The 57542-nt window shown below is 61.7% G+C and carries 49 protein-coding genes, 1 pseudogene and 2 riboswitches (1 of these 52 only partly in view); of the genes and pseudogenes, 29 read left to right on the forward strand and 21 right to left on the reverse strand.

Features of this window, described 5'->3' with window-relative positions:
• Positions 1-10: 10 nt before the first annotated feature.
• On the forward strand, positions 11-517 hold the full coding sequence (locus tag C6W91_RS09780) for a TRAP transporter small permease (RefSeq protein ID WP_274867577.1): 507 nt from the start codon (positions 11-13) through the stop codon (positions 515-517).
• The gene (locus C6W91_RS09785) at positions 510-1823 is read left to right on the forward strand and encodes a TRAP transporter large permease (protein ID WP_065273357.1); all 1314 of its coding nucleotides are present in this window, start codon (positions 510-512) and stop codon (positions 1821-1823) included. The genes C6W91_RS09780 and C6W91_RS09785 overlap by 8 nt, the downstream gene beginning before the upstream one ends.
• A gap of 131 nt (positions 1824-1954) precedes the next feature.
• On the opposite strand, the gene C6W91_RS09790 is transcribed toward C6W91_RS09785, so the two are convergent.
• Entirely contained in the window at positions 1955-2917 is a 963-nt protein-coding gene (locus C6W91_RS09790; protein ID WP_370570777.1) for a Gfo/Idh/MocA family protein, read from the reverse strand.
• 707 nt (positions 2918-3624) lie between these two features.
• Between C6W91_RS09790 and C6W91_RS09795 the strand changes: the two genes are divergently transcribed.
• Complete coding sequence (locus C6W91_RS09795; RefSeq protein WP_274867579.1) at positions 3625-5850, forward strand: histidine kinase N-terminal 7TM domain-containing protein; 2226 nt, start codon at positions 3625-3627, stop codon at positions 5848-5850.
• Positions 5851-5956: 106 nt separating this feature from the next.
• Here the strand turns inward: C6W91_RS09795 and C6W91_RS09800 are convergent, their stop codons facing one another.
• Positions 5957-7534 carry a bifunctional UDP-sugar hydrolase/5'-nucleotidase gene (locus C6W91_RS09800; RefSeq protein WP_274867640.1) on the reverse strand — a complete coding sequence of 526 codons (1578 nt, stop codon included), beginning with the start codon at positions 7532-7534 and terminating at the stop codon, positions 5957-5959.
• Between the two features lie 174 nt (positions 7535-7708).
• Between C6W91_RS09800 and C6W91_RS09805 the strand changes: the two genes are divergently transcribed.
• Genes C6W91_RS09805 through arsC form a run of 4 tightly spaced genes read left to right on the forward strand, consistent with a single transcriptional unit; the run spans position 7709 to position 9868 of the window.
• Positions 7709-8047: a DUF952 domain-containing protein gene (locus tag C6W91_RS09805; protein ID WP_274832087.1), complete on the forward strand. Its 339-nt coding sequence runs from the start codon at positions 7709-7711 to the stop codon at positions 8045-8047.
• Complete coding sequence (locus C6W91_RS09810; protein WP_274867580.1) at positions 8044-8475, forward strand: DUF1330 domain-containing protein; 432 nt, start codon at positions 8044-8046, stop codon at positions 8473-8475. The genes C6W91_RS09805 and C6W91_RS09810 overlap by 4 nt, the downstream gene beginning before the upstream one ends.
• Entirely contained in the window at positions 8472-9530 is a 1059-nt protein-coding gene (locus tag C6W91_RS09815; RefSeq protein ID WP_370570778.1) for a quinone-dependent dihydroorotate dehydrogenase, read from the forward strand. Before C6W91_RS09810 ends, C6W91_RS09815 begins: the two co-directional genes overlap by 4 nt.
• Positions 9527-9868, forward strand: coding sequence for an arsenate reductase (glutaredoxin) (arsC, locus tag C6W91_RS09820; RefSeq protein WP_274836875.1), 342 nt, complete (start codon positions 9527-9529; stop codon positions 9866-9868). The genes C6W91_RS09815 and arsC overlap by 4 nt, the downstream gene beginning before the upstream one ends.
• Here the strand turns inward: arsC and C6W91_RS09825 are convergent.
• From C6W91_RS09825 to C6W91_RS09835, 3 genes are read right to left on the reverse strand one after another with little or no spacing between them, the layout of a single operon-like run.
• Positions 9865-11187, reverse strand: coding sequence for an MATE family efflux transporter (locus C6W91_RS09825; RefSeq protein ID WP_274867582.1), 1323 nt, complete (start codon positions 11185-11187; stop codon positions 9865-9867). The genes arsC and C6W91_RS09825 overlap by 4 nt on opposite strands.
• Before the next feature lie 13 nt (positions 11188-11200).
• The gene (locus tag C6W91_RS09830) at positions 11201-11719 is read right to left on the reverse strand and encodes a PaaI family thioesterase (RefSeq protein WP_065273350.1); all 519 of its coding nucleotides are present in this window, start codon (positions 11717-11719) and stop codon (positions 11201-11203) included.
• Positions 11716-12138 (reverse strand): PaaI family thioesterase, encoded by a 423-nt coding sequence (locus C6W91_RS09835; RefSeq protein WP_065273823.1) that lies wholly within the window; start codon positions 12136-12138, stop codon positions 11716-11718. The genes C6W91_RS09830 and C6W91_RS09835 overlap by 4 nt, the downstream gene beginning before the upstream one ends.
• Positions 12139-12311: 173 nt before the next feature.
• Here C6W91_RS09835 and C6W91_RS09840 point away from each other — a divergent pair, with 173 nt between their 5' ends.
• From C6W91_RS09840 to C6W91_RS09880, 9 genes are all read left to right on the forward strand, one after another.
• On the forward strand, positions 12312-12680 hold the full coding sequence (locus C6W91_RS09840; RefSeq protein WP_065273349.1) for a MerR family DNA-binding transcriptional regulator: 369 nt from the start codon (positions 12312-12314) through the stop codon (positions 12678-12680).
• 351 nt (positions 12681-13031) lie between these two features.
• Positions 13032-13433 (forward strand): MerR family DNA-binding transcriptional regulator, encoded by a 402-nt coding sequence (locus C6W91_RS09845; RefSeq protein WP_065273348.1) that lies wholly within the window; start codon positions 13032-13034, stop codon positions 13431-13433.
• A gap of 78 nt (positions 13434-13511) precedes the next feature.
• Positions 13512-15293, forward strand: coding sequence for an acyl-CoA dehydrogenase C-terminal domain-containing protein (locus C6W91_RS09850; protein ID WP_274867583.1), 1782 nt, complete (start codon positions 13512-13514; stop codon positions 15291-15293).
• 84 nt (positions 15294-15377) lie between these two features.
• Complete coding sequence (locus tag C6W91_RS09855) at positions 15378-15590, forward strand: hypothetical protein (protein ID WP_274827894.1); 213 nt, start codon at positions 15378-15380, stop codon at positions 15588-15590.
• A 35-nt stretch (positions 15591-15625) separates the two neighbouring features.
• Positions 15626-16777, forward strand: coding sequence for an acyl-CoA dehydrogenase family protein (locus tag C6W91_RS09860; protein ID WP_274867584.1), 1152 nt, complete (start codon positions 15626-15628; stop codon positions 16775-16777).
• A 30-nt stretch (positions 16778-16807) separates the two neighbouring features.
• Complete coding sequence (locus tag C6W91_RS09865; RefSeq protein WP_065273344.1) at positions 16808-17440, forward strand: glutathione S-transferase family protein; 633 nt, start codon at positions 16808-16810, stop codon at positions 17438-17440.
• A gap of 10 nt (positions 17441-17450) precedes the next feature.
• Positions 17451-18662, forward strand: coding sequence for an acetyl-CoA C-acetyltransferase (locus C6W91_RS09870; protein ID WP_274827891.1), 1212 nt, complete (start codon positions 17451-17453; stop codon positions 18660-18662).
• Positions 18662-19147 (forward strand): cupin domain-containing protein, encoded by a 486-nt coding sequence (locus C6W91_RS09875; RefSeq protein ID WP_274833835.1) that lies wholly within the window; start codon positions 18662-18664, stop codon positions 19145-19147. Before C6W91_RS09870 ends, C6W91_RS09875 begins: the two co-directional genes overlap by 1 nt.
• Positions 19144-21348, forward strand: coding sequence for a 3-hydroxyacyl-CoA dehydrogenase NAD-binding domain-containing protein (locus C6W91_RS09880; protein WP_274867585.1), 2205 nt, complete (start codon positions 19144-19146; stop codon positions 21346-21348). The genes C6W91_RS09875 and C6W91_RS09880 overlap by 4 nt, the downstream gene beginning before the upstream one ends.
• 125 nt (positions 21349-21473) lie before the next feature.
• Here C6W91_RS09880 and C6W91_RS09885 read toward each other — a convergent pair whose 3' ends face one another.
• The 3 genes from C6W91_RS09885 to C6W91_RS09895 all read right to left on the reverse strand — a co-directional run bounded on the left by C6W91_RS09885 (position 21474) and on the right by C6W91_RS09895 (position 23893).
• On the reverse strand, positions 21474-22157 hold the full coding sequence (locus tag C6W91_RS09885; RefSeq protein ID WP_274867586.1) for a Hint domain-containing protein: 684 nt from the start codon (positions 22155-22157) through the stop codon (positions 21474-21476).
• A gap of 109 nt (positions 22158-22266) precedes the next feature.
• A complete protein-coding gene (locus C6W91_RS09890) occupies positions 22267-22917 on the reverse strand; it encodes a sulfotransferase family 2 domain-containing protein (protein ID WP_274832076.1) in 651 nt (216 codons plus the stop codon).
• A 52-nt stretch (positions 22918-22969) separates the two neighbouring features.
• Positions 22970-23893, reverse strand: coding sequence for a DMT family transporter (locus tag C6W91_RS09895; RefSeq protein ID WP_274867587.1), 924 nt, complete (start codon positions 23891-23893; stop codon positions 22970-22972).
• 77 nt (positions 23894-23970) lie between these two features.
• Between C6W91_RS09895 and C6W91_RS09900 the strand changes: the two genes are divergently transcribed.
• The 3 genes from C6W91_RS09900 to C6W91_RS09910 all read left to right on the forward strand — a co-directional run bounded on the left by C6W91_RS09900 (position 23971) and on the right by C6W91_RS09910 (position 27036).
• Entirely contained in the window at positions 23971-25599 is a 1629-nt protein-coding gene (locus C6W91_RS09900) for an AMP-binding protein (RefSeq protein ID WP_274867641.1), read from the forward strand.
• Positions 25600-25709: 110 nt separating this feature from the next.
• Positions 25710-25901: a DUF2892 domain-containing protein gene (locus tag C6W91_RS09905; RefSeq protein WP_065273337.1), complete on the forward strand. Its 192-nt coding sequence runs from the start codon at positions 25710-25712 to the stop codon at positions 25899-25901.
• A gap of 124 nt (positions 25902-26025) precedes the next feature.
• Positions 26026-27036 (forward strand): hypothetical protein, encoded by a 1011-nt coding sequence (locus tag C6W91_RS09910; protein ID WP_065273336.1) that lies wholly within the window; start codon positions 26026-26028, stop codon positions 27034-27036.
• 72 nt (positions 27037-27108) lie between these two features.
• Here C6W91_RS09910 and C6W91_RS09915 read toward each other — a convergent pair whose 3' ends face one another.
• The 7 genes and pseudogenes from C6W91_RS09915 to C6W91_RS09945 form a co-directional block, all read right to left on the reverse strand.
• On the reverse strand, positions 27109-28887 hold the full coding sequence (locus C6W91_RS09915; RefSeq protein ID WP_274867588.1) for a methyl-accepting chemotaxis protein: 1779 nt from the start codon (positions 28885-28887) through the stop codon (positions 27109-27111).
• A gap of 255 nt (positions 28888-29142) precedes the next feature.
• The gene (locus tag C6W91_RS09920; RefSeq protein ID WP_274827884.1) at positions 29143-29919 is read right to left on the reverse strand and encodes a transporter substrate-binding domain-containing protein; all 777 of its coding nucleotides are present in this window, start codon (positions 29917-29919) and stop codon (positions 29143-29145) included.
• Between the two features lie 324 nt (positions 29920-30243).
• Complete coding sequence (gene gcvP / locus C6W91_RS09925) at positions 30244-33093, reverse strand: aminomethyl-transferring glycine dehydrogenase (protein ID WP_274867589.1); 2850 nt, start codon at positions 33091-33093, stop codon at positions 30244-30246.
• Positions 33094-33203: 110 nt separating this feature from the next.
• The gene (gene gcvH / locus C6W91_RS09930) at positions 33204-33563 is read right to left on the reverse strand and encodes a glycine cleavage system protein GcvH (RefSeq protein WP_065273332.1); all 360 of its coding nucleotides are present in this window, start codon (positions 33561-33563) and stop codon (positions 33204-33206) included.
• Between the two features lie 40 nt (positions 33564-33603).
• A pseudogene (gene gcvT, locus C6W91_RS09935) lies at positions 33604-34741 on the reverse strand (glycine cleavage system aminomethyltransferase GcvT).
• A 99-nt stretch (positions 34742-34840) separates the two neighbouring features.
• Positions 34841-34909: riboswitch (glycine riboswitch) on the reverse strand.
• Positions 34910-34912: 3 nt separating this feature from the next.
• Positions 34913-35020: riboswitch (glycine riboswitch) on the reverse strand.
• An 82-nt stretch (positions 35021-35102) separates the two neighbouring features.
• Positions 35103-36557, reverse strand: a complete 1455-nt coding sequence (locus tag C6W91_RS09940) for a glutamine synthetase family protein (RefSeq protein ID WP_274867591.1) — start codon at positions 36555-36557, stop codon at positions 35103-35105.
• Positions 36558-36635: 78 nt separating this feature from the next.
• Complete coding sequence (locus C6W91_RS09945; protein ID WP_065273329.1) at positions 36636-37952, reverse strand: aromatic ring-hydroxylating dioxygenase subunit alpha; 1317 nt, start codon at positions 37950-37952, stop codon at positions 36636-36638.
• 179 nt (positions 37953-38131) lie between these two features.
• On the opposite strand from C6W91_RS09945, the gene C6W91_RS09950 reads away from it, so the two are divergent.
• The 4 genes from C6W91_RS09950 to C6W91_RS09965 all read left to right on the forward strand — a co-directional run bounded on the left by C6W91_RS09950 (position 38132) and on the right by C6W91_RS09965 (position 41533).
• Positions 38132-38908, forward strand: coding sequence for an IclR family transcriptional regulator (locus C6W91_RS09950; protein WP_065273328.1), 777 nt, complete (start codon positions 38132-38134; stop codon positions 38906-38908).
• A 198-nt stretch (positions 38909-39106) separates the two neighbouring features.
• Complete coding sequence (locus tag C6W91_RS09955; RefSeq protein WP_274867592.1) at positions 39107-39937, forward strand: bifunctional allantoicase/(S)-ureidoglycine aminohydrolase; 831 nt, start codon at positions 39107-39109, stop codon at positions 39935-39937.
• A gap of 95 nt (positions 39938-40032) precedes the next feature.
• Positions 40033-40425, forward strand: a complete 393-nt coding sequence (locus C6W91_RS09960) for a hypothetical protein (protein WP_274827877.1) — start codon at positions 40033-40035, stop codon at positions 40423-40425.
• A 121-nt stretch (positions 40426-40546) separates the two neighbouring features.
• Positions 40547-41533 (forward strand): type I glyceraldehyde-3-phosphate dehydrogenase, encoded by a 987-nt coding sequence (locus C6W91_RS09965; RefSeq protein ID WP_274867593.1) that lies wholly within the window; start codon positions 40547-40549, stop codon positions 41531-41533.
• A 273-nt stretch (positions 41534-41806) separates the two neighbouring features.
• Here C6W91_RS09965 and C6W91_RS09970 read toward each other — a convergent pair whose 3' ends face one another.
• The 3 genes from C6W91_RS09970 to puuE all read right to left on the reverse strand — a co-directional run bounded on the left by C6W91_RS09970 (position 41807) and on the right by puuE (position 45222).
• The gene (locus tag C6W91_RS09970; RefSeq protein ID WP_274867595.1) at positions 41807-43234 is read right to left on the reverse strand and encodes a uracil-xanthine permease family protein; all 1428 of its coding nucleotides are present in this window, start codon (positions 43232-43234) and stop codon (positions 41807-41809) included.
• 87 nt (positions 43235-43321) lie between these two features.
• A complete protein-coding gene (locus tag C6W91_RS09975; RefSeq protein WP_274867596.1) occupies positions 43322-43810 on the reverse strand; it encodes an ureidoglycolate lyase in 489 nt (162 codons plus the stop codon).
• Positions 43807-45222: an allantoinase PuuE gene (gene puuE / locus C6W91_RS09980; RefSeq protein ID WP_274867597.1), complete on the reverse strand. Its 1416-nt coding sequence runs from the start codon at positions 45220-45222 to the stop codon at positions 43807-43809. The genes C6W91_RS09975 and puuE overlap by 4 nt, the downstream gene beginning before the upstream one ends.
• Positions 45223-45404: 182 nt before the next feature.
• Here puuE and uraH point away from each other — a divergent pair, with 182 nt between their 5' ends.
• Positions 45405-45761: a hydroxyisourate hydrolase gene (gene uraH, locus C6W91_RS09985; RefSeq protein ID WP_274867598.1), complete on the forward strand. Its 357-nt coding sequence runs from the start codon at positions 45405-45407 to the stop codon at positions 45759-45761.
• Positions 45762-45773: 12 nt separating this feature from the next.
• On the opposite strand, the gene C6W91_RS09990 is transcribed toward uraH, so the two are convergent.
• Positions 45774-46709 (reverse strand): LysR family transcriptional regulator, encoded by a 936-nt coding sequence (locus C6W91_RS09990; protein WP_274867599.1) that lies wholly within the window; start codon positions 46707-46709, stop codon positions 45774-45776.
• Positions 46710-46848: 139 nt separating this feature from the next.
• Here C6W91_RS09990 and C6W91_RS09995 point away from each other — a divergent pair, with 139 nt between their 5' ends.
• The 3 genes from C6W91_RS09995 to C6W91_RS10005 all read left to right on the forward strand — a co-directional run bounded on the left by C6W91_RS09995 (position 46849) and on the right by C6W91_RS10005 (position 53536).
• Positions 46849-48078: a urate hydroxylase PuuD gene (locus tag C6W91_RS09995; protein ID WP_274867600.1), complete on the forward strand. Its 1230-nt coding sequence runs from the start codon at positions 46849-46851 to the stop codon at positions 48076-48078.
• Positions 48079-48245: 167 nt separating this feature from the next.
• Entirely contained in the window at positions 48246-50057 is a 1812-nt protein-coding gene (locus tag C6W91_RS10000; protein WP_370570779.1) for an autotransporter assembly complex family protein, read from the forward strand.
• Positions 50054-53536 (forward strand): translocation/assembly module TamB domain-containing protein, encoded by a 3483-nt coding sequence (locus tag C6W91_RS10005; protein WP_370570780.1) that lies wholly within the window; start codon positions 50054-50056, stop codon positions 53534-53536. Before C6W91_RS10000 ends, C6W91_RS10005 begins: the two co-directional genes overlap by 4 nt.
• A 54-nt stretch (positions 53537-53590) precedes the next feature.
• Here C6W91_RS10005 and C6W91_RS10010 read toward each other — a convergent pair whose 3' ends face one another.
• Positions 53591-54559, reverse strand: coding sequence for a glucokinase (locus C6W91_RS10010; RefSeq protein WP_274867603.1), 969 nt, complete (start codon positions 54557-54559; stop codon positions 53591-53593).
• A gap of 176 nt (positions 54560-54735) precedes the next feature.
• Between C6W91_RS10010 and C6W91_RS10015 the strand changes: the two genes are divergently transcribed.
• Entirely contained in the window at positions 54736-55809 is a 1074-nt protein-coding gene (locus C6W91_RS10015; RefSeq protein ID WP_370570781.1) for a glycosyltransferase family 2 protein, read from the forward strand.
• Here the strand turns inward: C6W91_RS10015 and C6W91_RS10020 are convergent.
• Positions 55806-56558: a WecB/TagA/CpsF family glycosyltransferase gene (locus C6W91_RS10020; RefSeq protein WP_274867605.1), complete on the reverse strand. Its 753-nt coding sequence runs from the start codon at positions 56556-56558 to the stop codon at positions 55806-55808. The genes C6W91_RS10015 and C6W91_RS10020 overlap by 4 nt on opposite strands.
• A 257-nt stretch (positions 56559-56815) precedes the next feature.
• On the opposite strand from C6W91_RS10020, the gene C6W91_RS10025 reads away from it, so the two are divergent.
• Positions 56816-57542: the 5' end (the start) of a hypothetical protein gene (locus tag C6W91_RS10025; RefSeq protein WP_274832057.1), read on the forward strand. The gene runs 737 nt beyond the window's last position; the window shows 727 of its 1464 coding nt (coding positions 1-727); its start codon is at positions 56816-56818; its stop codon lies off the right edge, out of view.

The following is a 57542-nucleotide window of genomic DNA, read 5'->3' on the forward strand; positions in this document are numbered from 1 at the left end:
GCGAGGCCCGATGCAATACGCCCTCCGGTTCCTGACCGCCCTTTCAAAACTGCCGATGTTCCTGGCCAACCTGTCCCTTTTTGCGCTGATGTGCCTGACCTTTGCAGATGTGCTGATGCGTTCGGTTTTCAATGCCCCGATCGAAGCGGCAACCGAACTGATCCGTATCGGCATTGCGCTTATCGTGTTCGCCGCCTTGCCGGTTCTGAGCGCCCAGAACGGCCATATCGCCGTTGATCTGTTGGACGGGCCGTTCCGCAGGATGAGACTTGAACGCTGGCGTGATGCGGCTGTTGCCCTGATCTGTGCTGTGATGCTGTGGTATCCGGCGGGCCGTGTTGTCGATCTGGCGGAACGCTCGCGCAGCTACGGCGACGTGACAGAATATCTGTCGATCCCCACCTTTTATATCGCCTATTTCATCGCAGCGATGATCTACATCACCGCTGTCGCATTGATCGGGCGCGGCCTGCTGCACCTCATTGCGCCGCATATGCTGGAGGCCAAGAATGCTTGAATCCTTCCTTGGCTTTATCGCCGTCTTCGTTCTGGTCCTGCTGCGCATCCCGATTGCCTTTGCCATGGGTTTTGTCGGCATGATCGGGTTGATTTACGAAACCAGCTATCGCGCTGCGATTTCGATGGTCGGGCGCTTGATCATCGACACCGCACAGGACTACGGCCTCAGCGTCATTCCCCTGTTCATCCTGATGGGGCTTTTCGTCAACAAGGGTGGGATCAGTCGCGAGCTCTACCGCGTCTCGAACGCCTTTCTTGGACATTTCCGTGGCGGTCTGGCCATGGCCACAATCGTGGCCTGCGGTGGGTTTGCGGCCATCTGCGGATCCTCGCTGGCAACGGCGGCAACCATGGCCAAGGTGGCCATGCCGGAAATGCGCAAATACGGATATGCAGACGGTCTTTCCAGTGCCTCCATCGCGGCGGGCGGCACCCTGGGCATTCTCATTCCGCCTTCCGTAATCCTGGTGATCTACGGGCTGCTCACGGAAACATCGATCGGCAAGCTGTTCATCGCGGGCATCGTTCCCGGCTTCCTTGGCGTCCTGTTCTACCTCGCGGCCGTGCGCCTGACCGTGATGCGCAACCCAGAGGCAGGCCCTGCCGGGACGCGTGCCACGTGGGGCGAACGCCTGCAGGCGCTCAGCCATGTCTGGGCCGTCCTGCTGCTGTTTTTTCTGGTCATCGGCGGCCTTTACGGAGCGCTCAACTTCTGGCCGCTGAATCTCGCCTTTTCCCCTACCGAGGCCGCAGGCATGGGCGCAATGGGCGCTTTCCTGATCGCCCTGGCCCGGGGCAACCTGAATTGGCGAAGCATTCGCGAGGTCCTGGGGGAGACGGCTCTGACCACGGCCTCGCTCTTTGCGGTTCTTATAGGGGCCTGGGTGTTTTCCAACTTCGTCAATCTGGCCGGTCTGCCCGAAGGGCTACTAGCGCTGGTCACATCGCTTGATCTGGGGCCCTGGGTCGTGATGATCCTGATCATATTGATCTACCTCGGCCTCGGCTGCATCTTCGAAAGCATGTCGATGCTGCTCCTGACCGTGCCGATTTTCTTTCCCCTGATCACATCGCTGGGGTTCGATCCGGTCTGGTTCGGGATCGTTGTCGTCGTTGTGATCGAGATCAGCCTGATCACGCCTCCCGTCGGCTTGAACGTCTTCATCCTCAAAGGGGTGGTTGGTGACGTTTCGACCGCTACCATCTTTCGCGGCGTGACGCCTTTCTGGCTGATGGATATCCTGCGCCTGATCCTGCTGCTCGCCTTCCCTACGCTTGTGCTGTTCTTGCCAAGTCAAATGTAGGAAGCGCGGCGGAACTGGTGCTTGGGGTTTCGTAGGCCGAGGCGCATGTACCACGTGAGGGCGGCTCACCTCGCCGCCACTTCGCAAGGTATCGAGGATGGACCTGCCACAACGGCAGGTCCAAACGCCTGTCAGCCTTTTCCGCCCAACATCTCCTCAACCAGGCGCTGCACCTCCAGCGCCTCTTGCGGGGTGGCAAGCCGGTGAGGTTTGCACGCCATGCACAGGAGGAGATCGTCCAACTGCGCTTGCAGCGCGACGGTGCGGCGGTCTGCCGGAGGTTGGGGCACCGGAACGAAGTCGTCCCCTTCCGAGATGGCATGGTCCGAGAAATTCGAAACCCGGTGGCTGGCCTTGCGGCCCTTGATGGTGAACTCCTGACGATCCGGCTGCGCACCGCCGACCGAAGCCAGGATCGACACCGGCAATCCTTCCTCGTTTTCCAGCCGGGCCAACAACGCCGTTTCGCACAGCGCCGGGTCCCCAGGGTAAGAGGGGTGCGCCCAGGACACGGTGAGCGGGCCAAAGATCCGCTGGGTGAAGAACAGGAAATGCGACAGGACCTCGCGCGTCATGCCGCCCTCGGCGCGGAACCGCAGCCAGTCCGCCGCCTGCTGCCAGGCGCGCGGCCAGGCGGCATAGGTCACCACCATATCCACCCCTACGAGATCGCCCATTTCCCCTGCAAGGGCAGCACTGGAGATATCCGTTAGAGCCGCACCGGCGGCCTGAGTGAAATTCACCGCTGCTGGTACGCCGCTGGCCTTGAGCCCCGCCACCAGCGCCTCGCTTTCCGCCAGATCAACGCCAAGCGGTTTTTCCAGAAACACCGCTTTGCCAGCCGCAGCCGCCGCCAGGGCATAGGCTTTGCGCGGTACCGGAGGGCAAGCAAGATAGACCAGATCAGCCGCCGCGATCGCCGCCTCGGGCGTACCTGTCACCTCAGCCTCGGGCGCCAGTGCCTGCGCGGCTGCGCAAGCGTCCGCAGACGGATCCCAAAGGGCTACCGGAGTGTAGTCTTTGTGCAGGATCAGTTGCTCAAGCATCCGCTGCCCCATGATCCCCAGTCCGATTACCGCTGTCTTCACCGCCATGTTGGCTCCTGTTTTTACTTCCAATTGTATTGATCCAGCATAGCCGGTTCAAAGGTCCCGCCCCACAGAGGTGGATCGGCTACTGTTGTTTGTCATGTGTAATTACAGACAGATCGGCGCTTCCGCAGTAGGCGCTTTGTGACAATTATCCCTAACACATGCAAAGAGAGCGATGCGACCTGTTTCCGGAAACCCATGCCACAGACGCCGCAATCAAAAGTGACAGCCGCTGAGGTCTCAAAATGAAAACAATCTACGTATGACTGGAGCTTAGCGGTACCTCAATCACGAACCTCCGGTTACCTGACAGCACCTGCAAGCCGGAGTTGTGACCGCAGAAACGATCACAAAGCCTCGCTTTGCCCCTGTTGCCACGGCCAAGATTGCCCCTGGAATTAACCTGGAATGGCCCCAAACGGGCCATCGCCCACTTGCTGAGGGGCGACAGCGAATCCTGCTCCGCTGAGAAAGCTCAAAGATATGGGCAATCGACAGCCCAGCCCAAGCCCGGCAACACACCATTTACTACACAGGCTTTCCGCCTTGTTTTCAATATCTTCGCGATATACCGTCACTCTGTCCTCACGAAACAATGATCGACACCCTTTGTGCGAAACCGGACGCCATACGTATCAATATCGAAGATATCTTTTCATGCTCTCGCCTCTACGCTGCACAACTTGCCCCCAGGGTGTTCCGGTTAGGCCATGACCTGCCTGACACACCTGCATGTTACGCTGGCCGCTGCGACCGCTGCCATGCTCTGGGCGATCTGCGCCATGATCTTGTTCTGGGTCGCACGCAACACCCGCTTTGCGGGTAAGCCCGCCTTTCTGCTGACATTAAGTGCGATGCTGTGGTGGCTGTTTACCGTTGCCGCCGATCTCGCTTCGCCCGGAGAAGCCTGCAAGGTTGCCTGGTCCCTTGCTGCTTGGCCCGGCATCACCTTGCTGCCGATCGCCTGGTCCTTCTTTGTCTTCGACTACACGATGAATTCCAGCCGCAAGCGGCAACCGATCCGGTTGTTGCTCTATGTCGCTCTGCCAATCCTTGTCGCCCTCATCGCTGCCACCAACAGTCAGACGCAGTTGCTGTATGGTCCTGACACCCGGCTTGTGACCGAGGGCAAAAATACATTCGTCATTTTTGACCATGGCCCCCTGTTTTATGCGGTTGCGGCTGGGCTTTATATTTTTGTGAGCACCGCCCTTGGGCTGCTGACCTATGCTCTGATCCGGGCCAGGAAAATCATTCGGCCATTCCTCGCGGTGCTGATTTTCATCACCGCAGCGCCGCTCACGGCCAATCTGGCCTATATCTTCAATGGTTTCACTGTTTTCGGATATGATCCCACCCCCTTCATGTTTGCCGTGACCCTCATCGCGCTGAGCTGGCTGCTGCTGAACAACACGATGATGGATACCGTCGCACAGGGCCGGAGCCTGTTGTTCTATGCCACCCATGATCCGGTGATCATTCTGGACGCAGACGGTCGCTTTGCAGGGGCCAATCCCGCCGCCAAAATGCTGTTTGGTGAAACCCTTCCACGCCATGGCGACACGCTGGATCATCTGGACAAGATCGGTACGACACTGCAGTCCTTCCTGAACAGTGGCGTTCTGGCCAACGCGGAACCGATCCGGCTCAACGGGCGTATCTTTGATCTGCGCGCGCTGCCGATCGAAAGCCCGATGCAAAGCAAGAGCCCGCTCCTGGGTTGGTCCGTTTCCCTTGTCGACATCACCGAAAGAGAACGGTCCGCCGAGGCCCTGCGCGAGGCGCTGGCGACAGCAGAAGCCGCCAACCGCGCGAAATCGCATTTTCTGGCGAATGTCAGCCACGAAATCCGTACGCCGTTGAATGGCATTCTGGGGATGGCCTCGGTGCTGAGCGAAACCGCGCTGGACAGGGAACAGCATGACTATCTTCGCATTATCGAGGATTCCGGTCAGGTGCTGCTCACGACGATCGGCGATGTTCTCGATCTGTCAAAGATCGAAGCGGGACGGATGGCTCTGGAAACCCGGCCTTTCGCACTCCGCGATGCAATCGAAGGTGCGCGATCACTGTTTTCAGCTAGAGCCGAAGAAAAACACCTGCAGCTCAGCGCCAGCATTCATGAGGATCTGCCTCAGATGATCGTCGGCGACGGACACCGGTTCCGCCAGGTCCTCCACAATCTGGTCTCCAATGCCATCAAGTTCACCCAGTCAGGCAGCGTCACCATCACAGCGGAACCCACGGCTGAGGGCAGCGAGCTGTTGGTCCGGGTCAGTGATACCGGTGCCGGCGTTCCCATCGGGGCCCGGCAGGCGATCTTTCTTCCTTTTCAGCAGGCGGATGCGGGCGACACACGCAAGTTCGGTGGAACCGGTCTGGGGCTGTCGATTTCCCGTCAATTGTGCCACCTGATGGGCGGCAGCCTGGAACTGGCCGATAAAGCCGGGAAAGGAGAAACCTTTGAAATCAGACTACCGCTGGTCCCAGGCCCTGACATAGACACGGGACCGCTTCAGTCCACCACGGATGTCGCCACCTTGTCAGACGCTCCGGCGATGGAGGTTCTGGTAGTCGATGACAACAAGACCAACCGGCTGATCCTCGAAAAGTTCCTCTGCCATACCTCCTGCGAGGTTCACAGTGCCTGCAGCGGCGCCGAAGCGCTCGACATGGTGCGCGCTTCTGCCTTTGATGTGGTTCTGATGGATATTCAGATGCCCGGTATGGACGGCGTAGAGGCGACGCAGAAGATCCGCGCCATGGAACAGGCCACCCGTCGGCCGCCCTGCTTTATCGTCGCCGTCACCGCCAACGCCATGCCTGAGCAACTGGAACAATATTTGGCGGCAGGCATGGACGAGGTTCTGGCGAAGCCGGTGTCAAAGCCTCAGTTGCTGTCGCTCTTGCAACAGGTCCCCCGGAAGGCCGCATAGGGGCAGTTCAACGTTCCAGAACCGCCCCCATAGAGGCGGGGCACGTCAAATGTATGATTTGCGCGCAGCCTTAGACCGCACGCAAATCCACTACCCGCAAGCCCGATTACTTCTGCACGATGCGCCCATCGGTATAGGGCGAATATGCCCCTTGCTCTGCCAAATATTCCGCCAGCACATCCGCAAGATCGGGACCAAAGTCATAGGCGTTCTTGTCATCCCCTGAGAAGACCTTGTAGCCATCGCCGCCATTGCGCACGTAGTTGTTGGTTACAACCAGATAGGTCTTGGCCGGATCCAGCGGGGTAAATCCGTCGCCCATATCGACCATCACCTCCTGCACGCGCCCTTCGTTCGGGGCAACCGTAGGATCCCAGGTGAAGGTCAGCCCGGCTACCTGCGGAAAGCGGCCTTTGACCTCTTCCACCTGGCTGACACCGTTTTCAAGCGCAGCAACCAGTTCCTGACCTGAGATTTCAAAGGTCGAAAGCGTATTCTGGAACGGCAGGATGGTCAGAACCTCGCCCATCGTCACCTCGCCCGGCTCCAGGCTGGCGCGGATGCCGCCCGAGTTGGCAATGGCGATCTGCACGCCCTGATCCTTGACCCGGTCCAGCATCGCATCCGCAACAAGATTACCCATCTGGCATTCCTGAATGCGGCAGGTCTGGCGATCCCCGTCCACCGCAGCCGCAGCCTCGGCTACCACCTTGTTGCGGATCTCATCCAGCGGCTGCGCCAGCTCGGCGATACGGGCGACGGTGGCTTCATCCTCAGCCACGGTGCCATCCATGATCAGCGGCTCACCTTTCGCCTCGACCAGGTTCCCAGCCTCATCAAAGGTCACGTTCAGTTCGCCCAGAAATTTGCCATAGGCATAGGCTTGCACGATGGCCACACCGTTCACCATCGTCGGATAAGGCCCAACCGCCCGATCCGAAACATTGGAGAGATAAGTGTTGCTGTGCCCGCCCACGATCACATCGACGCCGCTGGTCTCGGCCGCGACGCGCTGATCGACGCCATAGCCGGAATGGCTCAGCACGATGATCTTGTTGATGCCTTCCGCTGTCAGACGGTCGACCTCGGCCTGCACGGCGGCCACCGGATCGGAGAAGGTGATATTCTTGCCGGGGCTGGCCAGCTCATGGGTGTCTTCGGGCGTAAGACCAATCAGGCCGATCTTTTCCCCGCCGCGTTCGATCACCGTGGATTTCTTCAGCACATCGGCCAGCGCCGGTTCCGCGCTGACATCGGCGTTGGACATCAGCACCGGAAACCCGACGGAATCCATGAAGCCGCGCAGCACCTCGGGGCCATCGTCGAACTCGTGGTTGCCGACGGTCATCCCGTCATAGCCCATCTTGTTCATCATCTCGGCCGCGGCTTTCCCCTTGTAATAAGTGTAGAACAGCGAGCCCTGGAATTGGTCACCACCATCCACCAGGATCGAATTGTTGCTGCGGGTGCGGGCATCGGCAATCGCGCTCACCAGACGAGCGGAACCGCCAAAGCATTTCCCCTCGGCATTGTCACCCTCGCGGCAGCCGCTGTCGTATTTGCTGATCGGTTCAAACCGGGAGTGGAAATCATTGGTGTGCAGAATGGTCAGCTTGTAATCGGCGGCCGCAACGCCCGCCGTCAGCCCCAGTGCCGCAACCGACAAAAGGAAACGTGTCATCATCATCAGGACTCCCTTGTTTTGTGATTGGAGGAATGGTGCGACCAAACAACGCGCCAGTCAAAGGGGAAAAACAACCAGACCGGGTTTCCTAGGGTCAGCCTGCGCAGGCAGTGGGCATCAGCACCACCGGATTACAGGCTTGATTCCATACGCGGCGCGGGGCATCACGATTTCATGCTGATCTACAAAATTTTCCGGGCGGACGAATGGGCCGCATTTGAGGCTGCGGGCACCACCCGTGGCGCGCCGATCGACCTTTCCGATGGCTATATCCACTTCTCTACCGCCGCGCAGGCCGCCGAAACCGCGGCCAAGCATTTCGCGGGCGCGGAGGGGCTGTTTCTCCTCGCGCTGGAGGCTGACGCTCTGGGCGATGCGCTGAAATGGGAAGTCTCTCGCGGCGGCGCGGAGTTCCCCCATCTTTATCGCGAAATGAAGCTGGACGAGGTGCTTTGGGCCAAACCGCTGCCGCTGAAGGATGGCCGCCACCAATTCCCGCAGGAGATGACATGAGCCATTATATCGACCCGGATCGCGCCCAGTTCGAAGCCTTCAAGGGGCTGGACCGCGACCAGCCCATCGAGATGCTGAACCTTGTGAAGTTCCACGACGCTGCCGCCTACCCCGAGGATCACGCGCTGTCCACATCCGGGCTGACGGGAGCCGAGGCTTACAGGAATTACGGCCGCGAAACCGCGCCGATCATCGCCCGCCTCGGCGCCGGTATCGTCTGGCGCGGCAACTGGCAGGCGACCCTCATCGGTCCGGGGGATGAGGTTTGGGACGAGATGTTCATCGCCCGCTACCCCACTGCTCATGCCTTTCTGGAGATGGTCACCGACCCCGATTACCGCAAGGCGGTCGTGCACCGTCAGGCCGCGGTTGAGACCTCGCGCCTGATCCGCACCAACCCTGCGAAAGGCGGAGCGAGTTTCGGATGAAGTTGACAGAAAAGCTGGCCCTTGCCGCCCTGCACCGCGTCGATCCCGAAACCGCACACGGGCTGTCGATCAAGGCACTGACATCGGGGTTCACACCGACGCCCGGCCCGGTGACTTCGCCGCGTCTGAAGACAACGCTTGCCGGGATCGAACTACCGAACCCGGTGGGTCTGGCGGCAGGGTTTGACAAGAACGCCGAGGCGCTGTTGCCGCTGTCACGCGCCGGTTTCGGGTTCATCGAGGTGGGCGCCGCAACGCCCCGCCCGCAGCCCGGCAACCCCAAACCGCGCCTGTTCCGCCTGACCGAGGATGGCGCTGCCATCAACCGCTTTGGCTTCAACAACGAAGGCATGGAGGTGATCGGCAAGCGCCTTTCGCAGCGTCCCCGCGATGCCGTCATCGGTCTGAACCTTGGCGCCAACAAGGACAGCGAAGACCGCGCTGCCGATTTCGCCCGGGTCCTGGCCCATTGCGGCGCGCATCTGGATTTCGCCACCGTCAATGTCTCCTCCCCCAATACCGAAAAACTGCGCGACCTGCAGGGCAAGGCGGCGCTGTCGGCGCTGCTGGCCGGGGTAATCGAGACCCGCGATGGTCTGCCCCGCCGGGTTCCCGTGTTCCTGAAGATCGCCCCCGATCTGGACCGCGCCGGGATCGAGGATATCGCCGCCGTGGCACTGGAAAGCGGCATCGACGCGGTGATCGCCACCAACACCACCCTGTCGCGCGAGGGCCTCAAAAGCGCCCATCGTGACGAAGCAGGCGGACTGTCCGGGGCGCCGCTGTTTGACCGCTCTACCCGGGTTCTGGCGCAGCTTTCAGAGCTGTTGCAAGACCGGGTACCGCTGATCGGGGTTGGCGGGATCAGCAACGCAGAACAAGCCTATGCAAAGATCTGTGCAGGGGCCTCGGCGGTGCAGTTCTACACGGCGATGGTCTTTGGCGGTCTGTCGCTGGCGGGCGATATCGCACGCGGGCTGGATGCCCTTTTGGCACGCGACGGCTTTGACAACGTCGCGCAAGCTGTTGGAACCACAAGAAAGGACTGGCTGTGATCACCTATTGGCACAATCCTCGCTGCTCAAAATCCCGCGCCGGTCTCGCCCTCTTGGAGGAGCGCGGCGCAGAGGCCGAAGTGCGGCAATATCTGAAAGACGCGCCCAGCCTGGAGGAAATCAAGACGGTGCAAGCCGCGCTGGACCTGCCTGCAATCGGCATGATGCGCACGGGCGAGAAAACTTTCAAGGAGCTGGGCCTCAGCAAGGACAGCGCCGAGGCGGATCTGCTCGCCGCAATGGCGGAACATCCGATCCTGATCGAACGCCCTATCGCCATCAAGGGTGACCGGGCCGTCATTGGCCGCCCGACCGAGGCTATCGAGGCGCTGCTTTAGGCGGCGACGCTGGCCTCCAACCGTGGATATCGAAGGGCAAGCGTGGCGGCCCGCGCCACGTTCAGCACCATCAATGCCCCCCAGAGGCCATGATTGCCAAACAGCGGCACCAGAACCAGCAGCGACACCACATAAAGCGTCACCGACTGGATCATCGCAACGCGCATATCCCGCGTCCATGTGGCGCCGATAAAGACACCATCGAGCATGTAACTGGCTACGCTCAGCACCGGCGCCAGCGCTGCCCAGAAGAGGAACAGCCGCGCCGTGCTGCGCACCTCGGGCGAGGTTGTCATCACATCGATGATCGTACCGCCGCCAAGCGCAAAGGCGAGCGACAGGACCACCGCCCCGCCAAGCGCCCAGAAAGACGCCAGCAAGGCCGCCCGGCGCATCCGGTCGCGGCTATTTGCGCCCACGGCGCCGCCCACCAGGGCCTCGGCAGAGAAGGCAAAGCCATCAAGCGCAAAGGCGGTGATCTCCAGAAACTGCAACAGCACCTGATTGGCCGCCAGTTGCACATCGCCAAGATCCGCGCCAATGAACAGGAAAGTGGTGAAGGAGCCGGTCAGCAGAACCGAGCGCACCATGATGTCGCCATTGACCTGCAGCATGCGGCGCAGCCTTGCGGGGTCGAATACCCGCCCCCAGTCGCGCCACTGATTGCCGCCAAAGGCGTCCCGGCACAGCCACAGCCCCAGCGCCAGGCCGCTCCATTCGGCGATCAGGGTCGCCGCCGCGACGCCCTCGACGCCCCAGTCAAGCCCCAGAACGAACCACAGATCCAGCAGGATATTGAGCCCGTTCATCCAGATCTGCAGGATGAAGACGCCGCGCGTCCGCTCCATCGCGATCAGCCAGCCCGTCACGGCATAGAGCGCAATTGTGGCAGGTGCCCCCCAGATCCGAATGGTCAGATACTCGCGCGCCAGCGTCTCCACCTCGGCGCTGGCCGGGGCCAGCGCAAAGGCACCCCAGAACAGAAGCGTCTGAAACACGATAAAGACACCACCGGCCAGTGCGGCCAGGATCAGTCCCCGCATCAAAAGAGCGCCGGTTTCAGCCATATCCCCGGCGCCACGCGCCTGCGCCGCAAGCCCGGTGGTGCCCATACGCAGAAACCCGAAGATCCAGTAGACGGTGGCCAGGATGACGGCACCAATACCCACGGCGCCAATCGGGGCCGCCTGCCCCATCTGCCCCACCACGCCGGTATCGACCGCGCCAAGGATCGGCACCGTCACGTTGGACAGCACGATCGGCACCGCGATCTTCAGAACCCGACTGTGGGTGATTGGCGCCTCGGACGCGGCAGTCATCGCGACACCCGGTTCAATCCTTTTTCACGGGATCCTGCGGGATCAGGAAATGGCCGGTGGCCTGCGCGAACAGCCGGTCCTTGTGATCCTGCCAGGCCTCGACATGGACCGAGGCATAGCGGCGCCCGGCCCGGTTCACCGTGGCCCGCGCATAGGCATCACGCGGCAGGCCAGATCGCAGGTAATCAACAGTGAAATCGATCGTCTTGGGCTGGCGCGGCAGTTTGCCTGCCGTCAGCTCATTCGGGTCCAGCTCACCGGATTCGATTTTCGGCCACAAATGCGCCCAGTTCAGTGTGACCACTGAGGTGACCTCAAGGAAAGCCGCCGTGACGCCGCCATGGATAGCAGGCAGGAACGGATTGCCGATCAGCTTCTCATCGAAGTTGAGGATCGCCGTCAGCTCATCCCCGCGCCGGTCAAAGGTAATCCCCAGAAAACGGATATAAGGCACGGCCTCGACAAGGGCGGCAAGGGCCGCATCGCGGCGCTGCTTGACCACCTGAACGGGTTCGGGTCGGGAACGGTTCAAAACCCTTTCTCCACTGTGAAGGCACCCGAAGCCGTAGCCACGGGGCGGTCGCTGTCGTCATCCATCGCAACCGCGCGGACAAAGGCGACGTTGCGGGTGATGTGATGGCAGGTGGCCCGAGTGACAATGGTCTGCCCCGGGGTCGCTGCCCGCATGTAATCGATACGCAGATCAATGGTTGCGGTGCCGCCGGGCGCCGAGGGATGGCTCATCACTGCCGCACCGCAGCAGGTGTCCATCACGGCCGAAACCGCGCCGCCATGAATAACGCCCGTTTCTGGATCACCGATCAGTTTTTCATCATAAGCCATGGTGATCTCGGCCATGCCATCGCCGATTTCGGTCAGCACCATGCCCAATTCACGGGCGTGGGGGATGGCTTCGATGAACTGGCGCGCCAGCTGGGTCTTATCCGCCATAGGGGCGTTCCCTTTGATCTGTTTGGTCTTTGTATGCGCAACCTTGGCCCTGCCCGCCCCAAAGCGCAACCCCGTGATCACAGCGCTCCGTGACGTCGGATGAAGTTGCCTGCTGCGGGTGCTTGCACTGTTTGCCGCAGTTGCATAGGTTCGCGGCCAAGGGGAGAAAGTGGATGACCGAAGCCAGATTGTCATTCAAGGAAATGTGCGCTGCGTTCGACGTGACACCGCGTACATTGCGCTATTACGAGTACATCGAGCTGCTGCAGCCCGATCGCGAAGGGCGGTCGCGGTTCTACGGCCCGCGCGAAAAGGCGCGGATGAAGCTGATCCTGCGCGGACGCCGGTTCGGCTTTCAGCTTGAAGAGATCAGGCAATGGCTGCTGATCCGCGAAAACGAAGGCGATCAGGCACAAATGCAGGCTTTTGTGGAGATGGCGGACCGGCAGATGATCGAGCTGCAAAAGCAGCGCGAACAGCTGGATGAGGCCATGGAAGAGCTGAGCGCCCTGCGCGTCACCACCTTGGCGCTGGCAAAGTAAAACTCAAATACCCGTTTCGGCGGCTCTGGGACCACCGGCTTCACATGCATAACTGTGGAGCGCCGTTGGGCTGTCCGCTCTGCATGTCCTACGCGCGGAACAGGATTCGCTGCGCCGCCGCATCGAATCCCTCAAAACCGACCTGAATCCCGCCTTTACCCCTGCCCCGGATCCGCATTTCGTCGGATTTTTCGGGCGTCCCGCGGTCCGACGCCGCGTCACAAATGGCTCTCTCCACGTCACCCACGCATGTGACGCAGCGTACAGCTTACGTAAACGTCAAGAAGATGTTGTAAAACACGCCTCAGCTGTTCAATTTTAGGCTGCACCCAGCAGTCAAGAGTGACGACGATGACCGAAGAGACAAAATCCATCCGTCAGATGTGCGATGAGTTCGACGTGACTCCGCGCACCCTGCGGTTTTACGAAGCCAAGGAACTGTTGTTCCCGATCCGCGACGGCCAGAAACGCCTGTTCACCAAACGGGACGGCGCACGCCTGAAACTGATCCTGCGCGGAAAACGGTTTGGCTTCAGCCTTGAGGAAATCCGCCAGCTTCTGGACCTTTATCACATCGGGGACCAGCAGCTGACGCAGCTGTCGCGCACCTATGATGTTGCCTGCGAACGGCTCGCCGATATGGAACGCCAGCGGGACGAGTTGAACGAAGCGATCGAAGATCTGCAACAGCAGCTGAAATGGGGCGAAAGTGTCATCGCCTCGATGAAATCCGAACAGGAGGCTGCCGAATAACCGGTTGCCCCGCCCCGGCCTTCCGCCCTTCGGGAGGTCACGCCAGACAAACACTGAAGAAATTCAACGAGGACCGCGATGCCCGTTTACAATGCTCCCACCAAGGACACCCAGTTCATCCTGCACGATGTCTTGAAAGTCTCCGAGGCCGCCACGCCGGGATATAGCGAGTTGGAACGCGATTTCACCGGCGCCATTCTGGAAGAGGCTGGTAAGATCAGCTCCGAGGTTCTGCACCCGCTGAACGTGGTGGGTGATACCGAAGGCTGCCGCCTGGAAAACGGGATTGTCTACACCCCAACCGGCTTCAAGGACGCCTTTGAGCAGGTCAAGGAAGGCGGCTGGACCGGTCTGGATATGCCGGAACAATACGGCGGCCAGAACATGCCTTATGTGCTGGGCACCGCGGTGGGTGAGCTGTTCTCCTCGGCCAACCAGGCATTTGTGATGTATCAGGGCCTCACCCATGGCGCCGCCTCGGCGATCCTGGCGCATGGGACCGACGCGCAGAAAGACACCTACCTGCCCAAGATGGTGTCCTGCGAATGGACCGGCACCATGAACCTGACCGAACCGCATTGCGGCACCGATCTGGGTCTGATGCGCACCAAGGCAGAACCGCAGGCAGATGGCACCTACAAGGTGTCAGGCCAGAAGATCTTTATCTCGGCTGGCGATCACGACATGTCCGATAACGTGATCCATTTGGTTCTGGCCAAGATCCCCGGCGGCCCCGAGGGTATCAAGGGCGTCAGCCTGTTCATCGTCCCGAAATTCATCGTCAACGAAGACGGCTCGGTCGGCGAACGCAATGGCGTCTCGGTGGGCAACATCGAAAAGAAGATGGGCATCCACGGCAACTCGACCTGTGTGATGAACTATGACGAGGCGACCGGCTACCTCCTTGGCACCGAGCACAAGGGCATGCGCGCCATGTTCACCATGATGAACGAAGCCCGTCTGGGTGTCGGCATGCAGGGCGTTGCCCAGGCCGAGGCTGCCTACCAGAACGCTGTTGAATACGCCAAGGACCGCCTCCAGGGCCGTGACGTGACCGGCGTCAAGAACCCCGATGGCCCGGCCGATCCGCTGATCGTACACCCGGACATCCGCCGCAGCCTGATGGATCAGAAAAGCTTTGTCGAAGGGGGCCGTGCCTTCCTTCTGTGGGGCGCAACCATGATCGACAAGGCGCACCGCGACGGTGACAAGGACGCCGACGGTCTGGTCTCGCTCTTGACCCCGGTGATCAAGGGCTTCCTGACCGACGAAGGCTACGACATGACCGTGAAGGCCCAGCAGGTCTATGGCGGCCACGGCTATATCGAAGAACACGGGATGAGCCAGTACACCCGCGACGCCCGTATCGCGCAGATCTACGAAGGGGCAAACGGCGTTCAGGCGCTGGATCTGGTGGGCCGCAAGCTGGCGCAGGACGGTGGCAAGCACGTCATGGCCTTCTTTGAGCTGGTGAAAAATTTCTGCAAGGAAAACGCTGGTATCTCCGAGGATTACGCCAAGGACTTCATTGAGCCCCTGAAGGCCGCCTCCAAGGATCTTCAGGCCGCGGGCATGTATTTCATGCAGAACGGCATGAAGAACCCCAACAACGCGCTCTCTGGCTCTTATGACTTCATGCACATGTTCGGTCATGTCTGCCTTGGCCTGATGTGGGCGCAGATGGCAAAGGCGGCGCATGAGGCGCTGGAGGCCGGAACCTCTGACGCGGCGTTCTACGAGACAAAGCTGACCACCGGCCGTTACTACATGGCACGGCGCCTGCCCGCCACGCAGCTGCACCTTGTGCGCATCCAGAGCGGTGCGGATACGGTGATGGCGCTGGACGCGGCAAGCTTCTGATCCTTTGCCGGGGCGTTCCAACCGGGACGCCCTGCTTTGCCTTCCCTTCCGGCCCGGTGCCCAGACCAAAAGGACCACCGAACCATGCCCAAACGGTTCCGCCTGACCCGCCGCTTTCCGGTTGCCATGACCGAGGATGGTTATCGCAGGCTGAAACGTTTTGCCCATGAGGCCGGGTTGGACGAAGGCGAGGCGCTGTCATTCCTTTTTGAGAATTTCGACAGCGTCACCGACAGCGAAAACCTGACCCACCGGCTGCGTCTGTTCAACAGCGCGCTGGAGGACAGAAAACGATAGGCACGCCGCAACGACGCGTGCTGAAAGGGAGAGACATGAGCACCGAGACCCGTTCCGCCTGGATGACAGACGAGCATCAGATGCTGGCCGACATGACGGCGCAGTTCATCACCAACGAATGGATGCCCAAATACGAAAAATGGCGCAAACAGGGGATGATGGACCGCGAGACGTGGAACCAGGCCGGTGAATTGGGGCTTCTCTGCCCCTCGATCCCCGAGGAATACGGCGGCGCGGGCGGTGATTTCGGGCACGAGGCCGCGATCCTGATCGAAGGCAGCCGCGCCAATCTGGCGAGCTGGGGCCATGGCATCCATTCCGGCATCGTTGCGCATTACATCCTTGAGTACGGCACAGAAGAGCAGAAGAAACGCTGGCTCCCCAAGATGGTCTCGGGGGAACTGGTCGGCGCGCTGGCGATGACCGAACCCTCGACCGGATCTGACGTGCAGCGGATCAAGACCAAGGCGATCCGCGATGGCAACGCCTACCGTCTGTCCGGGCAGAAAACCTTCATCACCAATGGTCAGCACGCCAACCTAATTCTTGTTGCCGCCAAGACCGATCCGGCGCAGGGCTCCAAGGGCGTGTCGCTGGTGGCGCTTGAAACCGACGGTGCCGAGGGCTTCCAGCGTGGGCGCAACCTCGACAAGGTGGGCCTGCATGCTGCCGATACCTCCGAGCTGTTCTTCGACAACGTCGAAATCCCGCCGGAAAACATCCTTGGCCAGGAAGAGGGCAAGGGCTTCTATCAGATGATGCAGCAACTGCCGCAGGAACGTCTGATCATCGCCTGCGGCGCCGTCGGCGCCATGGAAGGCGCGGTCGAGCGCACCATCGCCTATTGCAAGGAACGCGAGGCCTTTGGCGGCCCGCTGACCCAATTCCAGAACACCCGTTTCAAACTGGTGGAATGCCTGACCAAAACCAAAGTGGCGCGCGCCTTCCTGGATGAATGCATGGCCGAGCATCTGGAAGGCAAGCTGACCGTCGAAAAGGCGGCGATGGCGAAATACTGGACCACCGACACGCAAGGCGAAGTGCTGGATGAATGCGTCCAGATGCACGGCGGTTATGGCTTCATGCAGGAATATGCCGTCGCGGAAATGTGGGCTGACGCCCGGGTGCAGCGCATCTACGGTGGCACCAATGAAATCATGAAAGAACTGATTTCGCGCAGCCTTTGATCTGCTGAACTCCCTGGGAGGATTTGAAAGATGACCATCAAACTGCACTGTTTCGGAGAAAGCGGTAACGCCTATAAGGCCGCCTTGGCGCTTGAGCTGTCGGGCCTTGAGTGGGAGCCTGTCTTTGTTGATTTCTTTGCCGGGGTGAACCGCACGCCGGAATTCCGGGAAATGAACGTGATGGGCGAAGCACCGGTGCTGGAAGACGGCGACATGCGCCTGACCCAGTCAGGCGCCATCCAGCAGTATATCACCGACAAAACGGGAAAATTCGGCGGCGCGCCGGAGGACAAATACGAGGTGCTGCGCTGGGTTCTGTGGGATAACCACAAACTCTCCAGCCAGGCGGGCATGACCCGGTTCCTGATGAACTTCCTGCCCGAAGACAAACGCCCCGACCAGGTGATCGGCTTCATGCAGGGACGGCTCAAGGCCGCCTATGCAACGCTGAACGCCCATCTGGACGGACGTGACTGGATCGTTGGCGATGGGATCACCAATGCTGACCTTTCCTGCTGCGGCTACCTTTATTATCCCGAACCCTTCGGCTTTGACCGCGCCGAATGGCCCCATATCGACGCCTGGCTGACCCGTCTCAGCGAAACGCCCGGCTGGAAACACCCCTATGATCTGATGCCCGGCAACCCGTCGGACCGAGCTTGAGGAGATACTTATGACCGAAGCTTATATCTATGACGCGATCCGCACCCCGCGCGGAAAGGGCCGCAAGGACGGCTCCCTGCACGAGGTGACCTCGGTGCGCCTGTCCGCGCTGACACTGAACGCCCTGAAGGCGCGCAACAACCTGGATGGTCACGCCGTCGAGGACGTGATCTGGGGCAACGTCACCCAGGTGATGGAACAGGGCGGCTGCCTTGCACGCACCGCGGTTCTGGCCTCGGATCTGGACGAAAGCATTCCGGGCCTCGCCATCAACCGTTTCTGCGCCTCGGGCATGGAGGCCGTGAACCTGGCCTCCAACCAGGTGAAGGGCGGCGCAGGCAAGGCCTATATCGCTGGCGGCGTTGAGATGATGGGCCGCGTTGCCATGGGCAGCGATGGCGCGGCCATCGCCGTGGATCCCTCGGTTGCGATGGAAACCTATTTCGTCCCGCAAGGCATCTCGGCCGATATCATCGCCACAGAATACGGCTTTTCGCGTGAGCAGGCCGATGCGCTGGCCGTTGAATCGCAGCGCCGCGCCAAGGAAGCCTGGGACGATGGCCGTTTCGACAAGTCGGTGATCGCCGTCACCGATCAGAACGGTCTGACCATTCTGGACCGCGACGAATACATGCGCCCCCAGACCGACATGCAGAGCCTTGGTGCGTTGAACCCTTCGTTCCAGATGATGGGTGAACAGATGCCCGGCTTTGATGCTGTGGCAAAGCTGAAGTACCCGCACCTGGAGCGGATCAACCATATCCACCACGCGGGCAACTCCTCTGGCATCGTCGATGGCGCTGCCGCCGTTCTGATCGGCAACAAGGAGTTCGGCGAGGAATACGGCCTGAAACCCCGCGCCCGCATCAAGGCGACGACCAAGATCGGCACCGATCCCACCATCATGCTGACCGGCCCCGTGCCCGCAACGCAGAAGATCCTTGCCGACAACGGCATGGCAATCGGCGACATCGACCTGTTCGAAGTGAACGAAGCCTTCGCCTCGGTCGTGCTGCGCTTCCAGCAGGCGTTTGACGTGGACCCTGCCATCGTGAACCCCAACGGCGGCTCCATCGCCATGGGCCACCCGCTGGGCGCCACCGGCGCGATGATCATCGGCACGCTGCTGGACGAGTTGGAGCGCACCGACAAGGAAGTTGGTCTCGCGACGCTCTGCATCGCATCCGGCATGGGTGCCGCCACCATCATCGAGCGCGTCTGATGCCCAAGCTGAACCTGGCCGATATCCCCTGGCGGACCGGCTCCGCCTACCCCGGCAAGCTGGCAGAGGCGGTCGCAGGTCGCTCCAGCCAGCGCTTGGGCGATGCGGGTGGCCTCACGCAGTTTGGCGTGAACCTTGTTCAGCTGGAACCGGGTGGCCTGTCGTCCTTGCGCCACTACCACATGGAGCAGGACGAATTCCTGATGGTCACATCCGGCGTCTGCACCCTGATCGATGATCACGGGGAAACCGAGCTGCACCCCGGCGACTGCGCCACTTTTCCTGCAGGAGATGCCAACGGCCATCACCTGAAAAACAACACCGACGCGCCGGCCACCTTCCTGGTGGTGGGCACGCGCACCGAAACAGAGACCGCTTATTACAGCGACATAGACATGATGGTGAAGGACGACGCCAATGGCTTCAACTTCACCCGCAAGGACGGCAGCCCGATGACGGCTGACCAGATCGGAGACGAAACATGACTGAGTTTACGCTTTCCAAGGACGCCGACGGCGTCGCAACCATCACCTGGGACGTGCCGGGCAAGACCATGAACGTGATGTCCTTTGACGGGCTCATGGAACTGGAAGCCGCCATCGACGACGCATTGGCCGACGACGCGGTCAAAGGCATCGTGATCACCTCGGGCAAGGAAGGTTCCTTTGCCGGCGGCATGGACCTGAACCTGCTGGCGGTGATGAAGGAAGAAGCCGGAGACGATCCCGCACGCGGCGTCTTTGACGGCATCATGAAAATGCATGCCCTACTGCGCAAGATCGAGCTGGCAGGCATGGACCCCAAGACCAAGAAGGGCGGCAAGCCGATTGCCACCGCCCTGCCCGGCACCGCCGCGGGCATCGGCATGGAGCTGCCGCTGTCCACGCACCGCGTCTTTGCCGCGGAAAACCCCAAGGCGAAATATGGTCTTCCGGAAATCCTGATCGGTATCTTCCCCGGCGCCGGCGGCACCACCCGCATGGTACGCAAGGTGGGCGCCATCGCAGCCGCACCGCTGCTGCTCGAAGGCAAGATGCTGGACGCGAAAAAGGCCAAGAGTGCCGGTTATATCGATGAGATCGCAGCCGATCCCGTCGCCGCCGCGAAAGAATGGGTGCTGAATGCCAAACCCGCAGACCTTGTTAAACCCTGGGATGCCAAGGGCTACAAGATGCCCGGCGGCGCGCCCTATCACCCGGCTGGTTTTATGAACTTCGTTGGCGCTTCGGCGATGATCAACGGCAAGACGCAAGGCGCCTTCCCGGCGGCCAAGGCGCTGCTCTCGGCGGTCTATGAAGGCGCGCTCGTCGATTTCGACACGGCATTGAAGATCGAGGCCCGCTGGTTCACCTCCGTGATCATGAACCCCTCCTCGGGCGCGATGATCCGTTCGCTGTTCCTCAACAAGGAAGCCCTGGAAAAAGGTGCCGTGCGGCCCAAGGACGTGCCCGATCAGCGCGTCAAGAAACTCGGCGTTCTGGGTGCGGGCATGATGGGCGCGGGCATTGCGCTGGTTTCGGCGCAGGCCGGTATGGAAGTGGTTCTGGTGGACCGCGATCAGGCCGCAGCCGACAAGGGCAAGGCCTATACCGAAGCCTATCTCGACAAGGGCATCAAGCGCGGCAAGGTCACTGCCGAGAAGAAAGAGGCGATGCTGGGCCTGATCAATGCAACGCCGGATCTGGACGCGTTGAAGGGCTGCGATCTGATCATCGAAGCGGTATTCGAAGATCCAGCCGTCAAGGCCGAGATGACCCAGAAGGTCGAGGCGGTCATCCCCGAGGATTGTATCTTTGCCTCCAACACCTCGACCCTGCCGATCACCGATCTGGCCAAGGCGTCGAGCCGTCCTGAGCAGTTCATCGGCATCCACTTCTTCTCTCCGGTTGAGAAGATGCTGCTGGTTGAGATCATCAAGGGCAAGGAAACCGGTGATCGCGCGGTGGCCAAGGCGCTCGACTATGTGCGCCAGATCCGCAAGACCCCGATCGTGGTGAATGATGCGCGTTTCTTCTACGCCAACCGCTGCATCATTCCCTATATCAACGAAGGTCTGCGTATGATCACCGAGGGCGTGTCGCCCGTGCTGATCGACAATGCAGCGCGTCAGCTGGGCTTCCCGGTGGGTCCGATCCAGCTCAACGACGAGACCTCGATCGACCTGGGTGCCAAGATCGCCCGCGCAACCAAGGCTGCCATGGGCGACGCCTATCCCGACAGCCCGGCGGATGATCTGATCTTCTGGATGGAAGGTCTGGGTCGTCTGGGCCGCAAATCCAATGCCGGCTTCTTCGACTATGACGAAAAGGGCAAGCGGGTCGAATACTGGAAAGGCATGCAGGAGAAATACCCGCTGGCCGAAGACCAGCCCGATCTGATCGAAGTGCAGGAACGCCTGATGTTTGCGCAGGTGCTGGAAGCCGTGCGCGCGCTGGAAGAAGGCGTTCTGATGGATATTCGCGAAGGCGACGTGGGCGCAATCCTGGCTTGGGGCTTTGCGCCTTGGTCCGGCGGCCCGCTCAGCTGGCTCGACATCATCGGCACGCCCTATGCTGCCGAACGCTGCGATCAGCTGACCGAAGCCTACGGTGAACGATTTACCTGCCCGGCTTTGCTGCGGGAGATGGCGGAGAAGGGTCAGACCTTCTATGGCCGGTTCAATCCGGATGCAGCCGCCGCTGCTTAAGATTGGGCACTCAACAAACGAAATGGCCGACCCCAAACCGGGTCGGCCATTTTTGTTTCTTGGTAAGGCTTTATAGTAAAATATAAGCCCTGACCGGCTCACCCAGTTTTTTATCGGGCGAAACCTCAGATCAGGGACGGAGCTCCCGAAGGGTCAGACGGAGCTCCCGAAGGGTCAATCGTGGGGCCAGCACCAAAACCCCCAAGTTGCTCTGCTGCAGCCATGGCCAGCACAAGATCGCGCGCCTCGGCTGCCGACAGCACATTGTAGAACTCAGGTGCGGCGGCGCCATTCAGCAGATCGCCTTGCATCGGTGCAAAGCCAAGGAAGCCAGCCTCCACATAGATCACCTCGTCCCGGGCAAAGCGGGGGATGATCAACTCCATCCGCTCGCCTGGATGCAGGCGGCGGATACCGCGATAGCCGTCCAGCGCACAGGCGGGAACCACGGCAAAGGGATCGCCATGGGCGTCCTCGACCAGATCACTTTCTATCAGAACGCCCTGATCCGGCATCAGATACATCGGCACGCGGTTGTTCAGCGCGTCCTGCGGCACCAGCAGTGGGCAGAACACCGGATCCACGTCGCCTTCACCCACCAGCACCGTTTCGCGCCGCACTTCGACCAGTGGCTGCATGCCATGATCAAAGGTCAAAAGCTGGTCGCCGACAGTCAACGCCTCGACCGGGCGCCAGCCCAGGTTCGACGCCGCATGGGTTCCGGCCAGAAAACCACCCTGCCCAACCGACACCATCGGCGCCGCGCCCTCGGAAAAAGGGTTGCTGCGTTTCTGGAACCAATCAAGCATCTGCGATCCTTTCCGGCCTTTCGGTCCGGGGTGCCTGTCCCCTGCGCCGTTTAGCCTGTTACATCCGTTTCGCGCGGGCGGTTTTGCCCGTCTTAAACAGAGGTAAAGGTTAAACGTTAAAAGAATATTCAAATTGTTCGATTTCTTCAGCGCAGCTTGCCGCCAGTGCGGCGCGACTTTGAGGATCGTAATATTCCCGCCAATCCCGCGCCCGGACCGAGGCATTGGCCCGCTCTAGGTCCAGCCGAAAGCCGAGATGATCAAACAGCGGCTCAGCATCCTTCTCAAAATACTCGATGCGGATATAGGCCTGACACTGTTCGCTCCCGTCCGCATGGCGCATGTAGGAACGCGGCGGATGCGCACGAAACGCCGAAAGCGTATCGGAATGCAGGATAAATTCGCGGAAATCCAAGGCCTTGGATCGCGTGACTGCGGGATGATCGAACGTCTGGTCCCGCAGCCAGTGGTAATAGCTGACCGCCCGATCAAAGGGATTGCGCACCAGAGTAAAGGCAAAAAGGCCCCTCATCTGGTCCTCCGGCAGCAGCCCTTCGATATCTGCGAGGGTGGAATGTTTCCACAACCTACCCCGCGTCTGCACGTCCTTCAGCCGCCGCCGCCGGTTGCGCGCCTTGGGCGTATCCCCCAGCATCATGTCGTCCTTCATCGCCCGCGCCTCCAGCGCCAACGACAGAGAGGTGCCCCCGGTTTTTGGGATATGAATAAAAACGAAGTTGCGGCCGGGGGACAGGATCATGACCCCAGCCTATGCAGTTGCGGACAAAAAGAAAACGGCGGAGCGCTGCGATTTACGATCCGCGCAGGGCCAGTGTAGCCCCGGCCAGCACAATCAGTCCGATCCCCGCCATCTGCAGCAGATCCAGCGTCTGACCGAACACAAGCCAGGCAAAGGCGGGTCCGACGATGATCACCGAATATTCGAAGACTGCAACATAAGACGCCTCGCCCTGCTGATAGGCCTTGGTGATCAGGAACACCCCGACGACCGAAGCCATCCCCTGTAGCAGCAGCCAATGCGAAATCTCCCACACTGGCCAAACCCAGCCCCGGGTCACAAACCCATCGGCGCCCTCGGCCACTGGCAGTGGCCAGATCGTGAGCCCGCCTAGGGCCACAGCCCCGATCACCGCCTGCACCAGCAGCATGGCAAAGAGCATCGACACCGTGCTTTCGCCCCGGCACATCAGCCCGGTCGCCATAGATCCCAGCGCGTAGAACAGCCCGCCACAGATCGGCAGCAGGATCAGCCAGTCGAAATCGGACAGGTCCGGCTGCAACACGCACAGCACACCGACAAACCCCAGCACCACCGCCCCGATGCGGACCGGGCCAATACGGTGCTTCAGGAACAGCACCGAGATCAGCACGATCAGGATCGGCGAGGTGAAGAGCCCGGCCAGCGCCTGCGCCAGCGGCATCAGCGCGACGGCTGAAAAGTAGAACACCATCGACACCGCCACCAGAAAGCCCCGCAGCGCCACCGGCCCCAGCCGCTGAGGCCGTAGCCCGCCCAGGCCGGCACGCATCATGACCCAGATCAACGGCAGGGTGATGACCGTACGCAACAAGTAGAACTGCCAGATTCCGATCTGCTCCGCCATGAGCGGCACGGCATTGTCACTGATACCGATGATGGCCATGGCGGCCAGCATCGCCTGCGCGGCTGTGGTCTGGCTGCCTGCCACGCCAGGGGGAATGGTCAATTGTTTCATATCTCTTTCAATGAAAGTAACTTTCGGCAATATCTGTCCTCTAAGCGACACGGCGCAGAATCATGGGAGGAAAATTCATGGGCTGGATGCAGGATGAAACGGGACTGGAAAAAAATGCGGCAAACTATGTTCCGCTGACCCCGCTGTCGCATCTGCGTCGGGCCGCGCATGTGTTTTCGGACGTTCCGGCGGTGGTCTATGGCAAGCACCGCAAGACCTATGCCGCCTATTACGACCGCTGCACGCGGCTGGCCTCGGCGCTGGCGGGGATGGGCGTGAAACCGGGCGATGTGGTCGCAACGCTGATCCCCAACCTGCCCGCCCAGGCCGAAGCGCATTTTGGCGTGCCCGCCTGCGGCGCCGTCCTCAACACCATCAACACCCGCCTGGATGTGGACACGGTCGCCTATATCTTTGAGCATGGCGAGGCCAAGGTCGCGCTGGTGGACAGCGAATTCCTGGCCCTCGCCGAAGCGGCCAAGGAGCGGATGGAGGGCGACGGACCGATCCTGATCGAAGTGCCGGACACCGAGGCGGGCTTTACCCCGTCGGGCCGCTATTCCGTTTATGAGGACGTGCTAGGCAATGCAGCGCATGATTTCGACTGGATCATGCCCGAGGACGAATGGGAAAGCCTGGCGCTGAACTATACCTCTGGCACCACGGGACGTCCCAAGGGGGTCGTCTATCATCACCGCGGCGCCTACCTGATGACCATGGGCACGGTGATCTCCTGGCGCATGGTGATGCACCCGGTCTACCTGACCATCGTGCCACTGTTTCACTGCAACGGCTGGAACCACACATGGATGATGCCGGTTCTGGGCGGCACGCTGGTCTGCTGCCGCAACATTACCGCGTCTGCTGTCTATAACGCGATTGCGGATGAAGGCGTCACACATTTCGGCGGCGCGCCCATTGTGCTCAACACCATCGTCAACGCCAAGGAAGAGGACCGCCGCGACTTTGACCACACGGTCGAGGTCTTTACCGCCGGCGCCCCGCCTGCCCCGGCAACGCTGGAGAAAATCGAAAAGCTCGGCTTTCACGTGACGCAGGTCTATGGCCTCACCGAGACCTATGGCCATGTCACCGAATGCCTGTGGAAAGGTGGCAGCTGGGACACGCTGGACCAACAGGGCCGAGCCGCGATCAAGGCGCGTCAGGGCGTTGCCTTCCCGATGATGGACCATATCACCGTCGTGGATGACGACATGCATCAGATCCCGATGAATGCCAAGGATCAGGGCGAAATCGTCATGCGCGGCAATTCGGTGATGAAGGGGTATCTGAAAAACCCCGAGGCCACCGCCGAGAGCTTCAAAGGTGGCTACTTCCATTCGGGCGATATCGCGATCCAGCACCCCGATGGCTATATCCAGATCGCCGACCGTGCCAAGGACATCATCATTTCCGGCGGTGAGAATATCTCCTCGGTCGAGGTAGAGGGCGTGCTGATGGCCCACCCGGATGTCAATCTGGCTGCCGTTGTGGCCAAGCAGGACGACAAATGGGGAGAGGTTCCCTGCGCCTTTGTCGAGCTGAAAGAAGGCGCATCTGTGGATGAGGCCGGGCTGATCGCCTTCTCCCGCGAGACGCTGGCTGGGTTCAAGGCGCCCAAAAAGGTGGTGTTCCAGGAGTTGCCCAAGACATCGACCGGGAAAATCCAGAAATTTGAGCTGCGCAAGATCGCAAACGGTCAATAATATCGGCACCGGCGGGCCTGCCCGTCGGTTGCCTCTTGCATTCACCAAGTCTTATTCTTATTTTTGAATATGAAGGCGCCGCAGGGCGCGCGTATCAGAAAGGATAAGACATGACGATCAACAAAGCGGTTATGGCGCTTGCCGGTTTCATGGTGTTGCTGTCCGTGGTGCTGACGCAATTCGTGTCGCCCAACTGGGTCTGGCTGACGGTCTTTGTCGGCGCCAACCTGTTTCAATCGGCCTTCACCGGCTTTTGCCCGGCGGCGATGATCTTTGCCCGTATGGGTTTGAAACCCGCGTGAGGCACGGCGGTCGCTAAGGCACCCCACTGAGTTGTGAAATCTGCGGCAAAGCGGTTTGCTGCCTTGCCGTGAGGCATGCTATCCTGCGGCAAACAGAACAACCGCAATGATACGGGCAGGCTGAATGACCGCACTCAGGGACTTCGAACGGCTGGAGGCTGCGGGTTTGTGGCGCGCAGCCCCTGATGCGCAGCGCCGGGATGTGATCATCTCGGTTGGGGATGCGACCCTCACCATTACCGACATGAGCGACCGCCCACTGGCGCATTGGTCCTTGGCGGCGGTCGAACGTGCCAACCCCGGCGAATTCCCGGCGATCTTTCATCCCGATGGCGATCCCGGTGAAACGCTGGAGATCGCAGAAGACGAAACCACCATGCTCGAGGCGATCGACAAGGTACGGGCCGCCATTGATAGGCGCCGTCCGCATCCCGGGCGCCTGCGCGCGGCAAGCGTCCTTGCCAGTCTGGTCGTCCTTGCGCTGGTGGTATTTCTATGGCTGCCGAGCGCGCTGCAGAACCACGCCGTCAGCGTTGTGCCCGATATCAAGCGCAAGGCGCTGGGTCAGGCGCTGCTTGGCCGGATTGAGCGAGTTACCGGTCAGGCCTGCAGCACGGCGGACACGGTGCCCATTCTGGAAAAACTCGCGCTGCGCACAGGCGTGCGCCGTCTTGTTGTGTTCCGCTCTGGCCTTGCCACCAGCCTGCACCTGCCGGGTGGTATCGTTCTTTTGAACCGGACGTTTGTCGAGGATCACGAAGACCCTGCCGTGGCAGCAGGAGCCGTTTTGGCCGAACGGGCCCGGGCCGAGGCGCAGGACCCGCTGGCAGAACTGCTGGCATCAGGCGGTGTGCTGGCCTCTTTCCGGCTTCTGACCACGGGACAGCTGAAACGCGAGACACTCGATCACTATGTTGAAACGGTTCTCAGCACACCGCGCCCCGAGGTTGCGGATGAGACGCTGCTGGCCGAATTTGCCCGCACCGCGATCCCGTCCACCCCTTACGCCTATGCGCTAGATATCACCGGAGAGACCACCATCGGGCTGATTGAGGCCGATCCGATGGCAGGCCGGGTTCTGGAACCGGTTCTCAATGACCGCGACTGGGTGCGCCTACAGAACATCTGCAGCTAACCCCAGGAAGACACAAAAACGCCCGGGCCAACGGCCCGGGCGCGACGGATTACCCTGCGCGCAAAAAGCGAGTTAGCCCGCCATGAGCTCCTGACCAAAATCATCGTCATAGCCCTGCCCCGCGAGATCCCAATCACCATGGGCACTGGGCGTTGGAGCCGAAGCGAAAGACGAAGACGAGGGTTTGAACTGCGCAACCAGTTGCGCCAGCTCGGTCGCGGCCTGCTGCAACGACTTGCCCTGCTCACTGGACTTCAGAACCATGCTCGCGTTCTGCTGCGTCACCCTGTCCAGCTCGGTCATGCCCGAGTTGATCTCGGAGATGGTCGAGGCCTGCTCACCGGATGACTCCGCGATCTGGCTGGCCAGGGTCGACACCGACTGGATCTTGGTGATAATCTCGTCCAGAGATTTACCAGCCTCATCAACCAGTTCTACGCCGATCTTGACCTTTTCCGAGCTGCTCTGGATCAGTTCCCGGATCTCATTGGCCGAATTGGCCGATTTCAGCGCAAGGGAGCGCACTTCGGAGGCCACCACGGCAAAACCACGGCCGGCCTCGCCCGCACGCGCCGCCTCAACCCCAGCATTCAGCGCCAGCAGATTGGTCTGGAACGAGATATCGTCGATCACGCTGTTGATCTCCGAAATCTTGCCCGAGGCCTCATTGATCTCCTGCATGGCCACGACGGTCCGCTTCACGATATCGCCGCTGCGCATCGCCTCGCTGGTGGTTTCGGCAATAGTGCCTTCGACCGCTTTGGTCTGTTCGGTGGCGGATTGAACATTGGAGGTGATATTGTCCAGTGCAGCCGCAGTTTCTTCCAGGGTCGCCGCCTGATTTTCGGTGCGGCGGGACAGCTCGTCCGTGCCAACCGCCATCTCACCGATCTGACCTTCAATATCTCCGACCGTGCTCAGCACCCGCCCGATCACGTCATCCAATGCTTCGGCAGTCTGGTTAAAATCGGAGCGCAGCGCGGCATATTCGGCGCTCATTTCCTTGGTAATCCGGTATCCGAGGTTGCCCTTGGACAGGTTGTTCAGACCGTTCGCCAGCTCCTGAACCACATCTGCCTGCTCCTTCGCGGCAGCGCGGGACTGCCCCTCAAGCTCGGCATTGGCGCGCATCGCCTCGACGAATTCGACAACCGCAGCAGCCAGACGCCCCAACTCGTCGCCTCGCGCCTTTTCCGGAACCGCGCTGTCGGTGTCACCATTGCGCAGCGCATCGATACGATCAACGATCCGGTCCAGCGGACGCGTGACCGAGGCCGCGGAGAAATAGACGATCAGGCCAATTGCAAGGCAGATCGCAAGACCGATGACCGCCGACTGCAGATAGAGAGCAGAGACGGTGTCCTGGATCGCGCTGTTGTCAAAACCCATCACCATTTCACCCACAACGGTGCCATCGGTGAGGGAGATCGGAAACTTGACGTAGACCACTTGATTGACCTCGGTGGTCTTCTCTTCCTGCGGATCCGCCAGCAGGGTTTCCACTGCCCCGGTAACTTCCGCGCGCCGGTCCTCGCTCACGAACACCTCGGTAAAGGTCTCACCATCGACCACGACCTGCGCGAACAGAGCGTTTTCCATATCCGCCACGCCCTGGATTACCCCCTGCGCCGCATCACTGTTGAAATCCCAGACCGCCGCAGCGACCGGAGGCCCGACAAACCGTTGCGCCAGCCCGACCTCATCCTCGAAGGCGTCAATCAAGGCGCTGCTGTGCTTGGACGCCCAGAAGACGGTGTAAGCAATGTTCGATACAACAATGCAGGCGAGGATGGGCAGCAGCAGTTTCTTCTTGATGGACATGCCCAAGAAACGTGAAAGCTGGCGTTTCATTATGGTGCTCCGGTTTGGTGACGAACGTGTCAGTGATCTTGAGGCCAGGCTGCATGCAGAGCTGCGTACACCCCCGGCAAGCAGGGTTCCGGGTTCAAAAATTCTTTTTGGAGGCGCCACGCATGGCGCCCCGTTTTCCCGAAGGAGAGGTTTTGCGCCTGCCACACGCAAAGGGGTCGTTCCCCCGCGAAGGCAGATTGCACAGGGTGGCAGGCGCGGGCCGGGTTAGACCAACACGCCTGCTACCACTGCGGATCAGAAGGACATGTAGTTGTCTTCCAGCGCGTCCCGGTATTTGTCGGTCCAGCGGGTGTTGATCTCCTGGATGGTTCCATCTGCTTCCAGCTCACCAAAGCAGCGGTCGAAATCAGCGGCAATCGCCGGATCTCGGAAGCTCATGACATAGGGGCTGGGTTCAAAGATGGCACGGAATTCAAGCGGCTGGCTGGCGTCGACACCAGCGGAAGAACCAGCTTCCTGCAGTTGGCGGCTGAACTCTGCGAAAAGCATGCCATCGCCCAGAATGCCGTCGACCCGCTTGCCATAGAGCAGCTTGCTCTGGGTCTTCTGGTCAGCCATCTCGCGATAGGATTTGAAGCCTGCGGTTGCCCCATCCAGGCCGGGAATGATGTTGCTCGCGCCCTCAAAGGCCACGATGTTCCAGCCATCCAGATCCGACAGCGCATCGGCCTGCTGCTCTGAAGAGGTCAGGAACGAAACACCATTCTGATAGTTGATGTAGGTCTTGGTTTGAGTCCCGGCTGTGGGCATGCCCAGCGGCACGGTGGCCACCGCATCACCAGACCCTTTTTCGAAGGACTGCCAGTGACGGGTAAAAGGCTGCACCTTGAAAACAGCGCTGTGGCCGCAGTGGCCCAGAACCGCCGAGATAATCTCAGCCTCGCGCCCGGTGCCATCCTGATTGATCATCGGAGGCAGATCACCGGCCATGACTGTAATTTCGGCCGCTACTGCGGGATTGGAAAAGACGAGAAGAGACGCAGACACACATGCTGCAATTCCGAACTTCATACTTCGCTCCTAGTATTGAGTACCAAGCCAAAGAAGTCGATTCGTCTTAACGGGTGCTTATCACTCACGCGCCTGTAGGTTGCAAAAAAGGTCATAACTTCGCGAAAAATTGACCTGCACATAAAATGTGCATCAATGTGGAAGCGCCTCGAAAGCGGCGCGAAATATTATTTCCAAGACAAGCCACGCTTTGAACACTTACGTCTCCTTGGCGGGTTAACGTATTCTTGCGCAAACAGAGATAGTCGGCCGCCGAAGGCAAACCGCCAATAGAAAACGGGCCCCAAATGGGGCCCGCTGTCCTTCTTCAATTAAGACCGCGCCTTACTCTGCCGCTTCGGCGTAGTCCTCCAGCGGCGGGCAGGTGCAGATCAGATGGCGGTCGCCATAGACATTGTCGACCCGGTTGACCGGTGGCCAGTATTTGTCGACGCGGAAGGCGCCCGGCGGGAAGCAGCCCTGTTCGCGGCTGTAGGGACGGTCCCAATCCTTGACCAGATCCTCCATCGTGTGCGGCGCGTGTTTCAGCGGGTTGTTCTCCCCGTCGATACGGCCTTCCTCGATATCGCGGATCTCTTCGCGGATCGACAGCATGGCCTCACAGAACCGGTCCAGTTCGGCTTTGGTTTCGGATTCCGTTGGCTCCACCATCAGGGTACCTGCCACCGGCCAGCTCATCGTCGGGGCGTGAAAACCGCTGTCCATCAGACGTTTGGCAACATCGTCCACGGTGACATGAGCACTGTCCGCATAGGGGCGCGTGTCCAGGATACACTCATGCGCGACGCGGCCCGAGGGACCTTTATACAAGACGTCGTAGGCCCCTTCGAGCCGCTTGGCGATGTAGTTGGCGTTGAGGATCGCCACCCGCGTCGCCTGGGTCAGACCGGCGCCCCCCATCATCAGGCAATAGGCCCAGCTGATGGTCAGGATCGAAGCCGACCCGAAGGGCGCACCCGACACCGGACCTTCTTCGCCGCCGGTTTCGGGATGGCCCGGAAGGTGCGAGACCAGGTGCGATTTCACACCAATCGGTCCCATGCCAGGGCCGCCGCCGCCATGCGGGATGGCAAAGGTCTTGTGCAGGTTCAGGTGGCTGACATCGCCGCCCAGATCACCGGGACGGGACAGGCCGACCATGGCGTTCATATTGGCGCCGTCGATATAGACCTGACCACCCAGTTCATGGGTGATCTTGCAGACCTCATGCACGGTTTCCTCGAACACGCCATGGGTCGAAGGATAGGTGATCATGCAGCCTGCAAGATTGTCGCGGTGCTTTTCAGCCTTGGCCCGGAAATCGTCGAGGTCAATATCGCCGTTCTCGGCCGATTTCACCACCACGACCTTCCAGCCGACCATCTGCGCCGAGGCCGGGTTGGTGCCATGCGCCGAGACCGGGATCAGGCAAATGTTGCGGTGCCCCTCGCCGCGCGCCCGGTGATAGGCTGCAATGGTCAGAAGACCGGCGTATTCACCCTGCGCGCCGGAATTGGGCTGCATCGAAATCGCATCATACCCGGTGATCTGGCACAGTTTGTCGGACAGATCCGTCACCATTTCACCATAGCCTTCGGTCTGGTCTGCCGGGGCAAAGGGGTGGATATGGGCGAACTCGGGCCAGCTGAGCGGCATCATCTCGGCTGCAGCATTCAGCTTCATGGTGCAGGAACCCAGCGGGATCATCGCCCGGTCCAGCGCCAGATCGCGATCCGCAAGACGACGCATATAGCGCATCATCTCGGTCTCAGCCCGGTTCATGTGGAAGATCGGATGGGTCAGGTAGTCCGAGGTCCGATGCAGGTTCTCTGGCACCCGGTATTCCGGGGTGAAATCATCATCCTTGCGAACAATCCCAAAGGCGCGCCAGACGGCTTCGATGGTTTCCGGACGGGTGGTTTCATCCAGCGTGATCCCAACCCGGGTTTCACCGACGCGGCGCAGATTGATACCTTCGTCGACCGCGGATTTCAGGACTGCCGCCTGCAACGGGCCCACATCAACGGTAATGGTGTCAAAGAACACCTTGGGATCGACCTTGAAGTTCGCCTCTTCCAGCCCTTTGGCCAGACGCACGGTCTTGCGGTGGATACGCTGTGCAATCGCCTTCAGCCCCTTGGGACCATGGAAGACGCCATACATCGAGGCCATCACAGCCAGCAGCGCCTGCGCGGTACAAACGTTCGAGGTCGCCTTTTCGCGGCGGATGTGCTGTTCGCGGGTCTGCAGCGACAGGCGGTATGCCTTGTTGCCATGGGCATCGACCGAGACGCCGACGATCCGGCCCGGCATCGCGCGCTTGTAGGCGTCCTTGGTCGCCATATAGGCCGCGTGCGGCCCGCCTGCCCCCATCGGCACGCCAAACCGCTGGGTCGAGCCGACAGCGATATCTGCGCCCATGGCACCGGGCTCTTTCAACAGCGTCAGCGCCAGCGGGTCGGCAGTGACCACGGCGATTGCCTTGTGCGCGTGCAGCTTTTCGATATGGGGAGTAAAATCGGTCACGTGACCATAGGTGCCGGGATACTGGAAGATGGCGCCAAACACCTGCTCGGGGTCCATCTTCTCTGGATTGCCGACGATCACCTCGATGCCCAGCGGTTCGGCGCGGGTCTTGATCACGGCGATGTTCTGCGGGTGGCAGTCGCGGTCGACGAAAAACGCCTTGGCCTTGGATTTGGCAACCCGCTGCGCCATGGTCATCGCTTCGGCGGCGGCGGTGGCTTCATCCAGAAGCGAGGCATTCGCAATTTCCAGACCGGTCAGATCGGAAATCATCGTCTGGAAATTCAACAGCGCCTCCAGCCGACCCTGCGAGATTTCCGGCTGATAGGGAGTGTAGGCCGTGTACCAGGCCGGGTTTTCCAGAATGTTGCGCTGGATCGCGGGCGGGGTCACCGTGCCATGATAGCCCTGCCCGATCAGCGAGGTCATCACCTTGTTCTTTTGTGCGACTTCGCGCATGTGGAACAGCAGCTCGCGCTCGGACAGCGGGCGACCAAAATCCAGCGCAGCCTTTTGCCGGATCGACGCCGGAACGGTGTCGTCGATCAGCGCATCCAGACTGTCGGCGCCCACGACGCGCAGCATCTCGTCCATCTCCTCGGGAGACGGGCCGATGTGGCGGCGGTTGGCAAAGTCATACGGCAGGTAGTCCGTCGGTTCAAAAGACATGAGGCACCCCTTCAGGTTCATGTTTCAGGCAAAACCCTATTATTCGGGCAGGCCCGTTCGCACAGCGCAGTGGTTCCCCGCCCCCGGATCTGGCGGCGGGGAATGAGAAATCAGCCGATGAACGCCTTGTAACCGGCTTCGTCCATGTAATCGTCCATCGGAGACAGATCGGACGGTTTGATCTTGAAGAACCAGGCTTCGCCTTCGGGGTCTTCGTTGACCTTACCCGGCTCATCCGCGATGGCTTCGTTGATCTCGACGATCTCGCCGTCCAGCGGCGACAGGATGTCCGAGGCAGCCTTGACGGATTCGATCACCACGATCTCTTCGTCCTTGGTCACTTCGCTGCCGACCTCGGGCAGTTCGACGAACACCACATCGCCCAGCTGTTCAGCCGCATGGGCGGTGATGCCCACGGTGATGATCTCGCCTTCGGCCTGCAGCCACTCGTGTTCTTCGGTATATTTCATGTCCACTTTCCCTTTGAACAAACGCGCCTGTTTTTCTGTTTCAGCGCTTGAAGTTGGCCGCCACGAAAGGCAGCGTTGCAACGGTGACGGGGGCGCGTTTACCGCGCAGCTCGCCATAGATACGGGTGCCAGGCGTGGCCATGTCCGCAGGGACATATCCCATCGCCACCGGGCCGCCCTCGGTGGGGCCAAAGCCGCCAGAGGTGATCTTGCCGATGGGCGCGCCGCCCTCGGCCTCAGCAAACAGCTCCACACCTTCGCGCATCGGCGCGCGGCCTTCGGGTTTCAGGCCCACACGGCGCATGGTCGGCCCCTCTGCCATCTCGGCAAAGACATGCGCGGCGCCCGGAAAACCACCTTCGCGGTCGCCGCCGGGGCGACGCACCTTCTGGATGGCCCAGGTGAGCGAGGCCGCCGCCGGGCGGGTCTCTGCGTCAATGTCATGGCCGTAAAGGCACAGACCGCCTTCAAGGCGCAGGGAGTCCCGCGCGCCAAGGCCAATCGGCTCTACATCAGAGTGCGCCAGCAGGCGGCGGGCAAACGCTTCGGCCTGGTCTGCAGGTACGGAGATCTCATAGCCATCCTCGCCCGTGTAGCCCGAGCGGGAGACCCAGATTTCGACCCCATCTGCATCCAGCGTGGCCACATCCATGAATTTCATGTCCGCGGCGGCAGGCGCAATCGCCGAAAGAACCGCCTCGGCCGTGGGGCCCTGCAGCGCCAGCAGCGCGGTCAATAATGGGGGTAACAGTCACAGCCGGTTCCAGCGCCGCCTTCATGCGGGCGATATCGGCCTCTTTACAGGCAGCATTCACGACCACGAACAGGTGATCACCGCGATTGGCGAACATCAGATCGTCCTCGATGCCGCCCTGATCGTTGGTGAACAGACCATAGCGCTGGCGCCCTTCCTTGAGGCCCAGCACGTCCATCGGTACCAGCGTTTCGAATGCCTCGGCCACCGCCTGATAGCTCTCCCCGGTCAGGATCACCTGCCCCATGTGGCTGACATCAAAAAGGCCCGCCTTGGCGCGGGTGTGCTTGTGCTCGCCCATGATGCCCATGGGATACTGCACCGGCATCAGATACCCGGCAAAAGGCACCATCTTGCCACCCAGCTCTTCATGCAGGGCAAACAAAGGCGTCTTTTTCAAATCAGACGTGGTTTCATCAGACATGCGTGTCCGTCCCGTTGTCACGGCCGGTCCGATCCATCTGTTCGAATGGGTCCGGCATCCAAGTTCTGCGCAGATTTCGCCTGCACACTTCGATGCCCCCTCTGTCCCTTGCGCCTGAGATCGCTATCCCTTCGGCGCCCCGGTACCTACGCCGGGGTCTCTCCAGAGTTTACTGCGTAGGCGGTCCCTTTGGCCTGAGAGTTTCCGGGGCGGTTGCTCCTTCGGCACCGGTTGGAGCGAGGTGATTCCGCTCCGCTGCGGTTCTCCCGTCTGCGCGCCCCGAAGCTAACAGCGCACCGCCCGCCGTTCAAGACGCAAACGGCAGCAATACTGTCGCTTTCAAGGAAGTTTGATGCCGATTTCAGAACAGGTTGAAATATTCGGCCTGTTCCCATTCGCTGATGGTGTTCAGGTAACGATCCCATTCGAAACGCTTGAGATGGGACAGATACCCCGTGAAGCCCTCCCCCAGAACGCCAATGAACAGATCGCTCCCTGCCTCGAATGCCGCCAGCGCCGCGCCCAGCGATTTCGGCAATTCCTGCGCCCCCTCGCCATAGGGAGAGGTCGTGGGCAACGGCGCCTTGAGCCCCGCCGCGATTCCATCGCCGCCCGCGATCAGCTGCGCGGCAAAGGCGTAATAGGGGTTTGCGGAACTGTCCGGCGCGCGGTTTTCGATCCGGCTGGCGGGATCGCCGGGCGCCATCAGTCCGCGCAGCATGGCGCCGCGATTGTCGGCGCCCCATTGGATCCGGTTCGGCGCCAGCTGGAACGGCATATAACGTTTATAGCTGTTGACCGTCGGTGCGATCATCAGCGACGACGCCTCCGCATGGGTCAGCAGCCCGGCAATCCAGCCCGACGCCTCGGCGCTGAGACTGCCATCCGCCTGTGGCATGAACAGGTTGCGGCCCGTGGCGATATCCTGCAGCGACTGATGCACGTGCCAGCCGTTGGCCATCGCGTTCTCCAGCCGCGGCTTGGCCATGAAGCTAGCGTGCAATCCTTCGCGGGCACATACCTCCTTGACCATGGTACGGAACATCACCATCGCGTCGGCCTGTGTCACCGGATCGGCAGGGGCAAAGGTCAGCTCGACCTGGCTTGGCCCCATTTCGATTTCGACCGAGCGCACCTGCAGACCCAGCCCCTGCGCATTGCGGCGGATGAGATCCAGCACGTTTTCCATTTCGCCATAACGGGTTTCGGTCAGATACTGGTACCCCTGCGCCAGATTGCGGGTCTCAACCGGCGCGCCAGGCATGCCCGACTGACCGTGTTCGCGGGCATCACCGGTTCGCTCAAAGACCTGAAACTCCACCTCCAGCCCCAGCGTCGCAGCCATGCCCTGCCCGGCCAGCAGGTCCACCGCCGTCTGCAGCACGGTTTGCGAGGCAAAGGGAACCGGGCTGCCATCGCGCATCACCGGCGTGCAGAGGATCCAGGCCGAATGCGGCGACCACGGCAGTACGCGGAAAGTCTCCGGACGCGGCACCAGCAGCACATCACTCGCCCCCTGCATCAGGCTGGCAGGACCGTCATCTGCCTCGCTCCAGACTGGAAAGGCGGTGCGATGCGAGGTATCTTTCAACAGCAGGGTCGAAGGCACATTGAGCCCCGCAGAGAACAGGCTGTCAAAGGCGTCGGCCACGATAGTCTTGCCACGCAGGATGCCGTGCTGATCGGCAAACAGAACCCGGACGGTTTCTATACCCTCTGACCTGACCCTTTGCAGCAGATCCGCCGCCTCAGCGCGGCATGCATCGGACAAGAGGCCAAGACGGGCCAGCTTGCCTGTGGAAATATCTTCGGCCATCTCGCCTCTTTCATCGCTATGCATCCGGCCCTACCGGGGCCGGTGCTGGCTGTGGTGTTGCGTTACTTCCGGGACGGTTCAGACGCTCGCATCCCAGGAGCACTGGCCGCGGCGCGCATCGTCTGCCTCTTCCGCCGCCTTTTGCCAATCGCCGTCCTGGGCGATCGAGTCATTGGAAATAGGCCCGAAAATGCTGCCAAGGTCCAGTCCGCCCGCCATCGGAAGATCCGCTTCGCGGCCCTCCTTCACGGCCGCAATCGCTGCCCGCAGCATACGACGGTAGCGGATGATGGCCACATCCGACTTGCCCAGATGCTCCTGCGTGCGGTCCTGAATGGCGCCCATGCTTTCAACTGCCCATTGATCGTGCACGTTGATGTCGAGCCCCATGCCCGTATAGGTCTCGCTTTCCTGCTCGGCCGGGTTATAGCCGTATTCGTTGCGCTTGTTCTTTTTCGGCGCATAGCTGGGCAACACGTGCTCCTTCAGGCGCTGTTCGCGCATCAGCTCCTTGTTCACCGGTTTGTCGAAGCTGGTGAACATCGAATACCAATAACAATTCTCGTCATCGATCGGCACGTGCCACTGGGTGATGGTCATTTCCCGGCTCATCGGAATGCAGATCGCCTCGGGGAAGATCTGGTTGGTGACCCGCACGTGGCTGCGGCCATCCTCCATGTGGCGCAGGGCGGTGATTTTCAGCCCGTGATCGGCCTCTTCCACCTGAATTTCCGGGCGCGGATAGTCGCGCAGCAACTTGGTCATCGGGATTTCGGTGTTGCCCGCCTTATCGCGGAACTGCTTGCCATAGCTGTCGGCGGGATCTTCGTCCTGCAGGAAGCGGTGCAGAAAAGAGGCATGCGCCGGGTCGATCCCCACTTCCATCGCCTGCAGCCAGTTACACTCCCACAGGCCCTTGAAGGCAAAAACATGCGTATCGGGTGCCCGGAAACAGTCAAAGTTGGGGAATTCCGGCGGCTCACCCGGCCCCATGTAGGCCCAGACGATGCCGTTCTTTTCAACGACGGGATAAGACGCGGTCTGGATCTTCTCGTGCATCCGGCTGCCTTCCGGCTCACCCGGCTGCTCGACGCATTGCCCCGAACGGTTGAAATGCCAGCCATGGAAGGGACAGCGCAGACCGTTATCCTCAAGCCGCCCATAGCACATGTCTGCGCCCCGGTGCGGACAGTGCCGCCCGATGAGGCCGAGCTTGCCTTCGGTATCGCGGAACAGCACCAGATCCTCACCCAGCAGACGCACCGGCACCACCGGGCGCCCCTGCTGCAGTTCATCCGAGAGCGCCGCAGGCTGCCAATAGCGGCGCAGTACCTCTCCGGCATCGCTCCCCTTTCCGACGCGTGTCAGACTGTCGTTGAGTTCCTGGCTGATCATGGCGGGATCCTTATTCCTGTCTGCAATAATTCGAACCGAAGGTAACAGGCTGCAACGAGTGACTTGACGAAGTTCGAATTACGCACCAATATATGTTCATACGCACAATTACTGCGCAGCCTGAGGATCGGTGTCAAGACCTGTTCCCCTTATGGCGAGCGGCTTCTTTGGGACTTCGAATGAACAAACCTCCTCAGGACCGGAACATTTCATCCAGCTTTGCCAAGGGTCTGGCCGTCATGGCGACCTTTGACGCCGAAACACCCAGCCTCACCCTGGCCGAAATCGCGCGCCGCAGCGGACAGGACCGGGCAACTGCGCGCCGGGGGGCCCTGACACTGGTGCAGGCCGGGTATCTGCGGCAGGACGGCCGCATGCTATCGCTGACGCCGCGGGTTCTGGCGCTCGCGGGCGGTTTCCTGCAGGCCAACCAGTTCGGCCACCGGGTTCAGCCGGTGCTGAACCAGCATGCCCGCAAGCTGGAGGTCGGCATCACCCTTTGCATTCTGGATCAGGACCGGGTTCTGCTGTTGGCACAATCCACCGTCGATCAAGGACCGGTCACCTACGGCTTTACTGCGGGGGCGCATATCCCGCTGCTGCACACCAGTCTCGGACGGATGCTTCTGGCCTGCCTACCGCCCGAGGAGGCGGGCGAAGCCGTCGCGCGCGCGGATAAACCGCGCCATACGGAGCAGTCCCTGACCCACCCCGAAGACATCACCAATCAGGTCGACCTCGCCCGTCGTCAGGGCTGGTGCCTGACCGACAGCGAATTCGAACCAGGCATCCTTGGACTTGCGGTGCCCGTCTCCGTTCCGGGACAAACTCCGATCGTGGTTGGCGCCTCCGTCCCGCGCGGAAACAACCCCGAGGCCGACACCGGCGATCTGCTGCAGGGATTACAACTCTGCGCCGCCGACCTGCGCCAGTCCAAAGCCGTGGACTGTCTCTGATCGATGCACGCTCGCACCCTGGGGCGGCGGCTCCGGGGCATATTCAAAAATTATTGAACAATGTTTTTACCACGCCGCACCTTGGACCCGCGCGCGCATCGGCTCATAGTCGCTCCTGACGCGCGGTAACCGCCCGCCCTGACAGTGGCAGGCGGGACAACCGCGCCCCATCACAGCCTCACAAAGGACGGCGGCACCATGACAGAGCGCAGCTATTTCACCCCAACAGGCGGGCACCCCGGGCAGGACCAGCTGCTGACAGACCGGGCCGTGTTCACCGATGCCTATGCGGTCATTCCCAAGGGCACCATGCGGGACATTGTCACCTCGGTGCTGCCGGGCTGGCAGGGCATGCGCATGTGGGTGATCGCGCGCCCGCTCAGCGGGTTTGCCGAAACCTTCTCTCAGTATATCGTCGAACTGCAACCGGGCGGCGGGTCTGACACCCCGGAAACCGATCCGGCTGCGCAGGGCAGCCTGTTTGTTACCGCTGGCCAGGTCGAGCTCAGCATCGACGGCACCGCGCATGTGCTGGGGGAAGGCGGGTTTGCCTATGTGCCCCCGGGCAGCGACTGGTCGCTGCGCAATCCCGCCGCAGACACCGCCTCCTTCCACTGGATCCGCAAACAGTGGCAGTCTGCACCGGGCCTGACCGCGCCTGCCTTTTTCACCGTCAACGAAAAGGATCTGTCGCCCCATATGATGCCTGGAACCGAGGGGCGCTGGGGCACCACGCGCTTCATGGATCCCGAAGACCTCTCCCATGACATGCATGTGACCATCGTTACCTTTGAACCCGGCGGCACCATTCCTTTTGCCGAAACCCATGTGATGGAGCACGGGCTTTATGTGCTGGAAGGCAAGGCGGTCTACCGGCTCAATCAGGACTGGGTCGAGGTGGAAGCCGGTGATTTCATGTGGCTCCGCGCTTTCTGCCCACAGGCCTGCTATGCGGGTGGACCGGGCCGGTTCCGCTACCTGCTTTACAAGGATGTGAACCGCCATATGCCGCTCACGCCCCTGCGCTGAACGGCCGAGTCGGCGGCTTTTCCTCGGACGCCCCATTGCAAACCGCAGCCGCGACGCTAGGCTGCGAGTACGTCTTTGCCTTCAGGAGCAGTCCGATGACTTTTGCTTTTGCCCCGGCCCGCACCCTTGCCCGCCTTGTTTTCAGCCGCCGCACAACGGTTCCCACTCTGGCGCTTTGCGCGACGCTCGGCGCGGGTATGCTGACGCTACCCCCCACACCCGCCGCAGCCGGGGAGAAGGTGCAGGGAAGTCAGGTTACAATTCTGGGCCGCACCTGGATCGTCAGCCCTGTCGGCGATGGCACCGGTCGCTACCGGGCCGAGCGGCTGAACCGCAAGCTGGAAGCCTTCCGCCCTCCTGCAATGATCAGCGCCCGTCAGGCTGCGCGCGCCTACAAGGCCGCCACCGGTTGCACCGTCCGCCGCGACAGCATGCTGCGCACGATTTCCGGCGTCTACTACGCCGATCTGGTCTGCCGGTCGCGGTAACCGCGCACCGCGACGCCGCACGGCGCCTGCCACTCGCTCCCTTTTGCCTTCCCATTCAGATATTCATCGCCCCAATCCGGACCGGCTGCGCCGCTCCATTTCCGGGGCCGGAGAACAATTCATGAAAATTGCCATCAACGGATTTGGCCGCATTGGCCGCACCATCCTGCGCCAGATCCTGACACCGCCCGGATCCGAAAGCATCGAGATCGCCCGGATCAACGATATCGCACCGCTCGATATCTGCGCATACCTGTTCCAATACGACAGCACATTCGGCCCCTTCCCCGCGCCAGTGGAGACAGGAGAAGCCAGCCTGCACGTGATGGGGCGCACTATCCCGGTCAGCCATGCAGCGGATCTGACAGAGGTCGATCTGTCCGGTGTCGATGTGGTTCTCGAATGCACCGGCATCGCCCGCACCTCGGACGTGGCGCAACGCGGCCTGCAGGCCGGCGCGCGCAAGGTGCTGATCTCCGGCCCCTCCCCCGCCGCCGAACGCACCGTGGTTCTGGGCGCCAACGAGGATAGGCTGACAGACGCCCGCATCGTCTCCAACGCCTCCTGCACCACCAATGCCCTGGCGCCGCTGGTACGCCTGCTTGATGAACTCGCGGGCATTGCTTCGGCCCATATGACCACGATCCACTGCTACACCAATTCGCAGCCGCTGGTAGATGCGCCCCGCGGCGATTTCGCCCGTTCTCGGGCGGCGGCAATGTCGATGGTTCCGACCACCAGTTCGGCCACTCACCTGATCGACGAGGTCCTACCGCAGCTGAAGGGCCGGATCAGCGGCGCTGCCGTCAGGGTGCCTGCCGCCAGTGTTTCCGCCGTCGATCTGGTGGCTAGCCTTGAAACCCCGTTCAGCGAAACTGACGCCCTCAGCGCGCTGAAGAAAGCCGTCGAAGGCTCTCCGGTGCTGGGCTGGACCGATCTGCCCCTGGTTTCCTCGGATCTGCGGGCCCGGCCGGAATCACTGGTGATCGCAGCGCCGGAAACCCGGATGTGCGGAGACCAGCAGATCCGTCTGTTCGGTTGGTACGACAATGAATGGGGCTTTTCCGCCCGCATGCTGGATGTGGCCCGGCTGATGGCGCAAAGCTGACCTCATCCCCGGCCCGATCTTGGCCCCGCTCCCAAGGTCTGGCTTCGGGGTCAAGGGCAGCGCAGCTGCCGCGCCTTGGCGCGGGCTCCCCTTGAGGCCGAAACCAGACCGATAGAATGGCGCAGGTGCCTGAAGGCAGACCTGCCCTTCAGGCACCTCTCAGCAAAGGGAAAACGCCGCGCGACAGCGCGGCGCTAGGCCCAACGGGACCAGATCATCGATGGATGATCGCAGGACGGGCGGGAGAGGCCCCACCAATCCTTGGGACGTGGATCAGTCGTGTCCGAGGCTGCCCTGACCATGCCCCGACATGCCGCCAGAAACTTCCTCGGTGGCACTGCCGGGCAGCTCCACGGGCAGCACCAGGTTCAGCACGATGGCAATCACCGCCGCAGGCAGTAGGCCGCTGGTCATCAGGATCCGCAGCGTATCGGGCAGATACTGCACCGCCCCGGGTTCCAGCTGCAGCCCCAGCCCCACCGACAGGGAGATCGCAAAGATCACCATGTTGCGCCGGTTCCAGTCCACATCGGACAGCATCGAAATGCCCGCTGCGACCACCATGCCGAACATGACGATGACGCCGCCCCCCAGCACCTCGATCGGAATGGTGCGGATAATGGCGCCGACCTTGGGCACCAGGCCGCAGATGATCAGAAAGATCGCACCGCAGGTCACCACATGGCGGCTCATCACGCCGGTCATGGCGATAAGGCCGACGTTCTGGCTGAAAGATGTATTCGGCAGCCCGCCAAAGATCCCCGCAACCGCCGTGCCTAGACCATCGGCATAGGTCGCTCCGGCGATCTCCTTGTCGGTGGCCTCGCGCCCGGCGCCACCCTGAGTGATGCCGCTGACATCACCCACGGTCTCAACAGCCGAGACAAAGGCCATCAGGCAGAAACCCAGTATCGCGGCAAAGGAGAACTCGAACCCGTATTTGAACGGCACCGGCAAGGCAAAGGCCGATGCGCGCGACCAGCTGGTTCCGATGGCCTCAAAGCTCACCATGCCGACCATCAGCGCGTAGATATAGCCCACGATCAGCCCCAGAAGCACCGCCGAAACCGACAGCATGCCACGGGCAAAGAATTTCAGCCCCAAGGTGGCAAAGATCACGATCAACGCGGCCGACCAGTTCAAGAGCGAGCCGTATTCCGGCTTACCAATGGCAGGCACGCCACCTGCCGCGTACTGGATGCCGACCTTGACCAGCGCCAGACCAATCATTGTCACCACCAGCCCGGTCACCAGCGGCGGCAGGGCAAAACGGATCTTGCCGATCACCGTCCCGAGCAACGCATGAAACAGGCCGCCGATCAGGACACCGCCATAAAGCGCGCCCAGCGCATCGACGCCCTTGCCCGCGACCAGCGGGATCATGATCGGCAGAAAGGCAAAACTGGTCCCCTGCACGATCGGAAGCGCGGCGCCAACCGGGCCGAGGGTGATCGTCTGCAGCAGCGTCGCCACCCCGGCAAACAGCATCGACATCTGGATCATGTACAACAGCTCGGGAAAGTCGGGCGAGTTCGAACCAAACCCAAACCCCGCCGCCCCGGCGACGATGATCGCCGGCGTCACATTGGACACGAACATCGCAAGCACATGCTGGATCCCCAGCGGTATCGCCTGGGTCAGCGGCGGCGTGTAATTCGGATCGCGCAGCTCTGCTGCCGTTCCGATGGAACCATCTGCCATTTTCATTTCCCTCTTCTGTTGGATCTGTTGGTATTTTTGTTGGTGCCACCTCTTTTCGGGTGGGCTTGAAAACAGACGAGGCGCCCGTCAGGGGCGCCTCACCTCATATGCGGTATCGAACCAGTGTTCCTGCAGATTTGCGCCGGGACCGATCCGGTCCACCACCGCAAAGAGGCCGGGTTCGCACAGCGGCGTCAACACGCCGTGCCAGGTGCCGCGGTGGAAATTGATGGCCTGACCCGGCTCTGTCTCAAAAGCCAGCGGCCTGCCCGGCGCATCGCCCAAATCTTGGGCAACAACCACAAGGAAACCCTGCCCCCCCATGGGGATAAAGGCCTGGCTTCCCTCCGGGTGACGCTCCACCATTTCCAGCCGCATCGGCAGGGCGCGCGGCTCGGCGTTGAACAGGCTGAGGCCCGCGCGCCCGTCCGCAAAATCCATCTTTGCCCGGTCGTGATAGCGTCCGCAGAGGCCTTGGTTGATGATCTTGTCGGGCGCGCCGGAGATGTCGATCAGATCCCCGAAAGGTGCGAATGCCTCGGTGCTGATCGGCGCGATCTCGATGATCTGGCTCATGGCAGGAGATCCTTCAGGCGGAATTCGGCAATCCGTTCAACCTGTCGGCAGGCCTCGGCAAATTCGGTATCCCTGTCGTTTTCGACCCGCCGTTCAAAGGCCGCCAGGATCGATGCCTTGTCGTGATCGCGCACGGCGATGATGAAAGGGAAACCGTGTTTTTCCACATAAGCAGTGTTGAGCTGCGTGAAGCTCTCCCGCTCAGCGTCAGTCAACGCGTCCAGCCCGGCGCTGGCCTGCTCTGAAGTGCTTTCTGCGGTTAGGCGTTTCGCGGCGGCCAGCTTTCCGGCCAGATCCGGGTGCGCAGTCAACACGCCCAGACGCTCAGCCTCACTGGCGGAGCGAAACATCCGGCACAAGGCATTGTGCAGCCCGAGTGCCGTGTCATGCGCCGGTCCCAGCTCCAGATCAAAGGCCCGCTCGGCGATCCAGGGGGAATGTTCGAAGATGCCGCCATAGGCCGCGACAAAGCTTTCCCGCTCCATCTGGCTCGGACGCATGTAGCGCTTGTGCGGGTGGGTCTCTGCCCAGTGATCGGCGATATCGGCCCGGCGCGGACACCAGACGCCCTCAAACCCTTGGATATAATCAAGGAACCGCTTCAGCCCTGCGGCCTTGCCCGGCCTGCCGATCAGGCGGCAATGCAGCCCCACCGACATCATCTTGGGCGCTCCGGCCTCTCCTTCGGCATAGAGCACGTCAAAGGCGTCCTTCAGATACTGAAAGAACTGCTCACCCGTGATGTAGCCCGGCGCGGTGGCAAAGCGCATATCGTTGGCTTCCAGCGTATAGGGAATGATCAGCTGGTCCCGCTCACCGACCTCGAGCCAATAGGGAAGATCGTCGTCATAGGTATCCGAGATATAGTCGAACCCGCCTTCTTCGGCGACCAGCCGCACGGTGTTGGCGCTGCAGCGCCCGGTGTACCAGCCGCGCGGGCGGGTTCCGACCACCTCGGTATGAAGGCGCACCGCCTCGGCGATCGCGGCGCGTTCCTCTGCCTCGGGCATGTCCTTGTGCTCGACCCATTTCAGCCCATGGCTGGCGATCTCCCACCCGGCGGACTTCATCGCGGCCACCTGCTGCGGGGAGCGGGCCAGCGCGGTGGCGACGCCATAGATGGTGACCGGGATATTCGCCCCGGTGAACATCCGGTGCAGCCGCCAGAACCCGGCGCGGGCGCCGTATTCGTAGATCGACTCCATGTTCCAGTGCCGCTGCCCCGGCCAGGGTGCGGCCCCGGCGATATCCGACAGGAAGGCTTCAGACCCGGCATCCCCGTGCAACACGCAATTCTCGCCGCCCTCTTCGTAGTTCAGCACGAATTGCACCGCGACCTTCGCACCGCCCGGCCAGGCTGCATCCGGAGGGGTGGCGCCATAGCCGATCATATTGCGCGGATATCTGTTCATGGTCTGCTGTCTCTTTGTTGATGTCGCCCGCCACTTTGGCAGGCAACCGCAAGCATAACCTCTATAATGGCAGAAGACCTGGCCCTTTTATCAAAATTTCCCGAAAACACTGTCAATCCGGCGCCATTTGCTCAACTCTCGCGCTTGGTGCAGGAAGAACAGACATAGCGAAGGAACTGCCAATGACCGGATACCTTACCACCCATGTTCTGGATACCGCCCGCGGCTGCCCGGCCGAGGGGCTGTCGATCACGCTTTATCGTGTCGAAGGAGGCACCCGGACCGAGCTGGCGCAGATGCAGACCAACGCAGATGGGCGCACCGACAGTCCGATCCTGCCACAGGGGGAGTTTGCGACCGGCACTTACGAGTTGGAGTTCGACGCAGGTGGCTATCTGCGCGCCACCGGTCAGACCGCAGAGGAGCCACTGTTCCTCGACATCGTGCCGATCCAGTTTGGCATCAGCGATCCAGAGGCCCACTACCACGTGCCGCTGCTGCTATCGCCCTATGGCTATTCCACCTACCGCGGCAGCTGAACGCCGCATCGGTCAGGCGCCGGGATCCTCGGCGCCTGTTTCGGTCTGGCGCATCGCCCGCGCCATACGCTCGGTCATGAAATCCATGAACAGCCGGGTTTTCGGATCCTGATGGCGCCGGTGGGTGTAGAGACAGGCCATCTGCACCGGTACCGGCGGCGTCGCGGTTGCAACCGGCACCAGCCGCCCGGCCTCCAGATGCGGCGCCACCTCGAACACGGGTTTGAGGGCGATCCCCTCACCAGCCAGAGCCCAGTCGGTCAGCACATCGCCATCATCGCATTCATAGCGCCCGGAGACGGCAAAACGCTGCGGCCCCTCCGGGGTTTGCAGCATCCACTGAAACTCACTGGCGCCGGGATAGCGCAGGTTGAGACAATTGTGCCCCTCTCGGATCAGTGCCGCCCCGTCCTTTGGCATGCCACAGCGAGCAATATACTCCGGCGCCGCAACCAGAACCCGGCGGCAATCGGCGATCTTGCGGATCCGCAGGGTGCTGTCTTCGGGTTGCCCCAGAAAAAACGCCAAATCCAGCCCTTCGGTGGTCAGATCCACCGCCCGGTCCGATAGTCGCAGGCGCAGGTTGATTTCAGGATAGCTCGCCAGGAACTCCGGCACCGCAGGCGCAACCAATCGCCGCCCCACCCCCAGAGGCGCCGCTACAAACAACGTGCCGCGCGGCGCATCGGTCAGATGCATCACCTCCGCCTCGGCCTGATCCACCGCATCCAGCACTGTGACCGCGCCGCTATAAAACACCTGCCCCTGCTCGGTCGCGGTCAGGTTGCGGGTGGTGCGCTGGAACAGACGAACGCCCAGATAATCCTCAAGCTGGGAAATCCGTGCCGAAGTAACAGCCGGAGAGATCCGCAGATCCCGCCCCGCCGCCGACATGGAGCCAAGTTCGTAGACACGCACGAAGGTGCGGATATTGTCGAGGTAAGACATGGACGGGGCCGATATTATTCCAGAATTTTTGATACAGCTTGGATTTTATCTGCAATACCGAAGAATGTCCCCCTTGCCTAGGGTAAGGACCAGAGACCGGACTGAGACCAGAAAGCAAAGACAATAGGGGCGTTTGCGCATGTATGAACTCGTGATGATGTGGGATTGGCTGGGCTTTGCCATCCGCTGGCTGCATGTGATCACCGCGATCGCCTGGATCGGTTCATCGTTCTATTTCATCGCGCTGGACCTGGGCCTGCGCAAGGCGGCGGATCTGCCCCCCGGCGCCCATGGCGAGGAATGGCAGGTCCATGGCGGCGGCTTCTACCATATCCGCAAATACCTGGTGGCCCCGGCCGAGATGCCGGAGCATCTGATCTGGTTCAAATGGGAAAGCTATTCCACCTGGCTCTCCGGCTTTGCGCTGCTGATGGTGGTCTACTGGGCCGGGGGTGAGCTTTATCTCATCGACCAGTCCAAGGCGGATCTGTCCCTGTGGCAGGGCATCGCGATCTCTGCCGCCACCTTGTCGATTGGCTGGCTCGTTTACGACCGCCTGTGCAAATCCGGTCTGGCCGAGCGCCCTACCCTACTGATGGTACTGCTGTTCGTACTGCTGGTGGCCATGGGTTGGGGACTCAATCAGGTCTTCACCGGCCGCGCCATGATGCTGCATCTGGGGGCATTTACCGCCACCATCATGACCGCGAATGTCTTTTTCATCATCATGCCGAACCAGCGCATCGTGGTGAAGGACCTGCAGGAAGGGCGCACCCCCGATGCCAAATACGGCAAGATCGCCAAGCTGCGCTCGACCCATAACAACTACCTGACCCTGCCAGTCATCTTCCTGATGCTGTCGAACCACTATCCGCTGGCCTTTGCCAGTGAATACAACTGGCTGATCGCGGCGCTGGTATTCTTGATGGGGGTGACGATCCGGCATTATTTCAACACCCGCCACGCCAATGCTGGCAACCCGACCTGGACCTGGCTGGCCACGTTCCTGCTGTTCCTCGGGGTGATCATTCTGTCCACTGCCGGGCTGGAGCACGAAGGCGATACTGAGGAAGAGGCGGCACTCCAAGGCACCGCCCTGGTGATGGCAGAGACAGCGGGGTTCGAAGAGGTGCATGAGATCGTCATGGGCCGCTGTAGCATGTGCCACGCGCGCGAACCCTTCTGGGACGGCATCCGCACAGCGCCCAAGGGCGTGGTTCTGGAAACCGAGCGCGACGTGGCCCGCCGCGCCCGCGAAATCTACCTGCAGGCAGGCGTCACCCATGCCATGCCCCCGGCCAATATCACCTATATGGAACCCGAAGACCGTGCCGCGATCCGCCGCTGGTTCCGCGCCGCGCAGATGTGATCCGCGCCTTCTGATGGCGGGCGGCATGTCTATGTGCGCACCAATCCGCCACCTGCCCGATCCGCTCCTGCGATGATACCTATCCCGGCTTTACCTCGGCTGTTGCTGTGCTAGGTTTTCCGCCGACATGGGGGCACGCCCGCCCCCTGCCGCTGCCCGGAGCCTTGATGTACTCAAAACCGAAATCACGCTTTGCCTTGCGGCGTTTGGCGTCGGGCCTGCTGGTCTGCGGCTGCCTGATGTCCGCTCCTGCTGAGGCCGCCGAAACCCTGCTGGTTGCTCCCGGTGCGCCGGATGATCTGACCGCGCGTCTGCAAGGCGCCTCTGCGGTTCTGGCCACAAGAGATCAGAGCGACGTTCAGGATCTTCTGGCGGCAGCGCTGTCGGATTACCGCACCATGGTGCAGGTTCTGTATGATGCGGGCTATTTCGCGCCGGTGGTGAATATTCGCCTTGATGGGCGCGAGGCCGCGGCGATTGATCCCGTAACACCGCCCAGCCGCATCGACCGGATCGAGATTTCGGTCAAACCGGGGCGCAGATTCACCTTTGGCGCGGCCGAGGTTCGTCCCTGGCCCAAGACCAGCGATGTGGAGCTGCCGAACGAGTTCACCAGCGGCGCCCCCGCCAGCACCGGTGCCATCCGCGATGCAGCCAATGCCGGGATCCGCGCCTGGCGGCGACAGGGGCATGCCAAGGTCGCCCTTGGCGGGCAGGACATTACCGCAGATCATCGCAGCGCCACGCTGAACGCGCGGCTGCGGCTGCAGCCCGGTCCGCAGCTGCGGTTCGGCAAGACCACGATTCTCAGCCCCAGCGCCGTCCGCGAAGACGCCATCCGCAAGATCGCAGGTTTCCCGCAAGGCGAAGTCTATCACCCCGATCTGATGTCGAAATCCGCGACGCGCCTTCGCCGCACCGGGGCCTTCTCCTCGGTCTCGCTGCAAGAGGCCGAGCGCGCCAACACCGATGGCACGCTTGATCTGAACGTAACGCTGGAAGACATGCCGCCCCGCAGGCTGACCTTCGGCGCCGAGCTGAGCACCACCGAGGGGGTGACGCTCACCACCAGCTGGATGCACCGCAACCTGTTCGGCGCCGCCGAAAAACTACGCTTCGAGGCCCGCGTCAGCGGCATCGGCGGCAGCAGCGATATCGACGGGCGCATCGCTGTGCGTCTGGACCGGCCTGCCACGCTCGGCCCCGATGACAATATTTTCTACCTGGCCGAAGCCGAGCGTCTGGATCAGGAGCATTTCACCGCCACCCATGGCATGGGCGGCATCGGGGTTCGGCGTGTGTTTTCCGACACGCTCTTCGCCGAAGGCACTGTCGGGTTCGATTCCATCCTCGCCACGGACGCCTTTGGCAAACGGCGTTTCAAATATGCTTTCGCCAGCCTGCGCGCCGAATATGACGGACGCGACAGCACGGTGGATCCCACCCGTGGCCGCTTCCTGAGTGGCCGCTTTACGCCTTTCTTTGGTGTCGATGGCAGCGATCCCGGTGCGCAGATCACGCTGGATGCCCGGACCTATCATGGGTTTGGCGCCGATGACCGGATCGTGCTGGCCGGGCGAGCGCAGCTCGGCTCGGTCATTGGTCCTTCGCACAGTGGGGTCTCTCCGACGCTGCTGTTCTTCTCCGGCGGCGGCGGGTCGGTGCGCGGGCATGAATATCAATCCCTTGGCGTGCCCGTCGCAGGAAAGACCGCAGGCGGCCGGGGCTATCTGGCCCTGTCCGCGGAACTGCGCGGCCGCATCACAGAGAAAATCTCACTCGTCGGCTTTTACGACCATGCCTACGTCGATGCGGAGAGCTTCGTGTCGTCGGACTCGGCCAGCCACTCGGGCGCCGGGCTGGGCCTGCGCTACAACGTGTCGGGCATCGGCTCGATCCGGGTCGACCTCGCCTATCCCGTGACCGGCGGCAGCGACGATGGGCCACAACTCTACATCGGCATAGGACAGGCGTTTTGACCAGTACCCGCACCCTCACGCGCGGCAGCTGCCTGGCTGCGGCCCTGTCGCTCACCGCTGCTGTCGGTCCCTCCGGCGCTCAGGAAACAGAAAGCGACAGCGGCGGCATGCTGGTGGGGTTCCTCGAAGACACCCTGTCTGCCGACAGTCGCTATATCACCGTGACCGGCCTCACTGGCGCCCTGTCCTCACAAGCCACGATCGAACGGCTGACCGTCGCGGATGATGATGGAGTCTGGCTCACCATCGAAGAGGCAAAACTGGACTGGAACCGGCTGGCCCTTCTGCAGGGGCGGTTTTCGGTCAACAGCCTCAGCGCCGAGAGCATCACCGTGGTTCGCAGCCCGACACCGGTGCCCGCAGACCCGGAGCTGCCCACCCCGGAAGCCACCCCACTCCGTCTGCCCGAATTGCCCGTCGCGATTGAACTGGGCGAGATCCGCGCAGGCCGCGTGGATCTGGGCGAAGACCTGCTTGGCCAATCCGCCAGCCTCTCCGTCACGGGGGCACTGAGCCTGGCCGATGGCGCGCTGCAGACCCGGCTGGAAACGGCGCGGCTCGACAAACCCGGTGACCGGCTGTCGCTGGTGGCGGGCTATTCCGATCAGACCCGCCAAATTGATCTGGACCTGTCCCTGACCGAGGCCGCAGGCGGTTTGCTCTCCACCGTCCTGGCACTTCCCGGTCGCCCGACCCTTGGCCTCACCGCAAAGGGCAGTGGCCCGGTCACTGATTTCAAAGCGGATATCGCGCTCAGCAGCAACGGACAGGAACGTCTTTCGGGTCAGGTCGTTCTGGCTGCGCTGCAGGATGCCGAGAGCGAACAGGACGCAGGCCCCAGCGGAATCGCCTTCTCGGCAGATCTGGGCGGCGATATCGACCCGCTTCTCTTGCCCGACTACCGCCCCTTCTTTGGTCCGGGCCTGCGACTGGTGACACGTGGCCAAACCGTGGCCGAAGGCGGTGTCGCGCTTGATACGCTCGCGCTCAGCACCCGCGCCCTGCGCGTGACCGGCGCGCTTGCCACCGGCGCCACCGGCAACCTTGATACCGCCAACCTGAAGGTCCAAATCCAGCCCCCGTCAGGAGAAGCCGCCGTCGTCCTGCCCGTCCCCGGCGCGGCAACGACCCTTGCCGGGGCAGATCTCACCGCGCGCAAGACCACCGATGGCGCCTGGAGCGTCGCCGGAACGGTGAACCAGCTCAGCCATCCCCAGATGCGCCTTGGGGAACTGCACCTTGACGGCTCCGGCACCCTCAACAGCGCAGCAGATGACACCGGCCCGGCAGGTCTTGTCGGAGATCTACGTCTGGCCCTGCGCTATTTCGCGCCGCGCGATCCGGCGCTGGCACAGGCAACCGGCAGCGAACTGGAGCTTGTCACCACCCTCACCACCGACGGGCCGGATGCGCTGTCGCTGACCGGCCTGACGCTGAGCGGCTCCGACTACCGCGCCGCGGGCGACGTCACGTTTTCCGGCCTCGATAGCGGTCTCCGGGTGGCGGCGGACCTCAGTGCAGGTGCTGGCGACCTGTCACGGTTCTCTGCGCTGGCGGGCCGCCCGCTGGGCGGCGCGGTGCAGGCATTGTTCACCGGGCAGTTCACGCCTCTTTCCCGCGCCTTTGACGTGGATCTGAACCTGCAGGCGCAGGACCTGAGCGCGGATATCGCCCAGCTGGATGCGCTGATGACCGGTCCTACCACGCTGAAACTTGTAGCCGCGCGCGGCACAGACGGATTGCGGATTGACGATTTCAACCTAGATAGCCGCGCCCTGTCTGCCACTGCCAGCGGCAGCCTGGACAGCGCCGCCGGACGACTCTCCCTCACCGCCCGCCTGCTGGAGCTGGAACAGCTGGTGCCAGAGGTGCCCGGCACGCTGGAACTTGCGGCGGACCTGACCCGCGATGGCGACATCCTGTCGGGCCAGGCACGGCTCAAGGGACCGCATTCCTCCCGTGCGGATCTGGAAGGGTCCGTGCAGCTGGATGGCAGCGCCGATCTGACATTTGATGCGGCGCTCAACGAATTGCAGCGGTTCGTACCGGAATTGCCGGGCGTCCTGGCCGCCAAGGGCGAGGCGCAGCGCAAAGACGGGGTCTGGAGCATCAATGCCAGTGCCACAGCCCCTGCAGAGGCCCGCGCCGATCTCTCCGGCACCTTTAACGAGGCCAGCGGCGCGGCCGATATCGCCGCCACCGGCCAGCTGCGTCTGGAAGGGGCGAACCCCTTCATCAAGCCCAACCTTGCCAAGGGCGCGGCCCGCTTCGATCTGGCCATGAAAGGCCCGCCCGCACTCGAAAGCATTACGGGCACGATCACCACGTCTGGGGCAACGCTGGCCCTGCCGTCGGCGGGACAGCGCGTCGATGATATCAACGCCACCGTGTCCCTGCAGCAGGCGCGCGCCTTGCTACAACTTTCAGCCAGCCCCGGCGACAGCGGCAGCCTGCGCGTCTCCGGGCCGGTGGCTCTGGCGGCACCGTTCAATGCAGACCTCAGCATTGAGATCCTCGATCTGCTGATGAGCGATCATCTGAGCTATGACAGCCAGTTGAACGGGCGGCTGGCCCTCACCGGCGCGCTCACCGGCAACAGCCGCCTGTCCGGGCGCATCGACGTGGGTGAAACCAATATCAACCTCAACGCCACTGGCGGTTCGGTCACTGCGGCGCCAATCCCGCCGATATCTCATATCGGGGCCTCTGGCGCCGTGAATGCCACCCGCGCCCGCGCCGGGCTGATCACATCAGCGCAAAGCACGGACGGCAGCGCAGGCCGTTCGAACATTGCGCTGGACGTGGTGATCGATGCTCCGGGCAAGATCTTTGCCCGTGGGCGCGGCCTGCGCGCCGAACTGGGCGGACGCATTCACCTGCGGGGCAGCACAGCGCGGATTTCACCCGCCGGGCAAATCGGCCTGATCCGCGGCACCTTCGACATTCTGGGGCGGCGTCTGGACCTGGACGAAGGGCAGATCACCCTGCTGGGCAACCTGGTTCCTTATCTTGAATTCCGCTCCTCGGCGCAGACGGAACAGGGCAGCGCCACGCTGGAGATTTCGGGCCTGATCGATGCACCGGAAATCAAGGTCACCTCCGAGCCGCCCCGCCCCAGCGAAGAAGCCCTGGCGTTGCTGCTCTTTGGGGATAACATCAAGGATCTGTCGCCGCTGGCACTGGCCCGGCTGGCGGCATCGGCCCTGCAGCTGAGCGGTCGGGGCGGGCAAACTCAGGACACTCTGCGCCAAAGCACCGGCGCGGATGATGCCGAAGTCGGCCTAGACAGCCTTGGCGCCGGGCGACTGGGTCTGGGCGGTCATATCTCCGAGAACGTCTATACCGATGTGGATGTGAACACCCGCGGCGATAGCGAGCTGAGCATCAATCTTGACCTGTCCAAAAGCCTGACGGTGAGCGGCAAGGTCGACAGTGAAGGCGAATCCGGTCTGGGCCTGTTTTTCAAACGTGATTACTGACAGGCAGGCGCCGCGCCCGGCAACACTCTCCGCTCCGCGTTGGTAGCCGACCGATTACGCCCGAACGGGTGCGGCGCCCCGGCGCTGCGCTGCTTCGATGGCATAGCGGGCGGTGCCGCTGACGCCGGCAGCATCATCGGTGATCAGCCATAGGGGCGTGGTGGCGCATTGGGCGGCAAGTTTGCCCCCCGGTTCAGCAAAGGCCGCCAGAAAATCACCGCGCGCACCGGTGCCAAGCACCCCGCGGGCGACGCTACCGGCAAAGAAGATCCCCTGGCCCGGCATATAGGCAGGCACCAGTTCGCGGGCCAACAGCCCAAGCAGCCGCGCCCAGGCAGGCACGCTACGCTGCGCGACGTGTTCTTCGCCATCCTGAAAGGCGGCAACGATCTCTGCCCCGCCTTCGGAGGGATCGCCGCCAAGGGCGCGGTGCAGCCGCACGAGCCCGCGACCGGAAAACAGCTCTTCCACGCTGGGGAATTCCTCCGGACTACGCCCCAGAAGACGTGCCAACTCCTGCGCCAGCGGATCCGGCAGGCTGGCGTGACCCAGTTCCGCCTCGATCGTGTGCCCACCGGCCGAAAGCGAGACATTGAAGCCGGTGCCGACACCGGCCACCAGTGCCTGCTCTCCCTGCTGGCGCCCGGCGCGCAGCGAGGACAGCTGTCCGGGGATCAGCACTGGCAGCGCATGACCAAGGGCGGCAAGGTCATTGACCACATCGACCCGGCCACCGGTTTCCAGCGGTAGTCTTTCAGCAAGTCCTGCCGCAGTACCGTGCCAGTCACGATTGGTCAGCCGATAGGTCCCACCGTAGACCGGCCCTGCCACAGCAAGGCAGCAGCCCTGCAAGGGCGGCAGATCCGGCTGCGCGCAATAGGCGGCCAGAACCTCATCCAGGCTGGAATAGCTGTCGTTCGGGAAATGTTTGAGCCCTGTCACGCCGATTTCCGGCCCCGCAAGAGCCAGCCGCGTATTACTGCCCCCAACATCCCCCACCAATACGGTCAGATCCGATGCCATTCCTGTCAGCCTCCTCGGGCGCCCCGGTTGTCGGGTGCTGTTATTTTAAGCTGCCGCATCGAATAGCAAAATGCAAATGTTGGCGCAACCATTGCCCGTGCCGGGATCGGCAAACACATCTTGCCGCAGATACGGCCCTCGCCTTAGGTTGGCCGCACCTAAGCTGAAGGAAGCAGATGCAAATGAAGGACAGCGCCGAACCAAGCTCCGTCTCTGTACGGCTGCGCAAACGGCTCGGCCGAACCTATCAGCGGATGCGGTTCCTGTCCTCGCTGCGTCACTTGCACGGGCCGCGCGGCGTCTTTGCCCCACCGGATGAGGTCACCCTGATCGCCCTTGTGCGTGACGGGTGTTACTACCTCGACGCGTTTTTCGATCACTACAGCAGCCTTGGCATCCGCCATTTCGTGTTCTTCGACAACGGCTCGGAGGATGACACGATTGCGCGGATCCACGAAAGACCGGGCACCGCCATCCTGCAATCGCGCCTGCCCTGGGGCCAGTTCGAGAACATGTTCCGCAGCTATGCCGCGCAGCGCTATGCGCAAAACCGCTGGTGCCTGATCGTGGATATGGACGAGGTCTTTGATTTCGAAGGGCGCGCCGAGGTCGGGCTTCAGGGGCTGACGCGCTACATGTCCGCGCGTGGATATACCGCCATGATGGCGCAGATGCTGGAAATGTTCCCCAAAGCGCCTTTGGCCGAGGTCGCGGACATGACCTACCCCGAGGTGCTGCGCCAGTTCAGCTGGTGCGACCTCAGCGCGATTACCGCCCGTGACTATGACGCGCCGGACACCGGGCTTTCCTATTTTCTGAACCAGAACCGGATCGCCATGGGTGGTTCGCAGCCACTGCAAGTGTTGTTTGGCGGCGTGCGCGCCAAGGTGTTTTCAGAGCATTGCTGCCTGACGAAACACCCGTTGGTCTTTGTCGGTCCCGGGGTTGAGGCAGGCGTGCATCCCCATGCCGCCACCGGGGTGACACTGGCGCCGATGACGGGGGTGCTTAAGCACTATAAATTCGCCAATGACAGCTTGGCGCGCGACCGCAAATCCGTTGCCGAGGCGGCCATCGCCCATGGTGAGGACCAATTGCGCCTGTCGGTTCTGTCCAGCAACCCCGATCTGTCGCTGTGGTCCGAGGCGGCGCTGCAGGCACCCGATATCGCCACCCTGCAGGACAACGGGTTTCTGATCGCGTCAGAGGACTACAGTCAACACATCCGGGCCTCGGCTGAGGGCGGCTAGCTGCGCCTGATCCGCAGGGCGCGCTTAATTTGACGTGGCAGAATGGCAAAACACTTAAGATAACGGGGCACCATCCGACCCGGACTGCTGAGCGCCCGCCAAAGCCATTCAAGTGCCAGTTTGCGCATCCACAGTGGCGCGCGTTGCTGGTGCCCACCGAGAAAATCCAAACCCGCACCGACCGAAGCAAACCCGACGCCCGGGGCTAGTTCGCGCCCGCGCGCCGCCAGCAGCTCCTGCTTTGGCGCACCAAGCGCAAGGAAACACAGGCGAATTCCCTTTTGATCCAAGTTGCGCAGGATCTCTTCCGCCTCAGGGCCTGCGGGGTCGAACACGCCAGAGGGCGCATGGCACCATGCCAGATCAAGTCCCGGCACCTTGGCCGTCAGCGCAGCGGAGGCATCCGAAAGCGCCTCGGCAGTACTGCCAACCAGCGCCACCGGCACCCCAGCTTTTGCGGCCAGCCTGCACAGAGGTAGCACCATGTCCGATCCCGGCATCAGCTCAACCGGTCTGCCCGCCAGCTGTGACAGCCAGACCACCGGGCGCCCATCGGCAACAACCAGATCCTGCGCCGCATAAGCGGCCAGAAAATCGGCGCTTGTTTCCAGTTTGACGAGATGATCCAGATTGACCGTAGCAAGAGCAAAGCCTTCACCGCTTGCAAACCGCAACAGGACCTCACTCTCCAGCCGGGGCCGGTCCGCGATGTTGACCTCAATCCGTGTGCCTTGAAACTCGAAATACACCAGTCCGCCTCATCCCTGTCTGCAAACCCTGCCTATAAATCCAGTCTGCAAAGGACTGATTACCCGTCTGCCCGCGTCTGGACCAGTCCGGCAGGGGTGCGCATAGGTAAACGTGGCATTGTTGCCATCCGTTTACCCGATTTCGCATTTCAGCGGGACACGAGGTGCAAGTTTACGTAAACTTTGACAGGTAAGGTCTATAAAACAGGCCATTACTGATCGTTTGTGATCGTCACCATCGAGAGTCCCGAACGCCGATGCCCAACGCCCTGGCCAATATGATGCTGCTGATCTGGCCGCTGGTCAGCCTGCTGCTGTTCCTGCGGCTGCCGCTGGAACGGGCAATCCTGTGGTGTTTTATCGGTGGCTATCTTGTGCTGCCGCCCCTGGCCGAGTTCGACCTGCCGCTGGTACCGGACATGGACAAGTTCACGATCCCTTCGGTCGTCGCTTTTGGCCTCTGCGTCTGGCTGTTGCGCAAGCCAGTGCCGCTGTGGCCGCGCCATCCGCTGGCTCGTGCGCTGACAATCCTGTTTGTCCTATGCGTCATCCCTACGGTCATGACGAATAAAGATCCCGTTCTGTTTCAGGTGCTTGAAGGGGCCGGCCCGATCGTCTTTCTGACCGATATGCTACCGGGACTGCGCTGGCGTGATCTGGGATCAGTGATCATCAATCAGATCATAGTGCTGATGCCGTTTTTGCTGGCCCGACGCTATCTGTCCTGCGAAGCGGGACAGAAGGAACTGCTGCTGGCCCTCTGCCTTGCCGGTCTGGCCTATAGTATTCCGTCGCTGTTCGAGATCCGCTTGAGTCCCCAGCTCAACATCTGGATCTATGGATTTTTCCAGCACGATTTCGGCCAGATGATGCGGCAGGGCGGATTTCGTCCCATCGTGTTCCTGCCGCATGCGCTGTGGCTGGCCTTCTTCATCTTTTCCTCCATTGTTGCAGCTGTCGCACTTGCCCGGGCCGCACAGGAGC

This window comes from Phaeobacter sp. SYSU ZJ3003 (assembly GCF_041300735.1).
Taxonomy (GTDB): Bacteria; Pseudomonadota; Alphaproteobacteria; order Rhodobacterales; family Rhodobacteraceae; genus Phycobacter; species Phycobacter gallaeciensis_A.

Excerpts from the sequence above, each read along its gene's own strand:
- C6W91_RS09780 (WP_274867577.1), top strand. The coding sequence starts at position 11 with ATGCAATACGCCCTCCGGTTCCTGACCGCCCTTTCAAAACTGCCGATG.
- C6W91_RS09785 (WP_065273357.1), top strand. The coding sequence starts at position 510 with ATGCTTGAATCCTTCCTTGGCTTTATCGCCGTCTTCGTTCTGGTCCTG.
- C6W91_RS09790 (WP_370570777.1), bottom strand. The coding sequence starts at position 2,917 with ATGGCGGTGAAGACAGCGGTAATCGGACTGGGGATCATGGGGCAGCGG.
- C6W91_RS09795 (WP_274867579.1), top strand. The coding sequence starts at position 3,625 with ATGACCTGCCTGACACACCTGCATGTTACGCTGGCCGCTGCGACCGCT.
- C6W91_RS09800 (WP_274867640.1), bottom strand. The coding sequence starts at position 7,534 with ATGATGACACGTTTCCTTTTGTCGGTTGCGGCACTGGGGCTGACGGCG.
- C6W91_RS09805 (WP_274832087.1), top strand. The coding sequence starts at position 7,709 with ATGCTGATCTACAAAATTTTCCGGGCGGACGAATGGGCCGCATTTGAG.
- C6W91_RS09810 (WP_274867580.1), top strand. The coding sequence starts at position 8,044 with ATGAGCCATTATATCGACCCGGATCGCGCCCAGTTCGAAGCCTTCAAG.
- C6W91_RS09815 (WP_370570778.1), top strand. The coding sequence starts at position 8,472 with ATGAAGTTGACAGAAAAGCTGGCCCTTGCCGCCCTGCACCGCGTCGAT.
- C6W91_RS09825 (WP_274867582.1), bottom strand. The coding sequence starts at position 11,187 with ATGACTGCCGCGTCCGAGGCGCCAATCACCCACAGTCGGGTTCTGAAG.
- C6W91_RS09835 (WP_065273823.1), bottom strand. The coding sequence starts at position 12,138 with ATGGCGGATAAGACCCAGCTGGCGCGCCAGTTCATCGAAGCCATCCCC.
- C6W91_RS09840 (WP_065273349.1), top strand. The coding sequence starts at position 12,312 with ATGACCGAAGCCAGATTGTCATTCAAGGAAATGTGCGCTGCGTTCGAC.
- C6W91_RS09845 (WP_065273348.1), top strand. The coding sequence starts at position 13,032 with ATGACCGAAGAGACAAAATCCATCCGTCAGATGTGCGATGAGTTCGAC.
- C6W91_RS09850 (WP_274867583.1), top strand. The coding sequence starts at position 13,512 with ATGCCCGTTTACAATGCTCCCACCAAGGACACCCAGTTCATCCTGCAC.
- C6W91_RS09855 (WP_274827894.1), top strand. The coding sequence starts at position 15,378 with ATGCCCAAACGGTTCCGCCTGACCCGCCGCTTTCCGGTTGCCATGACC.
- C6W91_RS09860 (WP_274867584.1), top strand. The coding sequence starts at position 15,626 with ATGAGCACCGAGACCCGTTCCGCCTGGATGACAGACGAGCATCAGATG.
- C6W91_RS09865 (WP_065273344.1), top strand. The coding sequence starts at position 16,808 with ATGACCATCAAACTGCACTGTTTCGGAGAAAGCGGTAACGCCTATAAG.
- C6W91_RS09870 (WP_274827891.1), top strand. The coding sequence starts at position 17,451 with ATGACCGAAGCTTATATCTATGACGCGATCCGCACCCCGCGCGGAAAG.
- C6W91_RS09875 (WP_274833835.1), top strand. The coding sequence starts at position 18,662 with ATGCCCAAGCTGAACCTGGCCGATATCCCCTGGCGGACCGGCTCCGCC.
- C6W91_RS09880 (WP_274867585.1), top strand. The coding sequence starts at position 19,144 with ATGACTGAGTTTACGCTTTCCAAGGACGCCGACGGCGTCGCAACCATC.
- C6W91_RS09885 (WP_274867586.1), bottom strand. The coding sequence starts at position 22,157 with ATGCTTGATTGGTTCCAGAAACGCAGCAACCCTTTTTCCGAGGGCGCG.
- C6W91_RS09890 (WP_274832076.1), bottom strand. The coding sequence starts at position 22,917 with ATGATCCTGTCCCCCGGCCGCAACTTCGTTTTTATTCATATCCCAAAA.
- C6W91_RS09895 (WP_274867587.1), bottom strand. The coding sequence starts at position 23,893 with ATGAAACAATTGACCATTCCCCCTGGCGTGGCAGGCAGCCAGACCACA.
- C6W91_RS09900 (WP_274867641.1), top strand. The coding sequence starts at position 23,971 with ATGGGCTGGATGCAGGATGAAACGGGACTGGAAAAAAATGCGGCAAAC.
- C6W91_RS09905 (WP_065273337.1), top strand. The coding sequence starts at position 25,710 with ATGACGATCAACAAAGCGGTTATGGCGCTTGCCGGTTTCATGGTGTTG.
- C6W91_RS09910 (WP_065273336.1), top strand. The coding sequence starts at position 26,026 with ATGACCGCACTCAGGGACTTCGAACGGCTGGAGGCTGCGGGTTTGTGG.
- C6W91_RS09915 (WP_274867588.1), bottom strand. The coding sequence starts at position 28,887 with ATGAAACGCCAGCTTTCACGTTTCTTGGGCATGTCCATCAAGAAGAAA.
- C6W91_RS09920 (WP_274827884.1), bottom strand. The coding sequence starts at position 29,919 with ATGAAGTTCGGAATTGCAGCATGTGTGTCTGCGTCTCTTCTCGTCTTT.
- gcvP (WP_274867589.1), bottom strand. The coding sequence starts at position 33,093 with ATGTCTTTTGAACCGACGGACTACCTGCCGTATGACTTTGCCAACCGC.
- gcvH (WP_065273332.1), bottom strand. The coding sequence starts at position 33,563 with ATGAAATATACCGAAGAACACGAGTGGCTGCAGGCCGAAGGCGAGATC.
- C6W91_RS09940 (WP_274867591.1), bottom strand. The coding sequence starts at position 36,557 with ATGGCCGAAGATATTTCCACAGGCAAGCTGGCCCGTCTTGGCCTCTTG.
- C6W91_RS09945 (WP_065273329.1), bottom strand. The coding sequence starts at position 37,952 with ATGATCAGCCAGGAACTCAACGACAGTCTGACACGCGTCGGAAAGGGG.
- C6W91_RS09950 (WP_065273328.1), top strand. The coding sequence starts at position 38,132 with ATGAACAAACCTCCTCAGGACCGGAACATTTCATCCAGCTTTGCCAAG.
- C6W91_RS09955 (WP_274867592.1), top strand. The coding sequence starts at position 39,107 with ATGACAGAGCGCAGCTATTTCACCCCAACAGGCGGGCACCCCGGGCAG.
- C6W91_RS09960 (WP_274827877.1), top strand. The coding sequence starts at position 40,033 with ATGACTTTTGCTTTTGCCCCGGCCCGCACCCTTGCCCGCCTTGTTTTC.
- C6W91_RS09965 (WP_274867593.1), top strand. The coding sequence starts at position 40,547 with ATGAAAATTGCCATCAACGGATTTGGCCGCATTGGCCGCACCATCCTG.
- C6W91_RS09970 (WP_274867595.1), bottom strand. The coding sequence starts at position 43,234 with ATGGCAGATGGTTCCATCGGAACGGCAGCAGAGCTGCGCGATCCGAAT.
- C6W91_RS09975 (WP_274867596.1), bottom strand. The coding sequence starts at position 43,810 with ATGAGCCAGATCATCGAGATCGCGCCGATCAGCACCGAGGCATTCGCA.
- puuE (WP_274867597.1), bottom strand. The coding sequence starts at position 45,222 with ATGAACAGATATCCGCGCAATATGATCGGCTATGGCGCCACCCCTCCG.
- uraH (WP_274867598.1), top strand. The coding sequence starts at position 45,405 with ATGACCGGATACCTTACCACCCATGTTCTGGATACCGCCCGCGGCTGC.
- C6W91_RS09990 (WP_274867599.1), bottom strand. The coding sequence starts at position 46,709 with ATGTCTTACCTCGACAATATCCGCACCTTCGTGCGTGTCTACGAACTT.
- C6W91_RS09995 (WP_274867600.1), top strand. The coding sequence starts at position 46,849 with ATGTATGAACTCGTGATGATGTGGGATTGGCTGGGCTTTGCCATCCGC.
- C6W91_RS10000 (WP_370570779.1), top strand. The coding sequence starts at position 48,246 with ATGTACTCAAAACCGAAATCACGCTTTGCCTTGCGGCGTTTGGCGTCG.
- C6W91_RS10010 (WP_274867603.1), bottom strand. The coding sequence starts at position 54,559 with ATGGCATCGGATCTGACCGTATTGGTGGGGGATGTTGGGGGCAGTAAT.
- C6W91_RS10015 (WP_370570781.1), top strand. The coding sequence starts at position 54,736 with ATGCAAATGAAGGACAGCGCCGAACCAAGCTCCGTCTCTGTACGGCTG.